The 57,671-nt window shown below is 48.1% G+C and carries 59 protein-coding genes and 1 riboswitch (2 of these 60 cut by a window edge); of the genes, 2 read left to right on the forward strand and 57 right to left on the reverse strand.

Going from position 1 to position 57,671, the window contains the following annotated elements; all coding sequences use genetic code 11:
- The 26 genes from atpD to EEX84_RS05185 all read right to left on the reverse strand — a co-directional run.
- Nucleotides 1-1,119, reverse strand: partial view of a F0F1 ATP synthase subunit beta gene (gene atpD / locus EEX84_RS05060; protein ID WP_123164517.1) — the 5' portion only. The gene continues 297 nt to the left of window position 1, outside the view; only the first 1,119 of its 1,416 coding nucleotides appear in the window; its start codon is at nt 1,117-1,119; its stop codon lies beyond the left edge, outside the window.
- Between the two features lie 157 nt (nt 1,120-1,276).
- Nucleotides 1,277-2,134 (reverse strand): ATP synthase F1 subunit gamma, encoded by an 858-nt coding sequence (atpG, locus tag EEX84_RS05065; protein WP_123164518.1) that lies wholly within the window; start codon nt 2,132-2,134, stop codon nt 1,277-1,279.
- A 53-nt stretch (nt 2,135-2,187) separates the two neighbouring features.
- Nucleotides 2,188-3,696: a F0F1 ATP synthase subunit alpha gene (gene atpA / locus EEX84_RS05070; RefSeq protein WP_123164519.1), complete on the reverse strand. Its 1,509-nt coding sequence runs from the start codon at nt 3,694-3,696 to the stop codon at nt 2,188-2,190.
- A 28-nt stretch (nt 3,697-3,724) separates the two neighbouring features.
- Nucleotides 3,725-4,255, reverse strand: a complete 531-nt coding sequence (locus tag EEX84_RS05075; RefSeq protein ID WP_123164520.1) for a F0F1 ATP synthase subunit delta — start codon at nt 4,253-4,255, stop codon at nt 3,725-3,727.
- Nucleotides 4,252-4,773, reverse strand: a complete 522-nt coding sequence (gene atpF, locus EEX84_RS05080; protein ID WP_123164521.1) for a F0F1 ATP synthase subunit B — start codon at nt 4,771-4,773, stop codon at nt 4,252-4,254. Before atpF ends, EEX84_RS05075 begins: the two co-directional genes overlap by 4 nt.
- A gap of 290 nt (nt 4,774-5,063) precedes the next feature.
- Nucleotides 5,064-5,288 carry a F0F1 ATP synthase subunit C gene (gene atpE, locus EEX84_RS05085; protein ID WP_123164522.1) on the reverse strand — a complete coding sequence of 75 codons (225 nt, stop codon included), beginning with the start codon at nt 5,286-5,288 and terminating at the stop codon, nt 5,064-5,066.
- Between the two features lie 61 nt (nt 5,289-5,349).
- On the reverse strand, nt 5,350-6,060 hold the full coding sequence (atpB, locus tag EEX84_RS05090) for a F0F1 ATP synthase subunit A (RefSeq protein ID WP_123164523.1): 711 nt from the start codon (nt 6,058-6,060) through the stop codon (nt 5,350-5,352).
- Between the two features lie 27 nt (nt 6,061-6,087).
- A complete protein-coding gene (locus EEX84_RS05095) occupies nt 6,088-6,459 on the reverse strand; it encodes an ATP synthase subunit I (RefSeq protein ID WP_123164524.1) in 372 nt (123 codons plus the stop codon).
- Between the two features lie 2 nt (nt 6,460-6,461).
- Nucleotides 6,462-6,683 carry an AtpZ/AtpI family protein gene (locus tag EEX84_RS05100; protein WP_123164525.1) on the reverse strand — a complete coding sequence of 74 codons (222 nt, stop codon included), beginning with the start codon at nt 6,681-6,683 and terminating at the stop codon, nt 6,462-6,464.
- Between the two features lie 472 nt (nt 6,684-7,155).
- Nucleotides 7,156-8,253: a non-hydrolyzing UDP-N-acetylglucosamine 2-epimerase gene (gene wecB, locus EEX84_RS05105; RefSeq protein WP_420812550.1), complete on the reverse strand. Its 1,098-nt coding sequence runs from the start codon at nt 8,251-8,253 to the stop codon at nt 7,156-7,158.
- Between the two features lie 40 nt (nt 8,254-8,293).
- Nucleotides 8,294-8,923 carry a uracil phosphoribosyltransferase gene (gene upp / locus EEX84_RS05110; protein ID WP_123164527.1) on the reverse strand — a complete coding sequence of 210 codons (630 nt, stop codon included), beginning with the start codon at nt 8,921-8,923 and terminating at the stop codon, nt 8,294-8,296.
- A 224-nt stretch (nt 8,924-9,147) separates the two neighbouring features.
- Nucleotides 9,148-11,322: a bifunctional diguanylate cyclase/phosphodiesterase gene (locus tag EEX84_RS05115; RefSeq protein ID WP_123164528.1), complete on the reverse strand. Its 2,175-nt coding sequence runs from the start codon at nt 11,320-11,322 to the stop codon at nt 9,148-9,150.
- 77 nt (nt 11,323-11,399) lie between these two features.
- The gene (glyA, locus tag EEX84_RS05120) at nt 11,400-12,635 is read right to left on the reverse strand and encodes a serine hydroxymethyltransferase (protein ID WP_123164529.1); all 1,236 of its coding nucleotides are present in this window, start codon (nt 12,633-12,635) and stop codon (nt 11,400-11,402) included.
- On the reverse strand, nt 12,622-13,206 hold the full coding sequence (locus EEX84_RS05125; RefSeq protein ID WP_123164530.1) for a TIGR01440 family protein: 585 nt from the start codon (nt 13,204-13,206) through the stop codon (nt 12,622-12,624). Before EEX84_RS05125 ends, glyA begins: the two co-directional genes overlap by 14 nt.
- Before the next feature lie 15 nt (nt 13,207-13,221).
- Nucleotides 13,222-13,659, reverse strand: a complete 438-nt coding sequence (rpiB, locus tag EEX84_RS05130) for a ribose 5-phosphate isomerase B (RefSeq protein ID WP_123164531.1) — start codon at nt 13,657-13,659, stop codon at nt 13,222-13,224.
- 201 nt (nt 13,660-13,860) lie between these two features.
- Nucleotides 13,861-14,295, reverse strand: coding sequence for a low molecular weight protein arginine phosphatase (locus tag EEX84_RS05135; protein ID WP_123164532.1), 435 nt, complete (start codon nt 14,293-14,295; stop codon nt 13,861-13,863).
- 21 nt (nt 14,296-14,316) lie between these two features.
- Entirely contained in the window at nt 14,317-15,306 is a 990-nt protein-coding gene (locus EEX84_RS05140; RefSeq protein WP_123164533.1) for an L-threonylcarbamoyladenylate synthase, read from the reverse strand.
- Between the two features lie 73 nt (nt 15,307-15,379).
- Nucleotides 15,380-16,252: a peptide chain release factor N(5)-glutamine methyltransferase gene (gene prmC / locus EEX84_RS05145; RefSeq protein WP_123164534.1), complete on the reverse strand. Its 873-nt coding sequence runs from the start codon at nt 16,250-16,252 to the stop codon at nt 15,380-15,382.
- Entirely contained in the window at nt 16,245-17,318 is a 1,074-nt protein-coding gene (gene prfA, locus EEX84_RS05150) for a peptide chain release factor 1 (RefSeq protein ID WP_123164535.1), read from the reverse strand. Before prfA ends, prmC begins: the two co-directional genes overlap by 8 nt.
- A 490-nt stretch (nt 17,319-17,808) precedes the next feature.
- Entirely contained in the window at nt 17,809-18,408 is a 600-nt protein-coding gene (locus tag EEX84_RS05155; protein WP_123164536.1) for a thymidine kinase, read from the reverse strand.
- 183 nt (nt 18,409-18,591) lie between these two features.
- Complete coding sequence (gene rpmE / locus EEX84_RS05160; protein WP_123164537.1) at nt 18,592-18,807, reverse strand: 50S ribosomal protein L31; 216 nt, start codon at nt 18,805-18,807, stop codon at nt 18,592-18,594.
- 152 nt (nt 18,808-18,959) lie between these two features.
- A complete protein-coding gene (rho, locus tag EEX84_RS05165) occupies nt 18,960-20,243 on the reverse strand; it encodes a transcription termination factor Rho (protein WP_123164538.1) in 1,284 nt (427 codons plus the stop codon).
- A 129-nt stretch (nt 20,244-20,372) separates the two neighbouring features.
- The gene (gene glpX / locus EEX84_RS05170; protein ID WP_123164539.1) at nt 20,373-21,338 is read right to left on the reverse strand and encodes a class II fructose-bisphosphatase; all 966 of its coding nucleotides are present in this window, start codon (nt 21,336-21,338) and stop codon (nt 20,373-20,375) included.
- A gap of 73 nt (nt 21,339-21,411) precedes the next feature.
- A complete protein-coding gene (locus tag EEX84_RS05175) occupies nt 21,412-22,710 on the reverse strand; it encodes a UDP-N-acetylglucosamine 1-carboxyvinyltransferase (protein WP_123164540.1) in 1,299 nt (432 codons plus the stop codon).
- A gap of 19 nt (nt 22,711-22,729) precedes the next feature.
- Nucleotides 22,730-23,380: a fructose-6-phosphate aldolase gene (gene fsa / locus EEX84_RS05180; RefSeq protein WP_123164541.1), complete on the reverse strand. Its 651-nt coding sequence runs from the start codon at nt 23,378-23,380 to the stop codon at nt 22,730-22,732.
- Nucleotides 23,381-23,580: 200 nt separating this feature from the next.
- Nucleotides 23,581-23,940, reverse strand: a complete 360-nt coding sequence (locus EEX84_RS05185) for a response regulator (RefSeq protein ID WP_123164542.1) — start codon at nt 23,938-23,940, stop codon at nt 23,581-23,583.
- A 73-nt stretch (nt 23,941-24,013) separates the two neighbouring features.
- Here EEX84_RS05185 and EEX84_RS05190 point away from each other — a divergent pair, with 73 nt between their 5' ends.
- Nucleotides 24,014-24,499: a DUF2529 family protein gene (locus tag EEX84_RS05190; RefSeq protein WP_123164543.1), complete on the forward strand. Its 486-nt coding sequence runs from the start codon at nt 24,014-24,016 to the stop codon at nt 24,497-24,499.
- Between the two features lie 54 nt (nt 24,500-24,553).
- On the opposite strand, the gene EEX84_RS05195 is transcribed toward EEX84_RS05190, so the two are convergent.
- The 28 genes from EEX84_RS05195 to EEX84_RS05335 form a co-directional block, all read right to left on the reverse strand.
- Entirely contained in the window at nt 24,554-26,149 is a 1,596-nt protein-coding gene (locus EEX84_RS05195) for a CTP synthase (RefSeq protein ID WP_123164544.1), read from the reverse strand.
- A gap of 155 nt (nt 26,150-26,304) precedes the next feature.
- Nucleotides 26,305-26,892, reverse strand: coding sequence for a DNA-directed RNA polymerase subunit delta (gene rpoE, locus EEX84_RS05200; RefSeq protein ID WP_123164833.1), 588 nt, complete (start codon nt 26,890-26,892; stop codon nt 26,305-26,307).
- A gap of 392 nt (nt 26,893-27,284) precedes the next feature.
- Nucleotides 27,285-30,536 (reverse strand): fused isobutyryl-CoA mutase/GTPase IcmF, encoded by a 3,252-nt coding sequence (gene icmF / locus EEX84_RS05210; protein WP_123164546.1) that lies wholly within the window; start codon nt 30,534-30,536, stop codon nt 27,285-27,287.
- A gap of 6 nt (nt 30,537-30,542) precedes the next feature.
- The gene (locus EEX84_RS05215; protein WP_123164547.1) at nt 30,543-31,184 is read right to left on the reverse strand and encodes a TetR/AcrR family transcriptional regulator; all 642 of its coding nucleotides are present in this window, start codon (nt 31,182-31,184) and stop codon (nt 30,543-30,545) included.
- 15 nt (nt 31,185-31,199) lie between these two features.
- Nucleotides 31,200-32,339 (reverse strand): acyl-CoA dehydrogenase, encoded by a 1,140-nt coding sequence (locus EEX84_RS05220; RefSeq protein WP_123164548.1) that lies wholly within the window; start codon nt 32,337-32,339, stop codon nt 31,200-31,202.
- A 15-nt stretch (nt 32,340-32,354) separates the two neighbouring features.
- Entirely contained in the window at nt 32,355-33,491 is a 1,137-nt protein-coding gene (locus EEX84_RS05225) for an acyl-CoA dehydrogenase (protein WP_123164549.1), read from the reverse strand.
- A 17-nt stretch (nt 33,492-33,508) separates the two neighbouring features.
- Nucleotides 33,509-34,360 carry a 3-hydroxybutyryl-CoA dehydrogenase gene (locus tag EEX84_RS05230; RefSeq protein WP_123164550.1) on the reverse strand — a complete coding sequence of 284 codons (852 nt, stop codon included), beginning with the start codon at nt 34,358-34,360 and terminating at the stop codon, nt 33,509-33,511.
- Nucleotides 34,360-35,556 carry an acetyl-CoA C-acetyltransferase gene (locus tag EEX84_RS05235; RefSeq protein WP_123164551.1) on the reverse strand — a complete coding sequence of 399 codons (1,197 nt, stop codon included), beginning with the start codon at nt 35,554-35,556 and terminating at the stop codon, nt 34,360-34,362. The genes EEX84_RS05230 and EEX84_RS05235 overlap by 1 nt, the downstream gene beginning before the upstream one ends.
- Nucleotides 35,557-35,881: 325 nt before the next feature.
- Nucleotides 35,882-38,020, reverse strand: coding sequence for a (Fe-S)-binding protein (locus EEX84_RS05240; RefSeq protein ID WP_123164552.1), 2,139 nt, complete (start codon nt 38,018-38,020; stop codon nt 35,882-35,884).
- Nucleotides 38,021-38,313: 293 nt separating this feature from the next.
- Nucleotides 38,314-38,997, reverse strand: coding sequence for an alpha-ribazole-5-phosphate synthase (locus EEX84_RS05245; RefSeq protein WP_123164553.1), 684 nt, complete (start codon nt 38,995-38,997; stop codon nt 38,314-38,316).
- Nucleotides 38,997-39,470 carry an ECF transporter S component gene (locus EEX84_RS05250; RefSeq protein ID WP_123164554.1) on the reverse strand — a complete coding sequence of 158 codons (474 nt, stop codon included), beginning with the start codon at nt 39,468-39,470 and terminating at the stop codon, nt 38,997-38,999. The genes EEX84_RS05245 and EEX84_RS05250 overlap by 1 nt, the downstream gene beginning before the upstream one ends.
- Complete coding sequence (locus EEX84_RS05255) at nt 39,467-40,057, reverse strand: cob(I)yrinic acid a,c-diamide adenosyltransferase (RefSeq protein ID WP_123164555.1); 591 nt, start codon at nt 40,055-40,057, stop codon at nt 39,467-39,469. The genes EEX84_RS05250 and EEX84_RS05255 overlap by 4 nt, the downstream gene beginning before the upstream one ends.
- A complete protein-coding gene (locus EEX84_RS05260; RefSeq protein WP_123164556.1) occupies nt 40,029-40,457 on the reverse strand; it encodes a bifunctional adenosylcobinamide kinase/adenosylcobinamide-phosphate guanylyltransferase in 429 nt (142 codons plus the stop codon). The genes EEX84_RS05255 and EEX84_RS05260 overlap by 29 nt, the downstream gene beginning before the upstream one ends.
- Nucleotides 40,409-40,993, reverse strand: a complete 585-nt coding sequence (locus EEX84_RS05265; RefSeq protein WP_123164557.1) for a histidine phosphatase family protein — start codon at nt 40,991-40,993, stop codon at nt 40,409-40,411. The genes EEX84_RS05260 and EEX84_RS05265 overlap by 49 nt, the downstream gene beginning before the upstream one ends.
- Nucleotides 40,966-41,733 carry an adenosylcobinamide-GDP ribazoletransferase gene (gene cobS / locus EEX84_RS05270; RefSeq protein WP_123164558.1) on the reverse strand — a complete coding sequence of 256 codons (768 nt, stop codon included), beginning with the start codon at nt 41,731-41,733 and terminating at the stop codon, nt 40,966-40,968. The genes EEX84_RS05265 and cobS overlap by 28 nt, the downstream gene beginning before the upstream one ends.
- The gene (locus EEX84_RS05275; protein WP_123164559.1) at nt 41,733-43,187 is read right to left on the reverse strand and encodes a cobyric acid synthase; all 1,455 of its coding nucleotides are present in this window, start codon (nt 43,185-43,187) and stop codon (nt 41,733-41,735) included. Before EEX84_RS05275 ends, cobS begins: the two co-directional genes overlap by 1 nt.
- A gap of 4 nt (nt 43,188-43,191) precedes the next feature.
- Complete coding sequence (locus tag EEX84_RS05280) at nt 43,192-43,740, reverse strand: bifunctional adenosylcobinamide kinase/adenosylcobinamide-phosphate guanylyltransferase (RefSeq protein ID WP_123164560.1); 549 nt, start codon at nt 43,738-43,740, stop codon at nt 43,192-43,194.
- Nucleotides 43,722-44,801 (reverse strand): threonine-phosphate decarboxylase CobD, encoded by a 1,080-nt coding sequence (cobD, locus tag EEX84_RS05285; protein WP_123164561.1) that lies wholly within the window; start codon nt 44,799-44,801, stop codon nt 43,722-43,724. Before cobD ends, EEX84_RS05280 begins: the two co-directional genes overlap by 19 nt.
- Nucleotides 44,788-45,741 carry an adenosylcobinamide-phosphate synthase CbiB gene (gene cbiB, locus EEX84_RS05290; protein ID WP_123164562.1) on the reverse strand — a complete coding sequence of 318 codons (954 nt, stop codon included), beginning with the start codon at nt 45,739-45,741 and terminating at the stop codon, nt 44,788-44,790. The genes cobD and cbiB overlap by 14 nt, the downstream gene beginning before the upstream one ends.
- Nucleotides 45,738-47,198, reverse strand: coding sequence for an adenosylcobinamide amidohydrolase (locus EEX84_RS05295; RefSeq protein WP_123164563.1), 1,461 nt, complete (start codon nt 47,196-47,198; stop codon nt 45,738-45,740). The genes cbiB and EEX84_RS05295 overlap by 4 nt, the downstream gene beginning before the upstream one ends.
- Nucleotide 47,199: 1 nt before the next feature.
- Nucleotides 47,200-48,168, reverse strand: coding sequence for a FecCD family ABC transporter permease (locus EEX84_RS05300; protein WP_420812554.1), 969 nt, complete (start codon nt 48,166-48,168; stop codon nt 47,200-47,202).
- A gap of 16 nt (nt 48,169-48,184) precedes the next feature.
- Nucleotides 48,185-49,165, reverse strand: coding sequence for an ABC transporter substrate-binding protein (locus EEX84_RS05305; protein WP_123164565.1), 981 nt, complete (start codon nt 49,163-49,165; stop codon nt 48,185-48,187).
- 107 nt (nt 49,166-49,272) lie between these two features.
- Nucleotides 49,273-49,459, reverse strand: a riboswitch (cobalamin riboswitch).
- Nucleotides 49,460-49,501: 42 nt separating this feature from the next.
- Nucleotides 49,502-51,163 (reverse strand): arginine--tRNA ligase, encoded by a 1,662-nt coding sequence (argS, locus tag EEX84_RS05310; protein ID WP_123164566.1) that lies wholly within the window; start codon nt 51,161-51,163, stop codon nt 49,502-49,504.
- Nucleotides 51,160-51,570 carry a YwiB family protein gene (locus EEX84_RS05315; RefSeq protein WP_123164567.1) on the reverse strand — a complete coding sequence of 137 codons (411 nt, stop codon included), beginning with the start codon at nt 51,568-51,570 and terminating at the stop codon, nt 51,160-51,162. The genes argS and EEX84_RS05315 overlap by 4 nt, the downstream gene beginning before the upstream one ends.
- 189 nt (nt 51,571-51,759) lie before the next feature.
- Complete coding sequence (locus tag EEX84_RS05320; RefSeq protein ID WP_123164568.1) at nt 51,760-52,257, reverse strand: antibiotic biosynthesis monooxygenase family protein; 498 nt, start codon at nt 52,255-52,257, stop codon at nt 51,760-51,762.
- Between the two features lie 78 nt (nt 52,258-52,335).
- Nucleotides 52,336-53,208, reverse strand: coding sequence for an agmatinase (gene speB, locus EEX84_RS05325; protein ID WP_123164569.1), 873 nt, complete (start codon nt 53,206-53,208; stop codon nt 52,336-52,338).
- Nucleotides 53,209-53,211: 3 nt separating this feature from the next.
- The gene (gene speE, locus EEX84_RS05330; protein ID WP_123164570.1) at nt 53,212-54,045 is read right to left on the reverse strand and encodes a spermidine synthase; all 834 of its coding nucleotides are present in this window, start codon (nt 54,043-54,045) and stop codon (nt 53,212-53,214) included.
- A 519-nt stretch (nt 54,046-54,564) separates the two neighbouring features.
- Nucleotides 54,565-55,080, reverse strand: coding sequence for a YwhD family protein (locus EEX84_RS05335; protein ID WP_123164571.1), 516 nt, complete (start codon nt 55,078-55,080; stop codon nt 54,565-54,567).
- Between the two features lie 62 nt (nt 55,081-55,142).
- Here EEX84_RS05335 and EEX84_RS05340 point away from each other — a divergent pair, with 62 nt between their 5' ends.
- Nucleotides 55,143-55,328 (forward strand): 2-hydroxymuconate tautomerase, encoded by a 186-nt coding sequence (locus tag EEX84_RS05340; RefSeq protein ID WP_123164572.1) that lies wholly within the window; start codon nt 55,143-55,145, stop codon nt 55,326-55,328.
- Nucleotides 55,329-55,355: 27 nt separating this feature from the next.
- Here EEX84_RS05340 and EEX84_RS05345 read toward each other — a convergent pair whose 3' ends face one another.
- The 3 genes in view from EEX84_RS05345 to lipL are tightly spaced (at most 53 nt apart) and all read right to left on the reverse strand, a layout consistent with a single transcriptional unit that may run on beyond the window.
- Entirely contained in the window at nt 55,356-55,850 is a 495-nt protein-coding gene (locus EEX84_RS05345; protein ID WP_123164573.1) for a YwgA family protein, read from the reverse strand.
- Nucleotides 55,851-57,155 carry an HD domain-containing protein gene (locus tag EEX84_RS05350; protein WP_123164574.1) on the reverse strand — a complete coding sequence of 435 codons (1,305 nt, stop codon included), beginning with the start codon at nt 57,153-57,155 and terminating at the stop codon, nt 55,851-55,853.
- Between the two features lie 53 nt (nt 57,156-57,208).
- Nucleotides 57,209-57,671, reverse strand: partial view of an octanoyl-[GcvH]:protein N-octanoyltransferase gene (lipL, locus tag EEX84_RS05355; protein ID WP_123164575.1) — the 3' portion only. 359 nt of this gene lie beyond the right edge of the window; only the last 463 of its 822 coding nucleotides appear in the window; its start codon lies beyond the right edge, outside the window — the gene reads right to left on this strand; it ends in the stop codon at nt 57,209-57,211.

A 57,671-nucleotide genomic window follows, 5' to 3' on the forward strand; every position in this document is an offset into this window, starting at 1 on the left:
CTGAAGTGTTTCCTGGACTTCACGGGATACAGCGTAGTGCTCTTCCCCAACAATTTCCGGTGACAAAGCACGGGAAGTTGAAGCAAGAGGATCCACCGCTGGATAGATACCCATCTCAGAAAGTTTACGCTCCAGGTTTGTTGTCGCATCCAAGTGAGCGAAAGTTGTCGCAGGAGCCGGATCCGTATAGTCATCCGCTGGTACATAGATCGCTTGGATCGATGTAACAGAACCAGCGCTTGTAGTTGTGATACGTTCCTGCAATTGACCCATTTCAGTAGCAAGTGTCGGTTGGTAACCAACAGCTGAAGGCATACGTCCTAGAAGGGCTGATACCTCAGAACCTGCTTGTGTAAAGCGGAAAATGTTGTCAATGAACAATAGAACGTCTGCGCCCTGCTCGTCACGGAAATATTCTGCCATTGTCAAACCGGACAATGCTACACGCATACGTGCACCAGGAGGCTCGTTCATTTGACCGAATACCATGGCCGTTTTCTTGATAACACCGGAATCGCTCATTTCGAAGAACAAGTCATTTCCTTCACGTGTACGCTCTCCAACGCCGGCGAATACAGACAAACCGCCGTGCTCTTGAGCGATGTTGTTGATCAGTTCCTGAATCAAAACGGTTTTACCAACACCGGCACCACCGAAGAGACCGATTTTACCACCTTTGATGTAAGGGGCAAGCAAGTCAACTACTTTAATACCTGTTTCAAGGATTTCCACTTCTGTGGAAAGGTTCTCGAATGTAGGGGCATCGCGGTGAATCGGGTCACGGCGCTCTGCTGCCGGAATTTCTTCACCCAAGTCGATTACTTCGCCGAGTACGTTAAATACACGGCCTAATGTTACATCTCCAACTGGAACAGAAATTGCTCTGCCCAGGTCGTTTACTACTGAACCGCGCTGCAATCCATCAGTGGATTCCATGGCGATTGTGCGTACTGAATCGTCACCGAGGTGTAAAGCTACTTCAAGTGTCAATGTCACTTGTGCCTGGCCCGGGCGATCAATGCTTACAGTTAGGGCGTTGTAGATATCGGGAAGTTGGCCATTGGCAAACTTAACGTCTACAACCGGACCCATAACTTGAAGAACATGTCCTGTGTTCATGCTGTTCCCTCCTGTCTTACTTTTTCTGTTTCTTATTGTCCAGCCTCCGACAGCCAGATTCTCAGGTCATAAGCCAACCCGGCTGTGTGGCAAAAACACGCCACTTCGCCGGTTCGTCTTATGCCCGTCGAATCTACACGGCTGCCTTCGCTTTTCGTTATTCCTGAGCCGCTGCTCCGCCGACGATTTCAGTGATTTCCTGAGTGATCGCAGCCTGGCGGGCACGGTTGTATGAAAGTGTTAATCCATCGATCAATTCAGTCGCATTATCAGTTGCGCTCTTCATTGCTGTCATGGACGCAGCGTGTTCACTTGCCTTGCCATCAAGAAGTGCTCCAAAGATCAGGCTTTCCGCATATTGAGGAAGCAGGACTTCCAAAATCGCTTCAGCTGATGGATCAAACTCGTATGAAGCAGTCGATCCGGTCGCTTCGACGTTTGTTAATGGCAGCAATTTTTTCTCTGTGACTTCTTGCTGAATGGCAGAGACAAAGTGATTGTAGTACATATAGACTTCGTCATACGTACCGTCTGAGAACATACCAACAGCTTTGCGCGCAATTTCTTTGATATCCGCAAATGATGGGTGATCCGGAAGTGCTGTTGCACTTTCCAGGATATTCATGCCTTGCTTAGTAAAGAAATCTTTTCCTTTACGGCCAACACTCAGAATAACAAATTCATCATTGGAGGTATGGCGCTCACGGATTTTCGTCATGACGGTACGAAGAATATTACTGTTGTATCCGCCGACAAGACCGCGATCCGACGTGATGACTAGATAGGCAGTTTTCTTTACCGGACGCGTAATCATCATCGGATGGCTTGCATCGTTCGATCCCGATGCAATGGAAGCGACGACGTCCTGAACTTTTTCCACGTAAGGGACAAACGCTTTCGCATTCATTTCTGCGCGGTTCAATTTCGAGGCCGAAACCATTTGCATAGCTCTTGTGATCTGGCTTGTTTTCTTGGTTGACGTAATACGGTTTTTTATATCGCGTAAAGATGCCACTGGTATTTCACCACCTTAATATTTTTTCTTCCTATTCTGTAACGTAAAAGCTCTTATTCTGATTTCGCGAATGTGCGTTTGAAGTCGATGATCGCAGCATTAAATGCTTCGTCAGAAGGCAAGCCTTGCGTTTTGCGAATATGATCCAAAACTTCTGTGTGGTTAGTATCCAGCCAGCTTGTCAATTCAGCTTCGAAACGAGTGATGTCTCCTACTGGAATATCGTCAAGGTGTCCTCGAGTCAATGCGTAGAAAATGGCAACTTGTTTTTCAACTTTAATCGGATTGTTCAAGTCCTGTTTCAAAACTTCAACTGTGCGTTTCCCGCGTTCCAATTTTGCAGCTGTCGCCGGGTCAAGGTCTGAACCGAACTGGGAGAATGACTCCAGTTCACGGAATGCAGCCAAGTCCAGACGCAATGTACCTGCTACTTTTTTCATCGCTTTGATCTGTGCTGAACCACCAACCCGTGATACAGAAAGACCGGCGTTGATCGCAGGGCGAACACCCGAGAAGAATAGGTCAGACTGAAGGAAGATTTGTCCATCAGTGATCGAGATTACGTTTGTTGGGATATAAGCAGAGATATCGCCAGCCTGCGTTTCAACGAACGGCAATGCTGTGATGGATCCTGCTCCAAGCGTATCGTTCAACTTCGCTGCGCGCTCAAGAAGGCGTGAGTGAAGATAGAAAACGTCACCTGGGTAAGCTTCACGGCCTGGAGGACGACGAAGCAATAGGGATAATTCACGGTAAGCCGAAGCTTGTTTTGTTAAATCATCATAGACGATCAATACGTGTTTGCCGTCGAACATGAATTCTTCAGCCATAGAAATCCCTGCATATGGTGCCAAATACTGTAGCGGAGCCGGCTGTGAAGCTGAAGCCGTTACGACGATTGTGTATTCAAGTGCACCGTTTTTACGGAAAGTTTCTACTACGTTACGTACGGTCGATTCTTTTTGTCCGATTGCTACATAGATACAAATCATGTCCTGGTCAGCCTGGTTCAAAATTGTATCGATCGCTACAGACGTTTTACCAGTCTGGCGGTCACCGATGATCAATTCACGCTGTCCACGGCCGATTGGCACAAGAGCGTCAATCGCTTTGATCCCTGTCTGAAGTGGCTCATGAACCGATTTACGGGCCATAACCCCTTGTGCAGGACTTTCAATTGGACGTGTTTTTGTCGTGTTGATCGGACCGAGGCCATCAACAGGCTGTCCGATCGGATTTACGACGCGTCCGATCATTTCTTCTCCTACTGGAACTTCCATAATACGGCCAGTTCGACGTACTTCATCGCCTTCTTTAATGTCTGTGTAAGGGCCAAGGATAATGATACCAACGTTGTTGGCTTCCAAGTTTTGTGCCATACCAAGGACACCAGTGGAGAACTCTACAAGTTCTCCAGCCATGATGTTGTCGAGGCCATGAGCGCGTGCGATACCATCACCGATCGTGATTACTGTACCGACATCGTCAACTTTCATCTCTGATTGATAATTTTCAATCTGTTGCTTAATCAGACTGCTGATTTCTTCAGCTTTGATGCTCATGTATGTCACCCTCTCTTAATTTCTTAGATTAACCGATCAATTGACGCTGCAGACGTTCAAGTTTTGAACTGATGCTGCTGTCGTAAATGCGGTTTCCGATTTGAAGACGCAAGCCGCCCAGTAACGATGGGTCGATGACGTTTTCAATTCGCAATGACTGTTTCCCGATTTTCTTTGCAAACACAGAAGAAATGGAGGCGCGCTCTTCATCCGTCAAAGGACGTGTTGAATAGATTTTCGCATCTTCAATTCCCTGCGCTTCGTTGTATAAGCGGATGTAATCCGCGACCAGATCACTGATTTCGTCGAGGCGTCTGCGTTCCGCCAATAATTGGAGCGTATTGACCACATATGGATTCGCCTGTTTGAATACTTCGTTGATGAGGTTGCTTCTTTTTTCAGCTGACAGCTTTGGAGAAACGATCAAATTATAAAGCTCAGGGGTCATATCAAAGACTTTTTTAATCTCACGCAAGTCTTCTTCCACTTCCACTGACACTTCGTGCTGCTGGGCAACCTCGAACAATGCTAGCGCATAGCGTTCAGAAGCTTGGCTCATTGCACTTCGCCTGCCTTCGCAATCGTTTCGTTAATCAACTGGCTGTTGTCTTCTTCAGAAATTTCTTTTTCAAGTACTTTCTGTGCTGCAAGCAATGACATAGCCACCACTTCTTCGCGTACGGCCGTAATGGCTTTATCTCTTTCGTTGGCAATTTCAGCTACTGCCGCTTCTTTCATGCGGCCAGCTTCCGCGCGGGCAGTTGTAATGATATCCTCGCGAGAAACTTCGCCTTGTTTTTTAGCGTTTTCAACGATTTCCTGTGCTTGTGTACGCGCTTCTTTCAATAAGCTACGCTGCTCATCAAGCAACTTCTGTTGTTCTTTGCGGCTGTTTTCAGCCGTTTCGATTTCGCTGGCGATCAAATCTTCACGTTGTTGCATTACGCCCATCAATGGGCCCCACGCAAACTTCTTCAGCAACGCCATCAAAATTAGGAAAATGACGAGTGTTGCGATGATGTCTCCGATATTCAAAAACTCCCCGGTTGCACCGAGTACGAGGTGATCAAAAAACACGATTGTTTCACTCCCTTCAAGAGCCTAAATTCCATTACTTCTATAGTAAGATCTTTTTTTGTTAAGATGTTTTTTCAACTGTCAAGTGGACATACAAGCATAAATGGCGAAAAATACGCCGAAGCATCCCCGCCATTTTGCTATTTCAATATTAACTATTCTTATTGTCCAGACTTCAGCTGCCAGACCCTCGAGTCGCTTCGCCTTTACACCGGATGGCTGAAGAACGCCATCATTCGCAAAGTCTCCAGCGCTTGTCGGGTCTGAACGGCAGCTTCCGCTTTTCGTTATTACTGGTTCATAGTGATGAACGCGATAACTACGGCGATGATTGGCACAGCTTCGACCAATGCTACCCCGATGAACATTGTTGTTTGAAGAACGCCACGAGCTTCTGGCTGACGAGCGATACCTTCAACTGTTTTAGAAACGATAAGACCGTTACCGACACCTGCACCTAGTGCTGCTAAACCTACTGCGATTGCTGCTGCTAATAAACCTAATGAACCTGTCATTGTAATTTGTCCTCCTCAGGATAATTGTTTTTTTGTTTGCCCGATTACGGGCGTTTTATACTCAATGGTCGTCGCTGACTTTATGCGATAGATAAACCATTGTTAACATAACGAAGATAAACGCCTGGATTGTTCCGATAAAGATCGAGAACCCTTGCCATGCCATCATTGGAACGATTGCTGCGGCAAATCCAAAGAAACTTGCTCCTGCAAGGCCTGCCAGTAAAGACAGCAAAATCTCCCCTGCATAAATGTTACCGTAAAGACGCAGACCGAGTGTCAGCGTATTTGCGAATTCTTCAATGACTTTCAGTGGGAACATAAACTTCATTGGTTGGAAGTAACCTGCTCCATACCCTTTCAAGCCTTTCATCTTCACGCCATAATAATGGCTCAAAATGATGACTGTTGCGGCAAGCGTCATCGTCACCGTTGGATCAGCAGTTGGTGATTTCCACCAAAGATCGCCGTTGACCACTATGGCGAACGGGAGCCCCAACATATTTGATACAAAAATGAACATGATCAGCGTAATCCCAAGAACATGGAATTGACCGCCTGTTCTCCAGTCCATATTGCTTTTGATGATGCCTTTTACAAAATCCATGATCCATTCCATGAAGTTTTGCATACCTGTCGGTTTTAGCTGCAATCTCCGTGTAGAGATAAAAGCAATAAGGAATACGATAAGAGCGGCTACAAGAAGCATCATAACGTTCGACAAGTTAAACCAGATCCCGAACACTTCAAGCATAGGAGCGCCATGATCCACGATAGTTTCACCTCTCTTTCCACATTCTTAATGGTGTTTCACGTGATAAACAATCCGCTCTGTCAATAGCAGAACGTATGGGACCATCAACCCGATTACTGTACTGATCAAGTGTATATGCTGGGCAAATAAAATTGCTACTGCCACAGCGGCAGCACCTGATGCAAACCGTAATGCCGTTCCAAGCGAACGAACCTTCGAGCCTTCTGTCACCGCCCGGTCAAACTTTTCCATCCGGCGAACCAAGATCCACATATTGTACAGGCCGAACAAAGTTCCGATTATCAGACCCGCGAACACCGCCTGGTAAGGGGTCAATCCCCATCCCAGCACAAACGCCGCCAAAATGAAAAAAATCATCTTTTTAAGTCTTGTATAAATCTCCCTGAGTCCATCCATGTTCACTTGTCTCCCGATTCGAATTTTTGGACGGTCTGAAGCATCGCTCGCACGCCGATGATTAACCCCAGCATTAAGCAGATGATCAAAAAAAGCGGAGCGGTTCCGAATTGTTCATCGAGCCACATACCTGTGAACAGACCGATGAGCACGGACCCGACAAGTTGTGAAAGAATGGCACTGTACAGCACCATCGCTTGTAAGGGACTTTTTGTTGGGCGCATGATAAACCCCTCGAATTTCGTTTGATTTGACTTTTACCCCGTTAAAAGAGCCGTCGCATCAGGCTTTCAGAACAACATCTTTTATGTATGAAAACCTTCTCATGCATACCCTTTGTTAGCATACAATAGGGGTAAAATCATGTCAATTAGTAGAAGTGAAAAACTTCACAAGCGATTTCGGGCTGTCATATTCTCGACAAATTCTGTTAGAAAAGCGGAAAGAGCCGTTTTGCTTCGAAAGGCATAAGGCGGGTTGCCGAAGCGGCGTGTTTTCAGCCGCACAGTCTCGAAAAGCGGAAGTGCCTGTTCAGCTCTGACAGGCATAAGGCAGACCAGCGAAGTGGCGCTCTTTGCCACACAGCTGGGTTGACTTATGTCCCGAAGAGCTAGGCACTGGAGACTGGACACCAGAGTGACTTATGACCCGAGAAGCAGGCTCTTGCAGCTGGACACTGAAAAGCGGAAAGAGCCGTTACTTGCCTGAAAAGTAGTTGTGAAGAGCTTCCACAATCCGGCGCGATGCTTCCCCGTCGCCATATGGATTAGAGGCGTGTGACATTTCGGCATACGCTTCGCCGTCCGTCAGCAACTCTTTTGCCAGGCTGTATATATTCTCTTCTTCCGTCCCCGCCAGTTTCAGTGTCCCGGCATCGATGCCTTCCGGACGCTCTGTGGTATCGCGGAGCACCAGCACCGGTTTCCCGAGAGATGGCGCCTCTTCCTGCACACCGCCGGAATCCGTCAATATAAAGAAGGAACGCGCAGCGAAGTTGTGGAAATCCAGGACTTCCAACGGTTCGATCAAATGGATTCGTGGATCGCGTCCCAACACTTCATCCGCCACTTCCCGAACTGCCGGATTCATATGCACCGGGTAGACGACTTGCACATCGTCATGCTCCTCAATCAGCCGCTTGATCGCCTTGAACATATTGCGCATCGGCTGGCCCAGGTTTTCACGGCGGTGAGCTGTCAACAGAATCATCCGGTCGGAACCGATTTTCTCAAGAATCGGATGGGAATAAGTTTCACGGACCGTCGTCTTCAACGCATCGATGGCTGTATTCCCCGTCACATAGATCATTTCTTCTTTCTTGTTTTCCGCCCGCAGGTTTTGGGCGGATTTGTCAGTCGGCGAAAAATGGATGTCTGCCATGACTCCCGTCAATTGCCGGTTCATTTCCTCCGGGTAAGGCGAGTATTTGTTGTGTGTGCGCAGTCCCGCTTCCACATGGCCGACGGCAATCTGATTGTAGAAAGCGGCCAGACTGGCGACAAATGTCGTGGTGGTATCTCCATGGACAAGGACAATATCAGGCTTCGCTTCTTTCATCACCGCGTCCAAGCCCTGTAACCCGCGTACCGTTACATCGCTCAATGTCTGACGATCTTTCATGATGTTCAAATCAAAATCCGGTGTGATTTGAAAAGTGTCCAGCACTTGATCGAGCATTTGTCTGTGTTGAGCTGTCACTGTCACCAGCGGCTCGATGGTCTCCGGATGCTTTTGGAGTTCCAGCACAAGCGGTGCCATTTTGATGGCTTCCGGCCGCGTGCCAAATATCGTCATTACTTTCCACTTTCTCGACAAACTAATCTACCCCGTTTCTTTATTTGGTTCCGAATAACCGGTCACCGGCATCTCCGAGTCCTGGAATGATATATCCTTTTTCGTTCAGTTTTTCATCCAGTGCCGCAATATAAATATCCACATCCGGATGTGCCTGCTGAAGCGCTTCAACGCCTTCAGGAGCAGCGATGATGCACATAAAGCGGATCTTTGTGGCACCGCGTTTCTTTAAGGAATTCACGGCTTCCACTGCCGACCCTCCCGTAGCGAGCATCGGATCGACTACGATGAAATCGCGCTCTTCCACGTCGGATGGCAACTTCAGGTAATATTCGACTGGCTGCAGCGTTTCGGGATCACGGTATAAACCGATATGCCCCACTTTCGCGGCTGGAATCAATTTCAGAATTCCATCGACCATGCCAATGCCGGCCCGCAGGATGGGCACGACGCCAAGCTTCTTCCCTGCCAGTACATTGGATTTCGCCACCTGGACAGGTGTCTCCACTTCGATTTCCATCAACGGAAGATCGCGTGTAATTTCAAAAGCCATCAGTGTGGAAATTTCATCCACTAATTCACGGAATTCTTTCGTTCCCGTCGACTTGTCGCGAATGAACGTTAATTTATGCTGAATCAACGGATGATCGAATACATATACTTTTCCCACGGCACATCTCTCCTTTTCCTACATTATCTTACCCAGTATAACAGAAATCGATCATTGCGAGGGACGCCAGAAATCATTGAGAGTATTCAGAAAAAGAAGAGCCCCGCGTCAGGAATTCCGTCACTGACCGTAGTACAGCCACGTTTCATCTGTCCTTCTTATTGAACAAAAATCTGATCGCCTTAATTTGGACACAAAAAAAACCGAAGCTTGTCAGCAACGGTCTATAGTAAATTGGCTTCGTCCAGTGGCATGGGCTTATGAAACAGATAGCCCTGGCCGTATCGGCAGCCAAGTGCCAGTAAGGTCCGGCGTTGCGTCTCCGTTTCAATGCCTTCGGCTACAGCAGACATATTCAGGTTTTCCGCAAGTTGAATAATGGTCCGGACAATCGCCAAAGTTCCTTCGCCTTCCATATTTGATATGAAGGAACGGTCGATTTTGATCTCGCTTACCGGCAGCTTCTGCAAGTAACTGAGCGAGGAATACCCGGTGCCAAAGTCATCGACAGAGCTGGTGAAGCCGTAGTCATTCAATTGCTTGAACACTTTGTATGCCGTATCAATATCCACAAATCCGATCCGCTCGGTAATTTCAAGACGAATCCATTTCGGGTCAATGTCGTATTCGGCTGCTGTATCAACCAGATAGGGAATAAAAGACCGATGGAAAAAATGTTCCGCTGAAATATTGATGGCTACAGGCCGAAGTCGCTGTCCCCTATCCTGTCTTTTTTTCAGCCATTCCATTACGCGCAAGAAAACTTTCTGCTCCAACACTCTTATTTTTCCGTTCTTTTCGGCCGCAGGAATAAAAACATTCGGACCGATTGGCCCCAGCTCGGGGGAGTCCCACCTGGCCAACGCTTCGAAACTGACAATTTCTCCGGTTTTCAATTCCACTTTCGGCTGTAGATGAACATCCACTTCGCCTCTATTCAAAGCTGCCGTCAATTCACTGGCCAAACGCAAATCCCTTCTCATGATCTGATCGTGCTCATCTTCAAAATAACAGATGGATTCACCGGTACCGAGCTTGGCTTTGGACAGAGCGCTGTCCGCATGGCGGATCAGTTCGTCTCCATCCCGCCGATTTGGCGTAATGAGTGCAATCCCCATTTTCATGGTCATGAATAATTCCAGATCCTGAATGGAAACCGGCTTTTCTACGCATTGTTTGATGCGCTCCAGGTTTTCCGTGAGGTCTTTTAATGGAGACAAGCTGACAAAAGCGATAGTCGAATCAGAAAAACGGGCAACGAAATGCCGGGAAATCCATGGATCCCGCATAAACCGCCTGCCGATTTCCCGGATGAGCAGATCGCCTTCACGATGACCGTATTGATCGACTACTTTGACGTATTCATCGAGTGAGATAAAAGCGACAAACCCTTCTTTGCCTTCTTCCAACAAACCGGTGAGCTCATTCATGAAATAATTCCGGTTCGACAAGCCGGTTTCTTTGTCGATATAGGCCAGGCGCAGCACTTCTTCCTGTTCCCTGGAATACTTGACAGCCAACGCTACACTTGGGGCCACCTGTTCCAGAAACCGCAAATCATCGGGAGCCGGTGTCATTACGGAAGAGAAATATATTGCGAATGCGCCGATTGAGTTGCCTGCTGTGTCGGTGATCGGAACTGACCAACTCGATGCCAAATGAAATTCTTTGACCAGCTTCCTGTGCTTTTCCCATAAGGGATCTTTGGCCGTGTCTACGCTGACAACCGCTTCCTGGCGATGAAAAGCAGCGCCGCACGTTCCCACATCGGCTTCGACTTGGAGGCCATCAATGTCTTGATGGAATTCTTCCGGCATCGATTTACCTGCTGCAATTCGAAAGCGCTCCTGTTCGTCAACCATCAATACCGTGCATTTTGCACCATCTGCAAAAAACGATTCTGCTGTATCACAAACTTGTTGCAGCAGCACACTTAACATATGGCCTTTTTCGATGCCCGTGTAAATGTCCTGCTGTATTTTAATGAGCGCCTCTGCTCTTTTCCGCTCCGTAATGTCTTTTTGCAACAATAACGTAAACATAAACTTTTTTTCCTGGATGAAAAGCGGCTGTATCGTGATTTCGTTCCAAAATGGCCGACCATCTTTACGGTAATTGACAATTTCAAAAGTACCGGCTTTGTTGGCCAGCGTGTATTCCCTGATTTGTCCGCTGACTTCCCTGTCTGTTTTGATGCCGTGCAGAAAGCGGCCGTTGTTGCCAAGCACTTCTTCTTCTGAATACCCGGTCATTTCATAAAAAGCATCGTTTGCATAAACAATTGGGAGATCTTCCGATTCCGGGTTGATGACCAGGAATCCTGTCTGGAATTCCACCCCGAGACGGCGCAGCCAATCAATGACCACTTGTTTCTCTTCGCTCATTTTATGTAGTTGCATACGCAGTCCCTCCAGATCCAATATGTACAGAACAAAAATACAGCTGCCAGCCTTAAGCTCTTGGCAGCTGTATTCCCTTATTTATATAACGGAAAACTTGCCGTCAGTTTCGCCGTACGTTCAGCGGCTTGTTGTTTTATATCGTTGTCTTCAGGATTTTTCAGAAGTGAGGCAATGATGGAAGCCACTTCCTTCATTTCCGGCTCTTTAAAGCCGCGCGATGTAACGGCCGGTGTCCCGAGACGCAGTCCGGATGTGACAAATGGGCTCTCCGGGTCAAACGGGATGGTGTTCTTGTTTGTCGTAATTCCGACTTCATCCAGTAAATGCTCCGCTACTTTCCCGGTCAAGTTCAATTCACGAAGATCGACAAGCATCACGTGGTTGTCTGTACCGCCGGAAACGATGCCCACACCTTCAGCCATCAAGCCTTCAGCCAATGCTTTTGCGTTTTTCACTACCTGATCAATATACGTTTCAAACTCCGGCTGTTGAGCTTCTCCGAACGCTACCGCTTTCGAAGCAATCACGTGCATCAGCGGGCCGCCCTGGATTCCAGGGAAAATCGTCTTATCGATTTTTTTCGCAAACTCTTCTGTGCAAAGAATCAATCCACCGCGCGGGCCACGAAGTGTCTTATGCGTGGTTGAAGTGACAAAATGGGCATGCGGCACAGGACTTGGATGAGCTCCAGTGGCAACGAGACCTGCAATATGTGCCATATCCACCATCAAATAAGCTCCGACTTCGTCTGCAATTTCGCGGAATTTCGCAAAATCAAGTACACGGGAATACGCACTTGCCCCAGCGACGATCAACTTAGGTTTGTGCTCGAGTGCCACTTCACGGACTACATCATAATCGATCAGTTGCGTCTCTTCATTGACACCATACTCCACAAAATTATATGTCATGCCGCTGAAGTTGACACGGCTGCCATGTGTCAAATGACCACCATGGTTCAGGTTCATCCCAAGGACTGTGTCACCTTGCTTAAGAATCGCTGTATAAACCGCCATGTTCGCCTGCGATCCGGAATGCGGCTGAACGTTTGCATGGTCTGCTCCGAAAATTTCTTTCAGACGGTCACGTGCGATGTTTTCCACAACATCCACGAATTCGCATCCGCCATAATAGCGTTTGTTCGGATAACCTTCTGCGTACTTATTCGTCAACACTGAGCCTTGCGCGTCCATTACTGCCTGTGAAACAAAGTTCTCTGATGCAATCAGTTCGATGTTCGCTTCCTGACGATCCTTTTCAGCGTTCATCGCTTCAAATACTGCCGGGTCCTGCGCCTTAATCAATTCCATTCTGATATCCCTCCTGTGATTGAACAAGCTCACGATCATAGCTCGCCCGCTCCCCGCCGATGAGTTTCGGCCGTGTGGTCGCAGCGGACACGATCGCTTCACCTATTAGTTTAACAGAAGTTCGCACCGGAACGGCCACTCTTTTTAAATGCATGCCAATCATGGTTTGCCCGATATCGATTCCTGCATGGGCCTGGATTTCTTCCACTACTACAGGATCTTCCATATTCGAAAATGCATAAGCACTCATCGAGCCGCCGGCTTTGGCGACGGGGATGACTGTCACAGGTTCCCAGCCGTATTTCTCAGCTGCTTCGCGTTCGATCGTCAATGCACGGTTGATGTGTTCACAGCCCTGGAAGGCCAGGTAAAGGCCGTGCTTCGCCGCAAATTTCACAAACGGTTCAAACAGGCTTTCGGCAATGTCCAATCCGCCGCCCGTACCAATGCGTTTTCCGGCAATTTCAGAAGTTGAGCAGCCGACTACAAACACTTGGCCTTTTTTGAATTCGATTTGCTGCTCCAATTCACTCAGATTTTCCTCGAGTTGCAATTGCCACAATGTCTGCATGTCGACTCCTCCTTATTATTGTTCTAAAGCTGTGATTTTCTGAACCCGCTTTTCGTGACGGCCTCCTTCAAATTCTTCAGTCAGCCAGGTTTTCGCGATTTCACGGGCAAGCCCCGGTCCGATGACGCGTTCGCCCATAGCCAGTACGTTGGAATCGTTATGGCCTCTTGTCGCTTTTGCACTGAATACGTCATGAACCAGCGCACAACGGATGCCTTTGACTTTGTTGGCCGAAATCGACATGCCGATGCCGGTCCCGCAAATCAGGATTCCCCGGTCGAACTCTCCGTTTGCCACTCTTTCTGCCACCGGTGCTGCATAATCCGGGTAATCTACGGAATCGTCTGTCTGTGGTCCAAAATCTTTATAATCAATGCCCAACTCGTTCAGCAAGTTGACAATTTCCTTGCGCAAATTATTTCCACCGTGATCTGATGAGATTGCAATTTTCATGTAAAGCCCTCTTTTCGTCATATTCTTATGTTTATCTTACCATCTTTGCCGTCAAATTCATACAAACCACTACGCTGACTGGGCAACCGAAGCCTATGACCACTCGCTCGGAGTCTGTGAGCGCTCAACCTTTTTCAACACAAAAAACCGCTTGCACCTATGCAAGCGGCAATTCCATTTTCACGCAGCGTTTTCTGCCATTCACTCTTCAGCAATTTTATCTGCTAATCGGTCAAGCAACCTTTTCAATTCATTGAATGTTGCGGTATAGGTGGATAAAGAACCGCCGTACGGGTCGGAAACATCTTCTTTTCTGCCTTCCACAAATTCTTTCAGTGAAAAAATCCTGTCAGATGCTTCCGGATAACTTTGCATGACCAGCCGCTTATGGGATTCCGTCATGGTCAAGATCAAAGAAGCCCACTGGACGTCTTCCGGTTCCAATGACTTTGAAGTATGTTCAAATTCGATTCCCTGTTCTTCAAGCACGGCCTGAGCGTTCGAAGACAATGGAGCCTCGCCGGCAAAAAGGCCAGCAGAACGAACTTCCACATCAGGCAATTGCTTGGCTGATAGGATGGCTTCTGCCATTGGGCTTCTGCATGTATTTCCGGTACATATGAAAAAGATATTCATGTTACACCTGCTTTCGAAAATTCAACTAAACCATTTATGATCTGCTGCTCTTTCCAACCGGTTCATCATCGCGTCATTTTTTTCATCGTCCGACACTGCCGCTAAAATCAGATCCGCTTCGCTCATATCGCATTTGCGCAAACTGTCATACAGCGTTTTTGCCGATAGAGGAAAATAGAAATCCGCTTCCGGGAATTCGCTGCTGCTGAGTACAGCTACTTTCTTCTCTTTATCATGCAAGTATTTAATCGCTTTGTTGACCAGCGAATGATCGTTTTCAATCAAATAAACCGGTGCTTCCGGAGCATAGTGAATGTATTTCATGCCCGGTGATTTGGGGGTGTTGCCTTTTGGATCCGACGACAGCCGTACAGAGCCGACCAGTTGTTCAATCTGCTCTTTGGTCACTTCGCCTGGCCGCAAAATGACAGGTGGTTCGCTGGTCATGTCGAGCACTGTGGATTCAATACCGACAGCGGTCGCCCCACCATCCAAAATCAGCGGGATTTTTCCTTCCAGGTCATGATAAACATGCTCTGCCATCGTCGGACTTGGTTTTCCGCTCGTATTGGCACTCGGTGCTGCAACCGGAAGCTTTAAACGTTTCAGGAAATTCAGCGCTACTGGATGGTTGGGCACCCGTATCCCCACCGTCTGAAGATCTGCTGTCACATTTCCAGCAAAAGTATCTGATTTTGCTTTCATTACTAATGTCAAAGCCCCCGGCCAAAAAGCATCCATGCAAGCAATCGCTTTATCTGACACATTCTCCACATATTTCAGGGCAGTTTCTTTGGAGTCGACGTGGACAATCAGCGGATTATCAGACGGTCGGCCTTTTGCTTCGAACACTTTATCAACAGCCAGCGGGTTGGTGGCATCTGCTCCCAGTCCATATACTGTTTCCGTCGGAAAAGCGACCAGCTCGCCATTTTTGATCAGTTCTACAGCTTGTGTATAAGTTTCTTCCTTATTCACATTTCTATCCACAAGAATCGTTTTCGTTTCCACGCAAACATCTCCTATTTACAAAGCTTTTTATCCTATTATCCACAAACTGTGGGTATCTTACAACAACATCCGCCTAATTTGTGGGTAACTCATTCAACAACGCAAAAACCATTCGGTCATTTTTGTTGATATCTTTTTTTACATAAACCTTCGCCTGTGGAAAGGCCTCTTTCAATAACTGTGCCACAGCGCTTCCTTGTGTATGGCCAATTTCAAAACCGATTATGCACTGGTCATCCACAATATCCGGCAGTTGGCGTGCCATTTCTTCGTAAAGGGCAAGCCCTTCCTTTTCCGCAAACAGAGCTTCATGCGGTTCGAAGTCATGAACAGTATCTGATAGACCAGGCGCTTCACTGTAAGCGATGTAAGGGGGATTCGATAAAATGACATTCCATTTCCGTCCTTTGAGCGGAGCGGCTAAATCACCCTGCTGAAAAATGACCTCTGCACCGTTCTGTTTCGCATTTTCTTTCGCAGTAGCAAGCGCCGCCTCTGAAATATCCGTCGCCGCCACAAGCGCCGCAGGCAATTCGCATTTCATCGTAACTGCTATGACACCGCTGCCTGTTCCAATATCCGCAATCGCCAGCTGCCGGCCGGAAAGATGACGCTCAATCAATTGCAGGGCCTCTTCCACCAATTCTTCCGTCTCAGGCCTTGGAATCAGTACGTCTTTGTTCACTTGAAATGTCCGGCCGTAAAATTCCTCGCTTCCTGTCAAATGCTGAACCGGCGTGCCCGCTCCGTGCAACTCGATGTTTCGCCAAAACCGCTGAAAAACACCTTCGCTGATTTCCTCTCTCATCGAAGCCAGCAGACCGCTGTAAGTAACGCCGAGTTCATGCTGAAGAAGAATCCGTGCAGCCGCTTCCTCACGCCCTTTGTCCTTTAAAAAAGAAGAAGCCCCTTGAAGGGCCTCATACACTTTTCTTCTATCATTCATTGTTCAGGCTTTCCATTCTTGCAGACTGTTCTTCCACAATCAGCGCGTCGACGATTTCATCCATTTTCCCTTGCAGAATTTGATCCAGTTTCTGAATCGTCAGGCCGATGCGGTGATCAGTGACACGGTTTTGCGGAAAATTATACGTCCGGATGCGCTCTGAACGGTCTCCTGTACCAACAGCTGATTTTCTGACAGCATCATATTCGGCCTGCGCTTCCTGCTGGAACTTATCATAAACACGTGCACGCAGAACTTTCATGGCACTTTCTTTATTTTTGATCTGTGATTTTTCGTCCTGGCATGTAACTACTGTATTGGTCGGCAAATGTGTCAAACGAACGGCTGACATGGTCGTGTTTACCGACTGCCCTCCGGCACCGGAAGACGCATACGTATCGACACGGATATCATTATCATGAATTTCCACTTCGACTTCTTCCGCTTCCGCCAAGCAAGCGACTGTCGCCGTCGATGTATGGATGCGTCCGCCGGATTCCGTTTCGGGAACGCGTTGTACACGATGGGCGCCGTTTTCGTATTTCATTTTTGAATAAGCGCCTTTTCCTGTAATCATGAACACCAATTCCTTGAATCCGCCCAGTCCTGTAGGAGAAGAATCCATGATCTTCACTTTCCAGCCGTTCGATTCGGCGTAGCGGCTGTACATCCGGAAAAGGTCTCCTGCAAATAAAGCTGCTTCGTCTCCACCCGCAGCTCCGCGAATTTCCATGATGACGTTTTTGTCGTCGTTCGGATCTTTTGGAATCAATAAAATGTGAAGGCGCTCTTCCACTTCTTTCAATTGAGCTTCCAACTCGCTGACTTCTTCTTTTACCATTTCACGCATGTCTGCATCCATTTTTTCGTCAAACATCGCTTTGGCATCTTCCAACTGGGCATTCAAATCTTTGTACTGTCGGTAAGCCTCCACAGTTTCCTGCAAATCGGATTGCTCTTTGGAGTACTCCCGCAATTTATTGGTATCACTGACGATTTCAGGGTCGCTCAGCAATTCGTTCAAGCGATCATATCGGTCTTCAACTGCCTGTAATCGATCAAACATTGGCGTCACCTCTATTTCTGTTTTCTTTGTTTTTTTCTATAGAATGTTGAACTAATTAATTAAATATTGATGAAATCGCTCCAGGCGGACGCTTTCCGCGGGCATGGCTTGAGCCTCCTCGGTCGCTGCGCTCCCTGTGGGGTCTCAAGACTCATGCTATTCCCGCAGGAGTCGCCGCCTTCCGCTCTTTCTTCTAAAGTGTATGTGGATATATCAAATCTCATCCACAAACATTTTCCTCATTTAAAGATATGGAGCAAAACAGCGAAGAAAACCGTACTGCTCCTGCATCGCTTCGCTGCTTCGTCGCAAAGACATTGACCGAACTTACCTTCGGCCAATGTCTTGCCTGCGGGATAGCGAAGTGCCGAAATCCACTCGGGCGCCAAGCCCGAGTTAGTTCGGCGCAAGTCCGCGGCAAGCGCAGCTGTTTTGCGGAATATCGGCAATCCAACATATTAAGCTTAACTTATATATACTATATAATATATTAATTTCGTTCAGTTACCGTGACTCCAGCCGTCACTTCGTGGTGGTGGCGGCAGCGGGGTTCGTATGCTTCGGATGCACCGACCAGGATGGTTGGATCATCGGCTCCTGCCGGTTTTCCGTCGATCAGGCGCTGAGTCCGGCTTGCCGGTGAGCCGCAGACGGTGCAGACGGCCTGCAGTTTTGTCACTTGCTCGGCAATGGACAATAGGGACGGCATCGGCCCAAACGGACGGCCACGGAAATCCTGATCCAATCCTGCCACGATGACACGGAAGCCATGGTTGGCCAGTTTCTGTACATTTTCAATTATCTTATCATCAAAAAATTGAGCTTCATCAACGGCAATCACATCGTACTCATCACTTATATACTGCCACAATTCTTCTGAGTGACCGATGGGCAAAGCAATTACAGTCGCTCCATTATGGGAAACGACCGCTTCTTCGCTGTAGCGATCATCGAGTTTCGGCTTGAATACCGCAATTTTCTGTTTGGCAAATTGGGCACGGCGCACTCTGCGGATCAGTTCTTCCGATTTTCCGGAAAACATGCTCCCGCAAATCACTTCCACCCAGCCTGATTGTTTCATGACGTACATAATGGAGACCCCTTTCAAACCTTTATCATTAATATCATACCCAAAAAAGAAAGGTATTTCTGCTTTTTCACTTATATGTAACGAAATTTCTTCTATTGAAAATCATTAATTCGACTTATATATTCTGGACAAAAAAATACCTGCCAGCGTTTTTGCGCAAGGCAGGTATAATTTCTTTATCAATTACTGGTTGATTTCTTCTTTTAGGCCGTATTTCTTGTTGAAGCGGTCTACGCGACCATCTGCAGCTGCGAATTTTTGACGACCTGTGTAGAATGGGTGGCATTCTGAACAAAGTTCAACATTGATGTTTTCTTTTACAGAACCTGTTGTAAAAGAGTTGCCGCATGAGCAAGTTACGGTTGCTTGTTTGTATTCTGGGTGTATACCTGTTTTCATGTTTTTTTCTCCTCCCGCCCTGAACCATCTGGAACAGAGTTATAATATATGGTTACTATTGCCTTACACGGTTCTTTTCGACCGTATATGCAATAGCTTTGCTTTCATTCACTTTCATAATCATATCAAATTCCACTGACATTTGCAAGTGGTTAGATCATCTTCTTGCTGCTTCGGTGAGCTTTCAACTCACTGTTCAGCTGCTCGAAAAATTCTTCATTTGTTTTGGATTGGCTGAGTTTTTTCAGGAAGCGTTCACCGAAGTCCGTAGAATCCGAGAACGTTTTCCGGATGGCCCATAACTTGTCCAAATGGCTTTTGCCGATCAGCAATTCTTCTTTCCGCGTGCCGGAGCGACGGACATCCAGCGCCGGGAAAATACGGCGTTCGGCCATGCTGCGATCCAGATGAAGTTCCATGTTGCCGGTGCCTTTAAACTCTTCATAAATCACTTCATCCATCCGTGAGCCTGTTTCCACTAAAGCTGTTGCCAGAATCGTCAGACTGCCGCCTTCTTCGATATTCCGCGCCGCTCCAAAAAAGCGTTTCGGACGATGGAAAGCAGCTGGATCAATCCCTCCTGATAGTGTACGGCCACTTGGCGGAATTACCAAATTATATGCTCGGGCAAGGCGTGTAATGGAATCCATCAGGATGACCACATCGCGTTTATGCTCCACCAGCCGCATGGCGCGTTCCAAAACCAGTTCCGCCACTTTTACATGGTTTTCAGGAATTTCATCGAATGTCGACGAGACAACATCGGCATTGACTGAACGTTCAATATCCGTGACTTCTTCCGGACGTTCATCGATCAGCAGGACAATCAGCTCCGCTTCCGGATGATTTGTGGTAATGGAATTGGCGATTTCTTTCAACAGCATCGTTTTTCCGGCTTTTGGCGGCGCCACAATCAAGCCGCGCTGACCGAATCCGACCGGTGCCACCAAATCCATGATGCGCGTGGATAACTGTTTCGGTGATGTTTCCAAACGGATATGGCGATCAGGATAAAGCGGCGTAAGTCCCGGGAAGTGAACCCGTTCTTTCGCCACTTCCGGGTCTTCCCCATTCACTGCTTCCACTTGCAATAAACCAAAATAACGCTCGTTTTCTTTTGGAGGACGCACTTTTCCTGAAACTTTGTCACCGTTCCGAAGATCAAAGCGGCGGATTTGAGAAGCGGAAATGTAGATGTCTTGAGAGCTTGGAGAATAGTTGATTGGGCGCAGGAATCCGAACCCTTCAGACTGGATGATTTCCAGTACGCCTTCCATGAAGAAAAACCCTTCTTGTTCAGCACGGGTTTTTAAGATAGCAAAAATCAATTCTTTTTTTGTCAATTTGCTGTAATTTGTCAGTTTGTACTCTTTCGCTAAATTGTACAGTTCTTTTAGCGTCATATTTTCCAATGAGGAAATTGTTATCGTTGCCATGTATCAGACACCACTCTTATTCTTTTTTAGGATTTTTTAAGTTGAGGATCAGTCACAGAAAGTGTTGGAAAGATCTTTCAAAGAAGAAGCCCGGCAGTGAGCCGGGCTCAGATTGGAAGTTGCATTTTCTTAATCGTTCATAACCAGATTCGGTTTTTTCTTCAGACTATGGCGGCCTTCGACAAAGCGGACCGTACCGGATTTTGCACGCATGACAAGTGTATGGCTTTCTGCGAAAGAACCTTTCAGTTGCACACCGCGCAATAGTTCTCCGTCAGTGACTCCTGTTGCCGCAAAGATGGCGTCATCGCCTTTCACCAGGTCATCCATCATCAGAACTTGGTTGACATCAAGCCCCATATCTTTGCAGCGCTGTGCTTCTTCGTCATTTTGAGGAAGAAGCTTGCCTTGAAGTTCTCCGCCCAGACATTTCAGGCCAACAGCAGCAATCACGCCTTCCGGTGCACCACCGGAACCAAACAGGATATCAACGCCGGTTTTGTCGAAAGCGGTGTTAATCGCTCCTGCGACGTCTCCGTCATTGATCAATTTGATGCGGGCACCGGCTTCACGGATCTGGCGAATAATGTCCTGATGCCGCTCCCGGTCTAAAATTGTTGCCACGACATCTTCTATATCCTTGTTTTTCGCTTTGGCCACGGCTCGAAGGTTATCGATGATTGGCGCATTGATGTCAATCTTGCCAACCGATTCCGGTCCGACAGCGATTTTCTCCATATACATATCGGGCGCATTCAATAAGTTGCCCCGGTCTGCAATGGCCAATACAGCAAGTGCATTCCAACCGCCGGCTGCTACAATATTCGTCCCTTCAAGAGGGTCCACTGCTACGTCGACTGCGGGACCGTGTCCCGTGCCCAGCTCTTCGCCGATATACAGCATCGGAGCTTCGTCCATTTCGCCTTCGCCGATGACGACGACTCCCTGCATCGGGATTGTATCGAACACCGTTCGCATGGCTGTAGTGGCTGCATCGTCGGCTTCGTTTTTGAGGCCGCGGCCCATCCATTTTGAAGAAGCAATTGCTGCCGCTTCGGTTACCCGTACTAATTCCATCGATAAACTTCGTTCCATAGTCTTATTTCCTCCCGTTCAGCATTCAATCTGTCACCATTATTGTAGCATATATTGACAAGCTAACCAGAGGTCAATTTGCGTCCTGGCTGAGGTCGGACTTCATGCTGGCGACCGGGTCAATCGTTTCTTTTCGGATGTCGGCGCCAAGCCCTTTCAGTTTTTCGACAATCGAGGAGTAGCCTCTTTCGACATGATAGATTTCACGGATTTCGGTTTCCCCTTCAGCTATCAGTCCGGCGATAATAAGTGCAGCTCCTGCCCGTAAATCGGACGCAACCACAGTCGCAGACGTCAACGGAGTCGGACCGGTGATGATTGCCGCTCTTCCTTCGACCCGTCCGCTGGCATTCATGCGCCGCAGCTCATCAATGTGTTTGAAGCGAGCCGAATAGATGGTGTCGGTGATCATGGAAGAACCTTCCGCCTGCGTCATCAAGACGGAAAACGGTTGCTGCAGATCTGTTGCAAATCCTGGATAAACCAGTGTCTTTACATCGATTGCCTGCAATTGTGTCGGCTTCGGAATGTGAATCGACTCTTCGCCTTCCTCCACTTTCACACCCATTTCACGCAATTTCGCCGTCAACGCCTCCATGTGGAATGGAATTACGTTGTCGATTGTGACGCCATCTCCTACCGCTGCAGCCATAATCATGAAAGTACCAGCTTCGATACGGTCAGGAATGATGGTATGGTTGGTGCCGTTCAACTCTTCTACCCCGTCAATACGAATGATGTTTGTTCCTGCGCCTTTGATCTTTGCTCCCATATTGGTCAGAAGAGTGGCGACATCGATGATTTCCGGTTCTTTTGCAGCGTTTTCGATAATCGTCTGTCCTTTTGCCCTTACAGCAGCGAGCATAATATTAATAGTCGCTCCCACGCTGACAACATCCAGATAAATTTTCGCGCCGCGCAATTCATCCGCACGCAAGTAAATGGCTCCGTGCTCATTCGTCACTTTTGCACCGAGTGCTTCAAAGCCCTTGATATGCTGGTCAATCGGGCGCGGCCCCAGAAAACATCCGCCCGGTAAACCGATCGCGGCATGTTTGAAACGGCCGAGCATGGCGCCCATCATATAATAGGAAGCACGGAGCTTCTTGACATTTCCATTCGGCAAAGGCATATCAACCATCGCCGTTGGATCGATGCTCATCGTGCCGTCTTCAAATGTCACGTCGCCACCGATCTCTTCCAGAATACTTTTCAAAGTCCAGACGTCAGAAATTTCCGGCAAACCCTCTATCTCGACAGGTGAATTAGCCAAAATCGACGCTGGAATCAATGCCACCGCGCTATTTTTTGCTCCGTTCACTTTAATCGTGCCTGATAAGCGTTTGCCGCCTTTTATTTTATAAACATCCATCGTATTTCTCCTTCTTTGGTTACTCCACAGAGCGCTTGTCCCAATCAGACAAGAACGCTTCGATTCCTTTGTCAGTCAACGGGTGTTTGAACATTTGTTTCATTACTTTGATCGGCATTGTTGCAATATGCGCACCATTCAAAGCGGCTTCCGTCACATGTTGCGGATGACGGATCGAAGCTGCAATAATTTCTGATTTGATGTCGTGGATTGCGAAGATTTCCGAAATCGTCGCAATCAGGTCCATGCCGTTGTGTCCGATATCGTCAAGACGGCCAAGGAATGGCGATACGTAAGCTGCTCCTGCGCGCGCTGCCAATAATGCCTGGTTGGCACTGAAAATCAGTGTGACGTTTACTTTCTTGCCTTCTCCGGCAAGAACGGAACATGCTTTCAGACCATCAGGTGTCATCGGCAATTTCACTGTGATGTTCGGGGCCAATTCAGCCAATTCGCGGCCTTCTTTAATCATTTCTTCCGCTTCCAATGAGATGACTTCGCCGCTGATCGAACCATCGACATGTGCAGCAATTTCTTTCAGGCGGTCATGGAAAGACACGTTTTTCTCTTTCGCCACCAATGAAGGGTTTGTGGTAACGCCGGATAAAATGCCCCATTCGTGTGCTTCTTTAATTTCGTCGAAATTTGCTGTATCAATAAAAAATTTCATGTGTACATTTCCTCCTCTGTGACGGAAAAAAGAGAAGGTGCCATACGGACGCTTCTCTCTTCCATCCATTTTCAATCGTATTCAACTGGCAGCCACTATTGCCGCAGCCACCACCATCTGCCTGTTCGCAGACTGACTTACATGCAAAATATCTACTATATCATAACAAAAACAAGTTGCCTTCGCCACTTCAGCGCATATCAGTCTTGTAACAATTGCTTTACAATACGAAGGACCTCGAAAATATCGAACGGTTTAGTGAAATAGCGCACGGCGCCGTGGCTGATTGTTTCTTCAATCAGATTCTTCTCCCCGTATGCAGTCATCATGATGACTTTGATCCGGCTGCAGTCTGCCTTCAGCTTTTTCAGAATCTCAATGCCGTCCATTCCGGGAATCTTCATATCCAGTAATATCAGGTCCGGTTCGCATTCCCGCACTTTCTCGAACGCCTCCATGCCGTTTCTGGCAGTAGCTGTCTGATATCCCTCGTTTGTGAACACTTCTTCCAGCAGCAGGCGGATTCCTGGTTGGTCGTCCACAATCAATATTGTTTTCATTGACACCCGTTCCTTCCGTGAGTTGTTCATTTCCCCAATTCGTCTGCTATACTGTGAAATTGAGGTGAAGACTATGAAAATGTTGACTACACAATTGACCGGCTTGTTTCAGCGGATCTCCAAACAAGATGAAGCCATTGAAGACACTGCCCGTCTTTTGGCACAGGCTGCTGTCGGTCAGGGAACCATTTACTTGGCCGCTTTCGGTGAATTGCAGGCTGTGTCCGCTGCTGCCATCCATGGCACTGAGCCGCTTCCAGGCGTCCAGGAATGGCAGCCTGACAGCATCGTTACCAGTGCTGACCGCGTCTGGATTTTGGCAAAGAAAGATGAAGGCGATGAACTGGCCGGGCGCCTGGCCGATGCTTTTATCCCTTTCGCCATGCTCAGCGCTGAGTCGAAACAGGATGAATTGGCGTCCGCTTTTGTGTCGCTGAACATCGACAAAGGCCTGCTGCCGGCAGAAGACGGCGGCCGCACGGTGGTTCCCCATGCAATGGGGGCATTGTTTGTCTATCATGCCGTCAAACTGGCCATCGACGAAATGCTCGCCGACTGAACAGCCAATTTATAAAAAAGCCTTCCCCTGTCGTTCAGCGGGAAGGCTTTTGTTTTATTCACCCAGTGAAGCTCGTACAAACTCACGGAACAGTGGTTGCGGGCGAGTTGGGCGCGAGATGAATTCAGGGTGGAATTGGCAGGCGACGAACCATGGGTGATCTGCCAGTTCGATGATTTCCACCAATCGGCCATCCGGGCTGGTGCCGGAGAATTTAAAGCCGGCTGCTTCGAATTGCTCACGGTATTCGTTGTTGAATTCATAGCGGTGACGATGGCGTTCGTAGACCAATTCTTCCCCGTATGCTTCATATGCTTTTGAACCGACTTCCAGTTTCGCAGGGTACAGGCCTAAGCGAAGTGTGCCGCCCAAATCCTCCACGTCTTTTTGCTCCGGCAATAAGTCGATGACCGGGTAAGGCGTGTGGGCGTTCAATTCGGACGAGTGGGCATCGTTAAGGTTCATCATATGACGCGCGAATTCAACAGAAGCCAATTGCATGCCCAGGCAAATCCCGAAGAACGGCACTTTGTTTTCACGGGCATATTGTGTAGCCGCGATTTTTCCTTCGACTCCACGATCTCCGAATCCACCTGGAATCAGGATCCCGTCACAGTCTTTCAGTTTTTCAGCAACATTTTCAGCAGTAATGTGCTCAGCGTTGATCCAGTCCACTTCAATTTCCGAATCAAATGCGAACCCTGCATGTTTCAAAGCTTCCACTACGGAGAGATAGGCATCCTGTAATTCTACATACTTCCCGACAAGGCCGATCCGGACAGTTTTCGTCAACGATTTCACTTTGTTGACCAATTCGTTCCATTCAGTCATATCCGCTTCCGGCGCTTCAATTCCGAAATGGTCGAGGACGATCTGGTCCATGTTCTGCTCCTGCAAACGAAGCGGCATTTCATAAATGACATCGACGTCACGCGACTCGATCACTTCTTCTGGTTTGATGTCGCAGAACAACGCGATTTTGTCTTTCATGTCCTGTGGCACCGGATGTTCCGTGCGCACAACAATCAGGTTTGGCTGAATTCCCAGACTGCGCAGTTCCTTGACACTGTGCTGTGTCGGTTTGGTTTTCATTTCCGCGGCAGCGCCCAAATACGGAATCAGTGTACAGTGGATGTACATCACTTCGTCCCGGCCCAGGTCTGAACGCATTTGACGAATCGCTTCAAGGAAAGGCAATGATTCAATGTCGCCGACCGTACCGCCGATCTCTGTAATTACTACGTCCGCTTTCGCTGTTTTGGCAGCCCGCAGCAAACGGTCCTTGATTTCATTTGTGATATGCGGAATCACTTGAACCGTTCCGCCCAGGTAATCGCCCCGACGTTCTTTCTTGATGACCGTGGAATACACTTTCCCTGTCGTTACGTTGGAGTATTTGTTCAAATTGATATCGATGAAACGCTCATAATGGCCCAGGTCCAAATCTGTTTCTGCGCCGTCATCCGTTACGAATACTTCCCCGTGCTGATAAGGGCTCATCGTCCCCGGATCAATGTTGATGTATGGATCGAATTTCTGAATCGTTACACTAAGACCTCTGTTTTTCAATAAACGCCCTAAAGAAGCGGCTGTAATTCCTTTGCCCAATGATGAAACCACACCACCGGTTACGAATATATACTTCGTCATGCCTGTTTCCTCCTCGAATGGTAAAAATAAAAAGCGCTCCTCCTGCAACATGCAGGGGAGCGCGTAAGCTGTTACGAATCATTTCTCCTTTTTAAGGAGCCCAATAAAATCTTATCCAGTCCAGCTCCAGAAGTCAAGGTAAAAAATTGTTCTGATTACTTCAAATCTTCTTCCTCTTCCTCTTCTTCCTCATCGTCTTCTTCGTCGATGATATTGCCGTCCAGGTCTTCAACGAGGACATCCACATCTTCATCGTCATCGGTGTCTTCTGCATCAAAGTCGATGATTTCCACATCAGCTGTCGGTTTGATGACTTCTTCTTCGTCATCATCATCATCGTCATCGTCTGTGTCATCGTCGTCGAAGTCGTCAAACTCCAATTCATCTTCCAATTCCAGCTCGATGTCATCAAAGTCTTCATCGTCTGCCACTTTCGCTTTTTTCTTCTTGCGCGCTTTTACAGTCGGAGCAGATTCTTCTTCAATTTGCTCGACCGGGTACCACTCACGAAGCCCCCAGCGGTTTTCTCCAAGAATCAAAAAGCGGCCGTCAATGTTCATGTCTGTATAGAACTGCACCAGACGGGGCTTCATTTCTTCATCGGTAAAATCCAATAGCTCCTGGACCTGTTCCACCAATTCAGGATATGTTTTTGTTTCTTTGGATTCTGCCAATAATGCATATGTCAAGTCGACAAACGACTCTTCTATCAGTTCTTCTCTCGATAATTCACGGATATTCAAACTGCGCACGTCCCTTCTTCTATCATTAACTTAATTCATTATATACAATGTCGGAGCACTCCGCTACCGTGTTTTCTTTTTTCTGCCTCCGAGCTGCTTCCAGCCGAAATAAAATAAATAAAACGATAAGATCAAAAACGGTATGGACCCCAACGCTCTATTATACAGAAAGAAAACGAGAACGATACAGAGGATGATCACTATGTAATGAATAAATTTCGGCATGGGAACATCTTCTTTCATTGTTTTTCAGTGAATTTCCTTCTATTATACAGTTAATCTTCTCCCATATCGACTTCAGGGGTTTATGAGACAGAAAAAAGGCGTCTGCTTCTGCAAACGCCCTTTTCTTGTTGGCCCGGATTTTTTAACGGCCGGTTCCGCTTTTCTATTTACATATTCCGTCTGTACTGTCCGCCGACTTCGTATAAAGCCGTCGTGATTTGACCGAGACTGGCTACTTTTACTGTCTCCATCAGTTCCTCGAAGATATTGCCGCCCGTTTTGGCAACGTGCTTCAGGCGGTCGAGCGCTTCATCGCTCGGGTTGCGTTCCTGGAAGGCACGCAATTTCTCGATTTGCGACTCTTTCTCTTCTTTTGTGGCACGGGCGATTTCCATGGCGTTGATGTCGTCATCCGATTGCGGATTCGGGTTCAGGTACGTGTTGACGCCAATAATCGGCAATTCGCCAGTGTGTTTTTTCATTTCGTAATACATCGACTCTTCCTGTATTTTCCCTCGCTGGTACTGCGTTTCCATCGCACCAAGCACGCCGCCGCGGTCATTGATGCGATCAAATTCCGCCAATACCGCTTCTTCCACCAATTGCGTCATTTCTTCAATAATGAACGCACCTTGCAGCGGGTTTTCGTTTTTCGATAAGCCATGCTCTTTCGTGATGATCATCTGAATGGCCATTGCGCGGCGCACAGATTCCTCAGTCGGAGTCGTGATGGCTTCATCGTAGGCATTTGTGTGAAGCGAGTTGCAGTTATCCTGCAGCGCCATCAATGCCTGCAAGGTTGTGCGGATATCGTTGAAGTCGATTTCCTGCGCGTGCAGGCTGCGGCCGGAAGTTTGAACATGATATTTCAGTTTCTGGCTGCGTTCATTGGCACCGTATTTATCGCGCATCACAACTGCCCAAATGCGTCGGGCCACGCGGCCGATCACGGTATATTCCGGATCCAGGCCGTTCGAGAAGAAGAACGATAAGTTCGGAGCAAAATCATCGATGTGCATGCCGCGGCTCAAATAATATTCCACGTAAGTGAAACCGTTCGACAGCGTGAACGCCAATTGTGAAATCGGATTGGCGCCAGCTTCTGCGATATGGTAACCCGAAATGGATACGGAATAGTAGTTGCGCACTTTGTGATCGATAAAGTACTGCTGGATATCGCCCATCATGCGCAGCGCAAATTCCGTCGAGAAGATGCAGGTGTTCTGTCCCTGGTCTTCTTTCAGAATATCCGCCTGAACCGTTCCGCGCACCACCTGCAGCGTTCCTTCACGGACTTCTGTAAACTCTTCGACTGTCAATGTGCGCCCGAGTTCTTCTTCACGTTTTTTGACTTGCTGATCGATCGCTGTATTCATGAACATCGCCAGGATGATCGGCGCCGGACCATTGATGGTCATCGATACGGAAGTGGTCGGTGAACATAAATCAAAGCCGTCGTACAGAATTTTCATGTCTTCAAGCGTACAGATCGAGACACCTGATTCGCCGACTTTGCCGTAGATATCCGGACGGTGATCCGGGTCTTCCCCGTACAGCGTCACCGAATCGAACGCTGTCGACAAACGTTTGGCATCATCGTCTTTCGATAGGTAATGGAACCTTCTGTTCGTGCGTTCCGGTGTGCCTTCACCCGCAAACTGCCGCTTCGGATCTTCCCCTGCGCGCTTGAACGGGAAAACTCCGCCTGTATAAGGGAAAGAACCAGGTACGTTTTCTGAATAAACCCATGTCAGGATTTCGCCGTAGTCCTGAAATTTCGGCAGTACCACGCGCGGCACTTTGATGCCTGACAGGCTTTCCGTACGCAGAATGGTCCGAATTTCTTTGTCACGCACTTTCGAGACGAATTCGTCTCCAGTATACGCTTCCTTCAACTCCTGCCAATTATCAAGAATGCGCTTTGACTCGGCCGTGAGCTCATCACGCACGCCCTCTGCCAGCGATTGCAGTGACTGGACAAGTGCATCATCCGGCGATTTTTCATTGACCGCTTCGATGGCGCCTTCCAACTGGAACAAACGGCGCGCAAAAGCAGCCTGCTCTTTTGTCTTGGCATGGTAGCCACGCACCGTTTCTGTGATTTCGCGTAAATAATGGCGGCGGTCATTTGGAATGATCAGGTTTTCTTTTTGTGTCTTGACGAATTTTTCATAGTCCGTTTCCCAATCCGTGCCGCATTTTTCATTTACCGTCGCTACAAGCGCGGCAAACAGGGAATTGGTCCCTTTGTCGTTAAACTGGCTGGCAATGGTGCCGTAAACCGGCATATCATCCAGGTCTTTATCCCACAGCAAATGGCTGCGCTGGTACTGCTTCTGAACTTGGCGAAGTGCATCTTCCGAGCCTTTGCGTTCGAATTTGTTGATGACGATCAAGTCGGCATAATCGATCATATCAATTTTCTCAAGCTGGGAAGGCGCCCCGAATTCGCTTGTCATGACGTACATCGACACATCGGAGAAGTTGGCGATTTCAGCATCTCCCTGCCCGATGCCGCTCGTTTCGACAACGATCAAATCAAATCCTGCCGCTTTGACAACATTGAGGACATCGCCGAGCGCAGCAGACAACTCTGACCGGGAACCACGTGTGGCAAGGCTGCGCATAAAGACGCGCTTGTTGAAAATTGCATTCATGCGGATACGGTCACCCAGCAATGCTCCGCCTGTTTTCTGCTTGGTCGGGTCAATGGAAAGAACAGCGATATTCTTGCCCGGCAGTTCACTGAGGAACCTGCGGATCAACTCATCGGTCAGCGAGCTTTTCCCGGCTCCGCCTGTCCCGGTGATCCCCAGGACGGGCGTGTTTTTCTGCCGTTCCCGCACTGCAGCCATCAGTTCGTCTGCATTTGAGTCACGCGTATGCGCTTCTTCAGCAGCTGTAATGATATTCGCTAATGCTACAGGATTTTCGGGAGACAAGTCTTCCACACTGTAGGACGGTTTCACGGTTGAAAAATCACATTCTTCCACGATTTCCGTGATCATGCCCTGCAGGCCTTTTTTGCGTCCGTCTTCCGGAGAAAAAATACGGGCGATGCCGTAATCATGCAACTCTTTGATCTCACGCGGGAGTATGACACCGCCACCTCCGCCGTAAATACGGATGTGGCCTGCGCCTTTTTCCTGCAGCAAGTCATGCATGTATTTGAAATACTCCACGTGTCCGCCCTGATAGGAAGAAATGGCGATCCCCTGCACATCTTCCTGGATAGCAGCGTTTACGACTTCTTCCACAGAACGGTTATGCCCTAAGTGGATAACTTCCACACCACTTGCCTGCAAAATCCGTCGCATGATGTTGATAGATGCATCGTGCCCGTCAAACAGGCTGGATGCAGTGACAAAACGAATGTGATGTTGCGGCTTGTATGTCTTTGTTTCCTGGATTGTAGCCATTATTGGTTAAGCCCCCTGTATTGAGATTTTTTCTCCTGCCATCCCCTGCAAAAGAAATTGAGTCTGCATATTGATGAACTCTTCAATTGTAAAATCATTCAATGCCCAGCGCCGGAATGCCCACATTTGCCCCTGGACGAACAGATGATGGGAAGCCAGTGTAATTTCCTTTGGTGTGAGCTCCAGCTCCCCGCTTTCCACGCACTCCTTCAGCAACCGCTCGAACAGCGACACCATTTCGATTTCTTTGTTCAACACGTACTGCAAAGCATCTTTCGGAAGTGATTTTGATTCCTGGTACATGACAACAAATTCGTCCTGCATGTCGTCAATCAACCCGTAATAATGCTGCAGCGCTGTCTTCAGCACTTCAATGGAGGCATTTTCTGTGTCGAGTGCAGCCAGTCGGGTATGCACTTCGTCGTAGATGGAATCACATACCAGATAAAGAACATCTTCTTTTGTCCGAATATACTCATACAATGTCCCGATACTGAAACCCGCAGCTTTGGCAATTTCCCGGGTTGTCGTCCGGTGAAAACCCTTTTGCTTAAAAAGAGTGACAGCACCACGGATCATTTGAGAGCGTCGCTTCGCAATCAGGCTTTCGTCTTTTACCGAGGACTCGACTTCACGCTTTTTGTTCATAGGCGTTACCTCCGGTTATTTTGTGACCATACGGGAAATGACCAGACGCTGGATTTCCTGTGTGCCTTCATAAATTTGGGTGATTTTCGCATCGCGCATGAACCGCTCTACCGGATAGTCTTTCGTATAGCCGTAGCCACCGAAAACCTGCACCGCTTCAACGGTCACTTTCATCGCTGTATCCCCTGCCATCAATTTCGCCATGGCGGATTCTTTGCTGTAAGGCAATTTGTTCGTTTCAAGCCATGCTGCCTGGTAGGTCAACAGGCGGGATGCTTCAATGGAAGTCGCCATGTCCGCCAATTTAAAAGACACACCCTGGTTTGCAACAATCGGCTTGCCGAACTGCTCACGGTCTTTCGCATACGCGACAGATGCATCAAGCGCGCCTTGAGCGATGCCGACTGCTTGTGCTGCGATACCATTGCGTCCACCGTCAAGCGTCTGCATGGCAATTTTAAAGCCCTGGCCCAGTTCACCTAAGATATTTTCTTTCGGTACACGGCAATTGTCGAAAATGATTTCGGTTGTCGGGCTGGAGCGGATGCCGAGTTTCTTTTCTTTCTTGCCCACTGAAAAGCCTTCGAAATCTTTTTCCACGATAAATGCAGTCGTCCCTTTATGTTTGGATTCTGGATCGGTAACCGCAAAAACGATATAGATATCGGCAATGCCCCCGTTGGTAATGAACACTTTTGAACCGTTTAATACATAATGGTCACCGTCTTCGCGAGCTGACGTTTTCATCGCTCCGGCATCCGAGCCGGAAGCCGGTTCGGTCAAACCATATGCGCCGATTTTCTTGCCTTCAGCCATCGGACGCAAGTACTTCTGCTTTTGTTCCTCGGTTCCGAATGTATAAACCGGCCAGCCTGCAAGTGATGTGTGTGCAGAAAGCACAACACCGGCAGAAGCGTCTACACGTGACAACTCTTCCACTGCGATGCAGTAAGCCAGGTAGTCCGAGCCGATGCCGCCGTATTCTTCCGGCCATGGAATTCCTGTAAGCCCCAATTCTCCCATATGATCAAACATTTCACGGTCAAAACGTTCTTCTTCATCGCGTTCTGCTGCAGTCGGCGCCACTTCATTTGTCGCAAAGTCGCGCACCATTTTGCGGATCATTACATGTTCTTCACTCAACTGAAAGTTCATTTATTTTTCCTCCACTCATTTTAATAGTTGCTTGCTGATGACAATTCGCTGTATTTCACTCGTACCTTCATATATTTCCGTCACTTTGGCGTCGCGGAACAACCGCTCTACCGGATAATCCTTCGTATAGCCATAGCCACCGAAAACCTGCACAGCCTCGATTGCCACATCCATCGCCGCTTTTGAAGCAAACAACTTCGCCATCGACGCTTCCTTGTTGCAATTCTTTCCTTGGGCATATAGGTCGGCCGCCTGGTAAACAAGCAATTTTGCCGCTTCCACTTGCGTCGCCATATCCGCCAGCTTAAAACCGATTCCTTGCTGCTGTGCAATCGGTTTTCCGAACTGCGCACGCTCTTTTGCGTATGCCACTGCGTATTCATAAGCTGCTTCCGCAATGCCCAGCGCTTGTGCGGCGATCCCGATGCGTCCGACATTCAAGTTCGCCATCGCAATGCTGAAACCTTTGTTTTCCTCACCAAGCAAGTTTTCTGCCGGCACTTTCATATTGTCGAAAGTCAGCTGCACAGTACGTGAACCAAACAGTCCCATTTTCTTTTCGTCTTTGCCGACAATCAATCCCGGAAAATCCTTTTCTACAATAAAAGCTGAAATCCCGCGCGAACCGGCTTCCGGTTTGGTGGAAGCAAAGACGATATATGTATCGGCTTCGCCGCCATTGGTTATAAACACTTTTGAGCCGTTTAAAACGTAATGGTCATCTTTCAGGACCGCTTTCGTTTTCAAACTTGCCGCGTCTGATCCTGCAGATGGTTCCGTCAGGCAAAACGCTCCCAAGTACTCACCAGAAGCTAATTTTGGTACGTATTTCTGTATTTGCTGTTCTGTGCCGAAATTTAAAATCGGATTGGTACCGACGGAAGTATGGACAGATAAAATAACGCCAATTACGCCACTTGCCTTCGACAACTCGTGAATGGCACTGATGTAAGAAGTGAAATCCATCCCCGATCCGCCATATTTCTCAGGAGCAGTAATGCCCATCAGTCCCAGTCCTGCCATTTTGTCGAGAATTTCACGCGGAAACTCCCCTTCTTCCATCCGTTCGATAAAAGGTGTAATTTCTTCTTTTGCAAAATCGCGCACCATATTGCGCATCATGGTCTGTTCTTCAGTAAATCGCAAATCCATTGCGGTTCCTCCTAATATTAGCTGTATTCGTAGAAGCCGCGTCCCGTCTTCTTGCCAAGCCATCCGGCTTTGACATACTTCCGCAACAACGGGCTCGGACGGTATTTGCTGTCCCCGAATCCATCGTGCAGTATTTCCATAATATACAGGCAGGTATCCAACCCGATGAAGTCGGCCAATTGCAGAGGGCCCATTGGGTGGTTCATCCCCAGTTTCATGACTTCGTCAATGTCTTCTTTCGATGCAACGCCTTCCTGCAAAGTGAAAATGGCTTCATTGATCATCGGCATCAGGATCCGGTTTGCCACAAAGCCCGGGAAATCTTCTACTTCCACCGGAGTTTTGGACAATTTCACCGTCATATCTTCCACCGCTTTATAAACTTCATCCGTTGTTGCCAGACCCCGGATAATTTCCACCAGCTTCATGACCGGTACCGGATTCATAAAGTGCATGCCGATCACTTGTGCCGGACGGTTTGTTGCCGCCGCAATTTCCGTTATTGGCAGGGAAGATGTATTGGTAGCTAAAATAGCATGTTTTGGTGCCACTTCGTCCAGCGTCTTGAAAATGCTGTGTTTGACTTCCATATTTTCAACAGCTGCTTCAATGACAAGATCAACATCATGAGCATCCTGTAAATCGAGTGAAGATGTGATGCGGTTGAGAGCTTCTGTCTTCTCTTCTTCTGTCATACGTCCTTTTTCAACGTTTCTTGACAGGTTCTTGGTAATGCCGGCGATTCCTCGCTCGTAAGCTTCTTTTTTCATATCATTTAATTTCACATTAAATCCTGCCTGTGCACAAACCTGTGCGATGCCGGATCCCATTTGCCCGGCACCGATCACCATTACATTTTGAATTGCCATCATTTTCCCTCCTGTTTTGGAACTTCAATCATGATTGCATCGCCCTGTCCGCCACCTGAACAAATCGCAGCGATTCCAGTACCGCCTCCGCGGCGTTTCAATTCGTAAGCGAGTGTCAGGATAATCCGTGCACCGCTGGCACCGATTGGATGCCCAAGTGCGACAGAACCGCCGTTGACGTTCACTTTTTCGGCATCCAGTCCAGCGATTTTCGAACTGGCCAAAGCGACAGCTGCGAAAGCTTCGTTAATCTCGAACAAGTCGATGTCTTCCAGCGACTTCCCGGTTTTCTTCAGCAGTTCATTGATGACAATACCTGGTGTTTCCGGAAAGCGATGTGGTTCAATCGCCACTTCTGTATGAGCCAGCACATGCGCCAATGGAGTTTTTCCTTCCTGTTGGGCGCGTTCTTCGCTCATCAGAACCAGCGCTACTGCCCCGTCATTGACTCCCGGTGCATTGCCGGCTGTAATGGTGCCGTCTTTTCCGAATGCCGGCTTCAGTTTGGCGAGCGCTTCGATTGTTGAGTTGGCGCGCGGTGCTTCGTCCACGTCCACTGTGATTGGATCACCTTTTCGCTGTGGAATTTCAATCGGTGTGATTTCTTCCGCAAACTGATCTTTCGCTTTGATGGCGCGTTCGTGTGAACGGGCTGACCATTCATCCTGTGCTTCGCGCGTTAAGCCGAAATCTTCAGCCGTTGAATTTCCGTAAGTTCCCATGTGCACTTTGTCTGGATGGAATGAACAGGACAATCCGTCATGAACCATGCCGTCCACTATTTGAGCATCACCCATGCGAAGTCCCCAGCGGCCTTTCGGCAAATAATACGGCGCGTTTGACATGGATTCCATGCCGCCGGCTACGATAACTTCTTCATCACCCAAGCGGATGATCTGGTCTGCCAAAGTGATGCTGCGCATGCCGGATGCACAGACTTTATTGATCGTTTCTGATTTCACGTTAAACGGAATCCCCGCTTTTTTAGCTGCCTGGCGGGAAGGAATCTGCCCTTGCCCTGCCTGCAGAACATTCCCCATGATCACTTCCTGAACCTCTTCCGGCTGGACGTTTGCCCGGTTCAATGCTTCTTTAATCGCGTGACCCCCAAGTTCGCTCGCTGATAATGAACTTAAATTCCCTCCGAACTTTCCAAATGCTGTTCTTGCTCCATCGATAATGACTGTTTTGGCCATAATCTTTCTCCTCCTTTGTAAACGGTTACAGATTTGGTGAAAAAATGATGCATAGTGCTGAGAAAATAATACGGTGGTAAAGTCGTTCGTGCGTTGCATCGCTTCGCTTCGCTACGCTGCTTCGTCGCAAATATTATAGGCCGAATTCCATTCGGCCTATAATATTGACTGAACGCTCGCTCGGATTGTTTTCAAAAGAAAAGGGAGTGTTATACTCCCTTCTCTCATTTCTCTATAAATTTAGTTTACTCAATTCTCTGTCATTTAGCAAATATTATTCGCTATTTTCAGACAGCAGGGAATTTCCCTGCTGCCTGATGTTTTGTTATTGGACCACTGGTTCCGGTTGAGGTGTTTCACTGCCCAGAACAGCCATTTCCAATAGTTCAGCCACATCGTATGTGCCGACTTGTTCTTCGACTTCTTTTGCTTTCGTTCCATCTGACAGCATCGTCAGGCAGTACGGGCAACCGGAAGAAATCATTGTCGGGCTGACTTCAAGCGCTTGTTCGGTACGGGCTACGTTGACACGATGGCCAGCATCTTCTTCCATCCACATCAAGCCGCCGCCTGCACCACAGCACATGCCGTCTTGCCGGTTACGGACCATTTCAACAAGTTCGACGCCTTCGATCGATTTAAGGATCTCACGCGGCGCATCGAATACATCATTGTAGCGTCCCAGGTAACAAGAGTCGTGGAACGTAATTTTTTCGTTCACCGGGAATTGCGGTTTCAGTTTGCCTTGTTGCACAAGCTCGAACAGCATTTCGGTATGGTGGTAAACTTCCGCTTCGAATCCGAAGTCTGGGTATTCATTCTTGAAAATATTGTAAGCATGCGGATCGATTGTAACGATTTTCTTCACATCCGCTTTTTCGAATTCTTTAATATTGGCAGTTGCCAGCTCCTGGAACAGGAATTCGTTTCCGAGGCGTCTTGGCGTGTCGCCGGAGTTCTTTTCTTTATTGCCGAGAATGGCGAATTTGACGCCGGCTTCGTTCATTAAACGGGCAAAAGACAACGCGATTTTTTGAGAACGGCTGTCAAATGCACCCATGGAACCGACCCAGAACAGGAATTCGAACTCTTCGCCGGCTTTGTTCAATTCTTTTACTGTCGGAATTGAGATATCCGGACGAGCATCTCTCCAGTTTTCTTTTTCTTTGCGGTTAAGACCCCATGGATTTCCTTGGCGTTCGATGTTTGTCATCGCGCGCTGTGCATCCGGATCCATTTTTCCTTCCGTCATTACCAGGTAACGGCGAAGGTCGATGATTTTGTCGACGTGTTCGTTCATAACCGGACATTGGTCTTCACAGTTACGGCAAGTCGTGCAAGCCCAGATTTCTTCTTCCGTGATGACATCTCCAATCAGGCTCGGGCTGTACAGTTCATCGATGTTTACCCCTTCAGCACCGGCAGCCATAGCCAATTGGTTTCCTTGAGTATTGTTGAATGCCATTGCAGGGACCCATGGTTTTTTGCGGGTCATCACCGCACCTGTATTCGTGAGGTTGTCACGCAGCTTCGTGATCAGGTCCATCGGTGACAGCATCTTCCCTGTTCCAGTAGCCGGACACATATTCGTGCAGCGGCCGCATTCTACACAGGCATAGAAGTCAATCATTTGCGCCTGGTTGAAATCAGTGATTTTTCCGACGCCAAATGAAGGCATCGCATCTGGATCTTCGTCATCGTCTTCCATATCCTCAAAATTGATCGGCTTCAAGCGGCCGACATGATCCAAGCGATGGAACCATGTATTGACCGGTCCGAAAATCAAGTGAGCATGCTTGGATTGTGGCACGTACACCAGGAATACCAGCAGGAACAATAGATGTGCCCACCACATGATGTAAAACACTGTAGCAGCTGCAGCAGTCGGAATCCAACCGAAGGCACTTGCCACAAGAGATGCAACAGGTTCTGTCCATGCTGTTTCATGCGCATGCCAGATCATGGCCATTCCGTTACCGATCAATACAGTAACCATCAGCCCCCCGATGAAAATGAGGACCAGGCCGGATTTCCAGCCGCGTTTCAAACGAACCAGTTTTTCAATATAACGTCTGTAGAATGCCCATATGACCGCCACCAAAATCGTCAACGTCACAATTTCCTGGAAAAGAGTGAACGCCGGATACAAAAATCCGAGCGGCAAATGGGACTCAGGAGCGAGGCCCTTGATGATAAAGTCAATGGCACTGGCCTGAACCAGCAAAAATCCGTAGAAGAACATCACGTGAATCGTGCCGCTCTTCTTGTCTTTCAAAAGCTTTTTTTGTCCGAATACGTTCACCATGACTTTTCGTACGCGTTCGTTGAAATTATCTTCAAATTCCACTTTTTTACCGAGCTTGATAAAATCATATCTCGATTTAAGCAAGTAAATGAAGAGATAAACTGCGTATATGGTCACGGCCAGAAATAACACCCAGTTAGCAATGAGCAATGGCTCCATCAAGATATCCCCCTTGTTATGTATTATTTAAAAATTCCTAAAATAAAGTTTACGCCAAGTCTGGTGACTTGTCGAGTTAATCTCTATATTAAAATATGAATGAGCATTCAGTCAATAGGAAATTTGAAAGGGGTTTCATCTTTAAGAATATTCTACACTTTCACCAGCCCAAAAGCCAGGTTTTTTGGGAAAATCAAAGCAGTAAAGTCGCCAAATCACATACAAACTGAAAGAAAAGCATAAAAAAAGCAGGAGGTAAGGACAAAACCACCAGCTTTTTTTTTGCAAAAAAATCATTTTTGCTGTGTTAGATGTAATGGGTAAATATGTATTCCGAAGTGCGGTGTCAGCTGTTTGATTTTGCCCTTGCCCACGCCAATCATTACGCATGTCGCCGGCCCTCCCGAAGCAGTCACATCAACTGCCGCGGATACAGTCAGTGGTTTTCCTGACAGTAATTCCATTTCACGTTTAATGCCTTTCGAGCCTACCGGCCAAATACGGTCGATAAGTCCTGACATAAGCGCCTGACGGATTTTTTTTGTATCCGCCACTTGTTCGCTGTTTTTCAGTACGTCACTGCCCACCAGTGGCGCCCCGTAAACAAACCAAGTGAGATCGGTGGCTGTCAATTCACGGATTCGTTTGCCGAACATGGTCACTGCTACTCCTGATTGCAGGGTTTCCATGTTGGTTTCAGAACTGCCGGCAATTGGCAGTGAAGTCATATCCGTTTCCTTGAACAATTCCTCGATGCCTTCAACATAGCGTTGCCATTGGGCATGTCCACTGAAATTGTGGAGCAGCACTGCTTCAGGTTCACTTCCTGCCGCCCATTGCTCCAAAAGAGCGACTCGTGCTGCAAACTTTGCAGTATTGCGATCAGATGCCGAAACTGCATCCAAAGGCTTTTCGCCGATTCCGGCTGAATTATCAGATGTGATGACCCAATCTTCTGCAAGCAGCTCATGACGCATCATTCCACCTTCTTTCCGATTTTAATCATAAAGGGCATAGCAACCCCCGCCACTGCTGCATTAAGTACAGCCGCAATCAATAAGCCCGGCACAGCCGCAATAAAAAAGGCTGCAGACAGCAGGAAGTAAAACGGAATGGCCGCCAGAATTCCATTCCCGATAACAAAGACCAGCCACTTTAAAATATGGCGACCGCCGAGGTGAAGCTTGGCAAAAGCCCATAGTATCAGCCACATCTCCAAAGCGATGACTGCATGAAGCGGCCCCAGCGGAAAGCCGCCCAATAATGCGGAAATAAAATGGCCGAACGCCGCAATCAGGCCAACTGATGATGCCGGCAAAAACAGCACTGCGAGCAGCGCCGGCAAAGAATCGAATGCAATTGACGTTATTCCCAGCGGCAGCTTGAACATGCCACCGACAGCTGTCAGGCTGATGAACAATGCAGACACTGCCAATTTCTTTGTGCTCATTCTCCCGTCTTTTTGGAGCGTCCGCCGTTTTTGAATACTTTCCCGCTGCGTACGTATTCATGGTCTGGAACACCTGCCCGGGCATTGGCAACCCGTGCCGCTGCGAACAAATAGTCCGACAGGCGGTTCAAGTAGCGCTGAACGACTTGCGGAAACTTTTCCCCTGTTTTTTGCAGCGTTACCGTTTGGCGCTCAGCACGGCGTGTGATGGTACGGGCAATGTGAAGCGTCGCCGCAGCCGGTGAACCTCCGGGCAGGATAAATCGTTCCAGTAAAGGCGGTTCGTCCATCAATTCATCGATGCGTTTTTCCAACACTTCCACCGGTTCTTCCGTCATTTTGAATCGGGGCTCTTTTCGGACGTCCGCCAAATCACCACCGCAATCGAATAGCTCGTTTTGAATTGCTTCCAGGTCCGCAAGCAAATCTGGATAGAGGTCAGGCTCCAGTTCTGTCATCGCTTTGCCGATAAATGAATTCACTTCATCGATCGTCCCATAAGCCTCGATCCGCGGGGCGTCTTTATCAGCCCGTGCTCCGATCAAACTTGTCTGGCCTTTATCTCCGGTTCTGGTATAAATGTTCATTTTCATCCGCTCCTTTTATTAGTTGTGGTATGCCGTACCAAATCCGCGTTACAAGTTCCGCTTCTTTAAACAGATCCTGATAGATCCTGCCGATGACATCCCGGAGTTTCCGTTCAATTGCGTCAACTGGCACGATGCCTCTGTTCATATCCGTCAGAATCCAAATCTGCTGTTGACCTTTTTTTGACTGAACAGTTTTTTTCACCAGTTGCTGAATCGTTTCTTCATCCATTTGCCGTTCAAGCTGCATTTTAACCCATTGCTCCAAGCCGGCTATTACAACCGATTGATCTGCAGCGTCTGGAAGCTTTCCTTCACACCATACTGTTTCCTTACTCGATAACATTTCTTTTACATATTGCCGCTTTCCGTTAAAGGCTCCACCGAAAACGATGTGCATAAGGCTCCCTCCTCATATGCGCTTCTGCTTTTCCAAACAAGGCGATGGCTGTAACCGAGATGCGCTTTCTGCTCTTGAAACTTTCCACCTGTCGCTTTCGCAAGCAAATACCGGATAGGCCCACCATGAGTCACCACTGTAAATTCTTCTCTATCCGGCATCGACTTTATCGTTTGGTCAATACGTTTTGCAAGAGCCTCAAGGCTTTCACCATCTGGAGGAGTGAAGCGATAAGGGTCATCAATCCAGTTTCGGTAAAGCGGATCTTGCACCAGCTGATTGTAGGTTTTCTCTTCCCATGCTCCGAAATTGCATTCACGCCAACCCGAATCTTCATAGTAAGCCGCGGCCGGAAAAAGCAATGATGCCGTTTGGCGGCAGCGCTGCAAATCACTTCCCCACACTTCCTTCAAATGAGGCACCGGTTCAACTTGAACTGGCAAAATGGGTTCATCCGTCCAGCCGATGTATTTCTTTTGACTGTTCCCGGCTGTTGGCAAATGACGGATCAAATTAAGAGCAAAACGACGATCCATAACAACCATTCAACTCCTTCCACGTACGCTCCAGACAAGTCTCCGGTTACGCCGCCAAAATGCCGCAGACACCATTTACGGTAGCAGAAAAAAGACAGCAGCAACCCTGCAACCAGACCGACCGCGGTTAGCCAGCCAGTTACAAACAGCAGCAATATCCCTGTTGCCATCACGTATACAAAGGCTGCGACACCGATTTTCTTCAAATCCATATGCTGCCGAAAAAATGCGGCCAGACCGGTTTCTTTCGCAGTTTTGGTCAAACTGAACAACAGCAAAAGCCCACTGCGGGAAAGCAACGGAATTATTGCGACCAGCAAAATCGGCACCGTCATTATCACTTCTGCAATCACAAAAATTTTACCGATAATTACAAGCAGCAAGACCAAAGTTCCGAAAGCTCCGATTCTCGGATCCTCCATAATTTCCAGTCGCTTCTCCCGCTCCTGATAGGAAAAAAAAGCATCTCCTGCATCCGCTAAACCATCCAGATGCAATCCTCCGGTCATGACCGCGCTCAACAACACGATCAGAAAGGCCAAAAGCAACGAGCTGCTGTCAGTATATTCCCTGACCCCAAAGGCAGTTATGGCCAGTATGGCGCCGAACAGCATCCCTATCAACGGCAACACGGCATACATGGCTGTCACGTCGTTCTTTTCCATTTTCAGTTCTTTTTTCACCGGCAGGACTGAGAAGAATTGAAGCGCCAATAAAAAACCTGTTATATAATGGCCCATCAGCAATTCTCCTTTATTATTCGTTCCACCGCATGCCAATCAATATGTGTTTTCACGTGCTCTGCCCAGCGTTGATAAGGGTCCATAGGCTCTTCATAGAAAGGCGCCTGCAAGTTCTTGTCTTTTCTGATTGGACCGAGAAAAGCACTGCGGCATTCCCTGCTTTTAAAGAATCCATGCAAATGAGTACCAAGTACTTTTTCATCCTGATAGCCTTCGGTTTCCTCAGCATATGAAATTAAAGAGGAACCATGTCCAAATGACCTGCCTGTATGGATTTCGTAGCCCTCCACTTTAAGCTGTTGTCCCGCTAAAATGGCAGTGCCACTGCGTCTTTTGACTAATTTCTCGGCTTCGAAAGCGGTGACCATTTTTGGAATCACGCCTAACCCTGTCTCCCTCTCTGCAACAGTTCCATCAAAACCTTGAGGATCAACCAATGTGTCTCCAAGCATTTGAAATCCTCCGCATAACCCGATAACCCAAGTTCTTTCTTTTATCTTCTGCAATTCCTTTTCCAATCCTTGCTTTTTCCAATAACGTAAATCCGCAATGGTATTTTTGGTTCCAGGCAAAATCACTATGTCAGGTCGGCCCATTTCATGTACGAACTCCACCCAGCGGACCGAAACATCCGGTTCATTCAGCAAAGGTTCGATATCGGTGAAATTAGAAAGATAAGGATGTTTCAGCACGACGATTTCAATCGGCCGACTGGTTCTTTCCCTGCCTAGTTCCCTTACGCCCAGCGAGTCTTCCTGTTCGATTTGATGATTCGGCATATACGGAATCACGCCCAGAACCGGGAGGCCGGTGTACGACTCCAAAAACGATATACCGTCTTTAAATAACCGTATGTCTCCACGGAACTTATTGATCAGCAATCCTTTAACACGCTCGGGTTGCGGCATTAAAGCCAGCGTTCCGACAAGCGAAGCGAATACGCCTCCGCGCTCGATATCAGCTACCAGTATAACCGGTACGTCCGCCCGTTCTGCAACCGTCATATTGACCAGTTCCCGGTCATTCAAATTGATTTCGGCCGGGCTGCCCGCGCCTTCGATCACTAAGTGAGTATATTGCCCGGCTAACTTTTCCAGTGCCTGGTCAATTGCAGCCAGTCCCCGTTGGTGGAAATCGGTTCGATAATCCATACCGTCCACCGACTGGAGCTTTTTTCCGAATAAAACCACTTGCGACTTCATATCGCTTTCCGGTTTCAACAGAATCGGATTCATATTGACCGTTGCTACTGTTCTCGCAGCTTCAGCCTGGACTCCCTGGGCACGGCCTATTTCTTCGCCAAACACCGTTACGTAAGAGTTGTTTGACATGTTCTGTGATTTAAACGGTGCCACTTTCACTCCCTGATCGGAAAGAATCCTGCAAAAAGCGGTGCAGATCATACTTTTCCCTACATCTGAGGCAGTTCCTTGAATCATCACTCCCCGCATGTCATCACTTCCTTTTGTAAGCAACTCCGTTTTCCATTTCAAATGCTTCATCCGATTCAGCCACAATCCAGCGATGGATTTCCCCGAGCCACTTCTGATAGCTTTCATCGCGAACGAAATCATCCAGCACTTCGTTCGATACGATAACCAGTATACCCGCAACTTCCCGGATACGGTGCATTGTGTCCTGCATTTTTCTCCATTTTGCTTCCATGCATCCTTTTTCTTCTGTGCATGGCTTTCCCTCTTGCCAACCTTCATACAATTCATTAGCGAGCCATGTCGTGACACAGTCCCACAGAACAGCGTCACCTGCCTTTATTTTGAGCAGCGCATGTTCCATCTGCAGAGGTTGTTCAACAGTCGTCCAGCCACCGTTTTGCCTATCCTTTTGATGACGCAGGATGCGTTCTTCCATTTCCGGATCGCGTGCTTGTCCACTGGCAAGATACACATATCGCGGCGCCGGAATATTCAACAGCCGTCGTTCCGCATAGGCACTTTTACCACTCCTGACACCTCCGCTGATAAAAATCATTTTTCCTTCAGCCATTTCGTCATCACCTCCCGAAGCGCCTCCATCTGAAATTCAGATTTCATGCCGATGCGGAACCAATTGCCGTCCATTCCTTCGAAAGAATAAGTATGCCTCAATACAAAGCCTTCTTTTAGCATTCCTTCAAAAAACTCATCGGAATCCAGCCGGTTGGGAAGACGGAACGATAAAAAGTTTGCAGCAGAATCTGTTGCTTCACAGCCGTTCTGTTTCAGGAAACGCTCCATTCTTTTTCTTTCTTTTCCGGCAGCGTGCTGGATTTGTTCGCGATATGCACTTTCTTCAAAACACCGGGATCCGATTGCCGCAGAAAGTGCATTGACATTCCACTGCGCAGCTCCCTTTTTCAATTCATCCACTACTTGCTCTGTTGAAATTACATAACCCAACCGCAGTCCGGGTATGGCATACATCTTTGTCATCGATCTGACAACGATCAAGTTTGAAAAATCGTTCACATAAGGAATAACAGAAAATTGTTCTCCCGCGAAATCGATGAATGCTTCATCCACCACCAGTTCACAACCAGCTTTTTCGCAAGCTTTCGCCAAACTGATCAATTCTTCTTTCTGTATCAAGCTTCCGGTCGGATTGTGCGGATTGCAAATATACAGTGCAGAACTTCCGTGAATTGCCCGAACCAATTCGTCCATCGGCAAGTTCCACGCTGACTTCGCTGTCATGTGCACTTTGTTGATTTCCACATTTTCTGCCTGCAGCGTTTTCCGGTATTCGGAAAATGCCGGCTCGATTAGGACGACCCGCTTTTCCCGGTACCTCCGGGCAAGCCATGTGAAAATCTCCGCAGCGCCGTTTCCCGCCGCCACTTGCTTTGCCATCACATGATGAAAATTGGCGGCAGCACTCCGGAACGGCTCTGCTTCAGGGTCCGGGTAACGGCTGATAAGCGGCAGCAGTTTCTGCCAATCACGATTGATAAACTGCGGCGGACCAAACGGATGAACATTTTCGCTGAAATCGAAGAATTGACTTGGCTGTTCTACTCCTGCAGCTTCGTACAATCGATGCGGATTGGCACCGTGATCAGGTAACTTCAAAAATCAGCCCTCCTAACGCAAATAAGATAAAAAACCACATAGTGACTTGATGCATATGTTGGATTGCACAATGAATATGCCTTGCTTCGAGCGGCACAATCGGCGCTCCCATTCTGGCACGGACAGAGCGAATCCCTTTATACGTGTTTACGCCACCAAGTTCCACTCCAAGTTGAATGGCGGTGGCGGCTTCCAGCCAGCCGCTGTTGGGACTTGGATGTTTTCGTGCATCGCGCACCCAGAGTGACAGCCGGCGGCGCAAGCCCACCGATTGTTCGTTTTTAGTCGTCAGCAAAATCAGCAATCCGGTAATCCGGCTCGGGATGAGGTTCAAGACATCATCCAGACGGGCAGAGGCATAACCGAATTGCATAAATTCTTCATTTTTATACCCTACCATCGAATCGCAGGTATTCACTGCTTTGTAAAGCCACAATCCGGGGGCTCCAAGCAAAAATGCCCAAAAAAGAGGTGCCGTAACACCATCGCTTGTATTTTCCGACACAGTTTCCACAACGCCACGGGTGATTTCGCTTTCGCCCAACCCTTCTGTATCCCTGCCGACAATCCAGGAAAGTTTTTGCCGGGCGAGCTGAAAATCTTTATTGAGAAGCGGCTCGTGTACTTCTTCCGCAGCCTGCCGCAAACTTTTTTGTGACAGCCCGGAAGCAATCAGCAAGGCTTCAACAGCAATCCCCACTCCCCAGTGCATTGTATAAGCGAAGTAAACAAGACCGGCAACAAGTCCAACTGTGGTCAATGAAATCGTCCCCACTAAGAGAAAACCATTCCGGAAAGTGGAAGGTCCTCGATTCCATTGAGCGGTCAGCTTTACAATCAACGAGCCAATCCAGCGGACAGGATGAGGCCAATTTGGCGGGTCTCCAATCATACGGTCCAGAAGCAAACCAAGCGCAATCGCCGCGATGTGTTCCATCATGCTTTCTTGGCCATCCGGTAATTGCCAATTGCCTCTACCGTGCATTCGAATACACCAATACCGATCAAACGGCCGAGTTCCGTAACCGGTCCGGCATAAGGCAAGTATTCGCCTTGTTGCGTAGCCGCCACCAAGCAGCTGTCGGTCGACGTGCCTGTAGCGATGGTATCCGTCAACGGGTCCATCACACGTTCTTGATGAAGCGCTTTTGTTTTCGCTTCTGTTGCAGTGATCATCGCCTGGATGAACGCTTCATCCGACAAACAGCCGTTGACCATAATCCACGTATTAATCGTACCGACCTTTTCTTTTCGGTCTAATGCCTTAGACACGTCCACAGCATTGCCCACGCCTGCAGTGACAGCCACTGTGAGCGAACTAAAGTCTCCTGTGTATTCTTTTATAATTACGTCTTCCGTTTTCACCGCCGTCATCATGCCGACAGTATCGGTTGGCTTGAAACCCTTCCGCTCGATAAAATCTTTCATCTCCTGGATACTGTCATCGCATTCGTAATTACTGTCCACTCGCCGGTTCATGAAGGTCCGGAACCAGCCCGCCCCCGCGTTGACAACTGCAGATGAAACTGTCTTTAACGGCACAGGGCTGTCATAAATGACAAATTCTGAAGTGACGATGAAGTTTTGGGGACGGACCAGCATTGTGGGCACTTTTCTTTTGACTCCCGGCAATAAAGTGATTTGCGGTTTCGGCAATTCAGGATGCGGATGGTTACTGATTCTTGTTTTGTACACCATTTCAATGTCCTGCTCTCTCACCACTTCGTGCGGCTCCCCCATACGAACGATGGTCCCTTTATCCAATAAAAGAAGTTCATCGCAGTACATCGAAGCCAGATTGATATCATGAAAAATGGAAATGACTGTAAGCCCTTTGTCAATTGCCTGTTTTCTGATTGTATCCAGCAATTCTTTCTGATGATTGATATCCAAATGGTTGGTCGGTTCATCAAGCAATAAGACGGGCGCATCTTGTGCGAGTGCCTGAGCCACGAAAACCCGCTGCTGTTCCCCACCGGACATCTGGTCAATTTGCGTTTTTTCATAATGGGAAATGTTCATCAGGCGCATCGCTTCCGTTACCGCAAATTCATCTTCGTCGGACCAGGCCGAAAACCAGCCGCTTTGGTGAGGATAGCGTCCAAGTGCCACGGTTTCACGGACAGTATGTGAAAAAGCATGGGCGTGAAGCTGGGGCAGGACCGCCATTTCCTTCGCTAATTCCTTTGCTCCAAACTCCGTTATGGGTTTTCCGTCAATCTTCACAAAACCGCTTCGAAACGGCAACGCTCCACTGATCAGTTTCATCAAAGTGGACTTCCCACTGCCATTCGGCCCCAGAATGCCGAGCATCTGCCCTTTATTGACACGGAAAGAGACGTTTTGAACAATGTTCTCATCACCGTAGCCGCCTGATAATTCTTGAATTTCCAGCATATTAAGCCACTCCTTTGCGTTGTTGGAAAAAGATGAAAGCAAAAACCGGTGCACCGATAAATGCTGTAATGACACCCACCGGCAATTCGGTCGGTGAGATAATCGTCCGGGACACCAGGTCACAGACGATGAGAAGCGCCGCGCCGTTGATGAAAGACAAAGGCAGCACATGGCGGTGATCCGCCCCCCATAAAAGGCGGGTCATATGCGGCACCACCAGCCCGACAAAGCCGATGGTTCCTGATACTGCGACTGCCGCACCTGTCAGGATGGATCCGCTGATCAGAATGATGAACTTCCACTTTTTCACGTCAACTCCAAGGTGTTTTGCCCGCTCTTCGCCAAAGAGCATAGCGTTCAACTCCCGACGGCAAAGCCAGAGAACAAAAGAACCGATTAGTACAAAAGGCAATGCCATTTGGACATACGGCCAGCCGCGCATCGACACACTGCCGAGCAGCCAGCCAATGATTTGCCTGAGCTCTTCTCCTGTCAAAGCGATCATTAATGAAATGACAGATCCCAAAAACGAGCTGAAAATGATTCCAGTCAGGATGACGGTCTCCATTTTCATCGACCGGTCCACCAGTTTTGCAAAGCCGATTACAGCGAACATCGTCAAAATGGCAAACAGCATGCTTATGACCGGCAGCGTGTAAAGGCCCAAAAACGGGATAGAAATGCCGAAAAAGAGTGTCATCACGGCGCCCACTGAGGCACCGGAAGACACTCCCAGCGTGTAAGGATCGGCTAACGGATTTTTCAATAAGCCTTGAAAAGCCGCCCCCGCTGTGGCCAGTGCCGCACCGACAAGGCCAGCCAGCACCACACGGGGCATGCGGATATTCCATAATATATTGGCGGCTGTGCTGTCTGATGCAGGATTCCACAGCACTACAGGCGAAATTGAAACCGTTCCGACCGTTACACCCAGCAGCACTGCCGCTCCCAGTATCAGCAGAGAGACAATGTAAGCTACCGTGTTTTTACTCACTGAAAACCTCAGGATAGACAGCTTTTGCCACTTCCCTCAGCCCTTCAGTCAAACGGGGACCCGTTCGGTCAATGAGATCCGAATTTACATTGTGTACAGCCTCTTGCTGAACTGCGGTCACTTCACCAAAGCCGCTGCGTGCCATGACTTGATCGACAGCCTCCGGTACATAAAAGCCGTATGTCGTTAAAATAACATCCGGATTCCATTCAACGATGGCTTCCGGGTCTACACTGGCCCATCCTTCGATTTCTGCCGCTGCGTTTTCAGCGTTGATGATAGTCAGCATTTCATCCATGAACGTACCGCTTCCTGCTGTAAATATTTCAGGATCCCCGGACACTTCAATAAACACTGTTTTTGGCTCTTCAACTTCAGCAGCGCGTTCTTCGATATCCGCCACTTCCTGCTGCATTTCCGAAACGATGGCTTCCGCTTCTTCGACCGTACCTGTCGCTTGTCCGATTACTGTCATCGTATCGTATACTTCATCAAAATTACCCGCTTCACGAACCACGTATACCGTTAGCCCAGCATCGCGCAATTGCTGATAACCGGCCTCGCCGACACCCAAACCTGATTCATGCGCCAGCACGAGGTCCGGTTGAAGGGAAATGATTTGCTCTACATTAAATTCCTGACCGCCGATTTTTTCAACATCTTCTGTTTCTGGTGGGTAATTATCAAAATCGGATAATCCAACCATTTTTTCTCCTAATCCAAGTTCATAAGCAATTTCTGTATTCGACGGAACCATGGAAACAATCGCTTCCGGCTCTTCTTCAATCACCACTTCTTCGCCGACGGCATCCGTCAATGTAACCGGAAACTCAGCTTCTTCCGTTTCTGCCGGCTGTTCAGCAGGTGATTCTGTCTGTTGCTGTTCCTCGACCGGTGCCGCTTCTTCTCCGCAGCCCGCGAGCAAGATTGCCGCCAGCCCTGTACTTAATCCAAATTGCCAAAACTTTTTCATGAATGAAATCCTCCGTTTCTGTAATTGAAAAGACCTCCCACAATACTGCGGGAGGTCTGAAAGGACGCCATAAAAAGACATGCGCATCCAGCCTGTCCTCGCAAGCTTGTGGGTGTTCCATAAAGGCAGGTCTCCTGGCTTGTGATCATCGCTTTCTGCGCCTTCCCAAAGCTTTGCTTCAGTGGCATATGGCAGATTGCTCTCACATACAGTGGCGGGACCGCGCCGGAATCGAACCGGCTTCCCTTTTAACTCATGCTCTTAGACATAAGCACCTTTATGGTGGTTATTCATTTGTCTTCTTCTTCATTATACCGAAAAATATTGAAAAGTCTCTTACATTTTTTCCGGTGCTGCTACGCCAACCGCTTTCAAAGCATTGGCCAGTGTTGTCTTCACAGCTGTAATCAGCGCGAGACGGGCACGCGTCAGATCTTCGTTGGAAGCATCCAATACTTTGTTGGCATTGTAAAAGCTGTGGAAATTGGACGCCAACTCCTGAATGTACGTGGTAACCCGATGAGGCGCCCGTTGTCTCGCTGCTTCAGCAACAGCTTGAGGGAAGTCCCCAATTTTTTTCAGGACGTCAATTTCCTTTTCGGATGTCAGCAAGTCCAGATGGTCCAGAGATGCCGTGAATCCCTGTTCTTCCGCTTGGCGCAAGATTGAGCAAATGCGTGCATGCGCATACTGGGAATAATAAACCGGATTTTCGTTTGACTGGGAAACGGCCAAGTCCAAATCGAAATCCATGTGAGTATCGCCTGAACGCATGGCGAAGAAATAGCGCACAGCATCCAAACCGACCAGCTCTACAAGCTCACGCATCGTCACAGCTTTGCCTGTCCGTTTGCTCATCTTCATCTTTTCGCCGTCTTTGTACAATTGCACCATTTGAATAATGCTGACTTCCAGCGTTTCACGGTCATAGCCCAGTGCTTCGATCGCCGCTTTCATCCGTGGAATATAGCCGTGATGATCCGCTCCCCAGACATTGATCAGCTTCTGGAAACCGCGCTGCAGCTTGTCTTCATGATAAGCGATGTCAGGTGTCAAATACGTGTACGTGCCGTCATTCTTGATCAGGACACGGTCTTTGTCATCCCCGAACGTCGTGGAACGGAACCAGGTTGCCCCGTCCTGCTCGTAGATATGCCCGTTGTCGCGAAGCTTCTGGAGCGCTTTGTCGATTTTGCCGTTTTCGTAAAGCGAGGATTCCGAATACCATACATCGAACTCCACGCGGAAATCAGCCAAATCCTGCTGCAGCTTCTCAATCTCCACTTTCAATCCATGCTTGCGGAAAGCTTCGAAACGTTCTTCATCGGACATGTTCACGAATTTCTCGCCATACTCTTTCACCAGGTCATCGGCGATGTCTTTGATGTCCTGGCCACGGTAACCGTCTTCCGGCATATCGACGGGTTTCCCCAGCGCTTCAAAGTAACGGGCTTCGATTGATAAAGCCAGGTTATTAATCTGATTGCCGGCATCGTTAATGTAATATTCACGGGATACGTCATACCCAGCCAGGCCGAGAACATTGGATAACGAATCGCCGACCGACGAACCACGGGCGTGCCCCAGGTGAAGGTCTCCTGTAGGGTTGGCGGAAACAAATTCCACTTGAATGCGCTCTCCCGCCCCTGAATTTGTGCGGCCGTATTCCGCCTGCTGTTCCATGACGGTTTTCACGACTTCCTGCAAATAATCCTTTTTGACAATGATGTTGATAAATCCAGGACCGGCAATTTCCACATTTTCGATATTCGCGGCGTCTTTATCCAGATTTTCCACGATGGCTTCCGCAATGGCGCGGGGCGGTTTTTTCGCCAGGCGCGTCAACTGCATCGCGATATTGGTCGCATAATCACCGTTCGCCTTGTCTTTTGGTGCTTCCAGGTGAACATCCACTTGTTCCGTTGTCAATTCAGCTTTTTCCACTGCATTGCTGATCGCCAATTTGATGGCTTGCTGTACTTTCTCTACTGCATTCATCCTTTACCCTCCGTAAACTGTATTTCCATTTCATATTCCCCTACATAATCCGTCCCCAACGATAAATCATAGCGGACTTGAAAACGACTTTCGCTGACTGACAGCTCGTGTGCTTTGGTGGTCAGCATAAAGGAACCCTGCTCATTCGTCAGGTTGCCTGTCTGCTCTTTATGTAATAAAAACGGGAGCCGCATCTGCAGACCGCCGCTTCTTAATACTACCGCTTCCTCTTCCTGGAGTTTGACCGTCGTCCGGATTTCCAGATCGTCCTGCTGTTCTGCGTATTGCAGATAGCGCCGGTCATTTTTTTCCGTCAACGTACCGTGAGAATGCAGCTCCATGACTTGTTCTGCTTCATCCGGCAGACGGATTATGGTAGTCAGTTTGATGATGACTGATTTTTTCATGGTCATCCGCCTTCCCGTCCTTTAATAACCTTTTCATTATAGCCCGATTCGGCGCTTTTTTTCAATGAAGTTTCGATTTTGTTCCATCTCAATTTCTTCGGCATTTTCACATTGTTTTTTGTATTGACCACCGAACTCACTGAATCGGCTCGTAAGTTAAAAAACCACTCCTGAAGAGTGGCTTGTAAATTACTTGATATAGGTTTGAACGAAAGAAGGACGTGGAAATATATCCCGCTTCCTATCGATGCCTTCAGCTGTCCCGCGCTTGGCATGCGCCTGGCCATACGCCCGGGACTGCTGCCAGTCCGTAAATGATTTTTCGTCTTCCCATAATGTCAGGACGACATACGTATCCGTTGTTACAGGACGCAGCACACGAATTGCCGCAAACCCCGGTTCTTTCTCAATCAATCCCGCGCGTTTCTTAAAACGCTCTTCGAATAATTCCCTGCCTTCTTCTGCGACGGGGATGTTATTGAATACTGCGAAATAGCCGCCATTGATTGCGCCGCTGGCATCCAGCACTTCGTAGGCTTCTGTATAGGGCAGTGACCCGGCACCCTCCGATTCGTAGAGCAGCACCGCTTCTTCCCCGTTCATCAGAAAAACCAGCGGCGTATTCGGAAAATTTGCGAGGATAGCCACAGCCTGGTCGGTATGGCCGCTCCATTTGTACAATTTCATAGTCAGCACCTCTTCTCTTTCAGCTTTTGATTCACAAAAACCGGACTGGTGACCCAGTCCGGCTGACTTGCTTATTGTTCATTTCACCCAACCCAAAATCATTTCGCGGATCAGCTTGCTCGCCGTGTTCGCGGTTTGATCGGAATGGTCATAGACAGGGGCAAGCTCTACAAGGTCGAAGCCGACGACATTGACGCCTGACGCGGCGATGGCATGTATCGATGCCAGCAGTTCACGGGATGTGATGCCTCCTGCGTCGACGGTTCCAGTGCCCGGAGCATACGCCGGATCCAGGACGTCCATATCAATCGTCACGTAAACGTTGCGACCTTCAAGGGTCGGCAGTATTTCCTTTAACGGCTCGAGCACTTCAAACTTGGAGATGTGCATCCCTTGTTCTTTGGCCCACTCGAATTCTTCTTTCATGCCGGAACGGATGCCAAATGAATAGACATTCTGTGGTCCGATGTGATCGGCGATTTTACGGATGGGCGTGGAATGGGAATATTCTTCGCCTTCGTAATTTTCCCGAAGGTCCGTGTGCGCGTCCATATGGATGATGGCCAAATCATCGTATTGACTGGCAACGGCTTTCATAACCGGCAGCGACACCAGGTGTTCGCCGCCCATGCCAACGGGGATTTTGCCGTCTTTCAGCAACGTATGGACATATGTCTCGATTTCCAGCAGACTTTTTTCCGGATTGCCGAATGGCAGTGGGATGTCGCCGGCATCAAAAAACTTCACATCCTCAAGTTCCCGGTCCAGGTACGGACTGTATTCTTCCAGCCCGATCGACACTTCACGGATTTTGTTGGGGCCGAAACGGGATCCCGGCCGGTAACTGACCGTCCAGTCCATCGGCATGCCGTAAAGCACCGCTTTCGACTCGTCGTAATTCGGATGGCTTTTGATGAACACTTTTCCTGAATACGTTTCGTCAAATCTCATCGTTTATTCCCCCGTCAGGTCTTTCACGAATTTCGGCAATACAAAAGCGGCGTTATGCAGCTCAGGTGTATAGTATTTCGTATCGATTTCATGGAAACGCTCAGCTGAAATTTCCAGCGGGTTATGTTTCTTCGAACCGATGGTGAATGCCCATAGGCCGCTTGGGTAGGTCGGAATGTTCGCCAGGTACAGCTTTGTGATCGGGAAGATTTCCTTGACATCGCTTTGTACCTGCTTGATCAAATCCGCTTTAAACCAAGGATTATCGGATTGCGCGACAAAAATGCCGTCTTCTTTCAAAGCTTTTGAAATGCCTGCATAAAAGCCTTTCGAGAACAAGTTCACTGCCGGCCCGACCGGTTCAGTCGAATCCACCATGATGACATCAAATTCGTTGTCAGATTCCGCGATATGCATGAAGCCGTCGCCGACAATCACTTCCACGCGCGAATCTTCCAGACCTGACGCGATGCCCGGCAGGAATTTTTTGGAGTACTCAATGACTTTTCCATCAATATCGACAAGCGTCGCTTTTTTAACGGATGGATGCTTGAGGATTTCACGGATCACACCGCCGTCTCCCCCGCCAACAACCAGGACGTTTTCCGGGTTCGGGTGCGTGAACAAGGGAACATGCGCCACCATCTCATGGTAGACGAATTCATCTTTTTCCGATGTCATGACCATGCCGTCCAAAAACAGCATGTTGCCCCATTCTGCGGTTTCCGCCATTTCCAGGTATTGAAAATCTGTTTGTTCCGTATGAAGTGTCTTGTTGATCTTCATCGTAATGCCGAAGTTGTCCGTCTGTTTTTCTGTATACCAAAATCCTGCCATCTATCATCAAACTCCTTTGTCTCGTAATTCAAATCCACTTAAAAAAGTATAATTCTTTTTACTGAAAGTGCAATATGTTTCGGGAGAAGCTCTGTCTCTGAATACACAGTCCTTCTTTACCCGAAATTGCTGCAGTTATTCGCCAAAACAAAAAGGTTTTCTGCACAGGGAGACATATCCCTTCACAGAAAACCTTTTTGGCCTGATGATGCGAAGAAAGTGACATGAGGCATTGGGCTTGGGTTTGCTCACACTTTAACGGTCAGTAGAACCTCACTTTTCCGAGTGAGGTACTGACCGTTAAAGTGTGAATGGATCAACTAACAATCAGTGGAGGTGGAAACCTCCACTGACTGAAGTTTCTCTTTATCGCAATGGCTCACGGCACTTGCTCGCATACAGGTGTCCTAGCTTTTTATTTGAAAGCTGTAAGTCTAGTGTACTTCCTTTTCGAAACAACTTCAACTGCCGATGAAGGGTCAGAAGAAATGTCACAGTTTGTTCATACTTCGTTGTGGCTTATCCGAGCAGCTCTGTGCGCAATTTTTCTTCACTGCGTTCCCAGAGTTCCGGATTGTGCGATTTCAGGTATTCACCCAACACACGCTTGGACGGTTCATCCATGTGATCAACGATGATTCTGCGTTTCATTGATTTGTCCATCAAATTGACGTGGTCTGCCAGGATTTTGTAGCCGCGCCGTTTTTCACGGTTCACAACCATTTCACAAGCCGTGACGCCTGCGTAATAAGGGCCTTCCGGATTGTAATCGATGGTGATCCAGACCAGCCAGTAATCCTTTCCACCCGCAGAATCTTCCCGGTTGGTGGTGAACTTAATGCCTTTTTCCACCTGGCTTCTGGCGTGCATGGCTCCGATATCCACAAAAGCATCCTGCTCTTCGACGTCAATAAATAAAGGCGAGACGTTTTCCAATGACAAGGCCCCGACACCATACCCTTTATGGCCGTCAATCGGGTCGTCTTTTATGATGGTGAAGCCTACTTTTTGTTTTGGTTTTTTCTCATTTTCCATGTGTAGATTCCCTCCGTTCTGCTATGATAAGAATATTCTCAAGAAAAGGAGCTGTATCCATTATGCCATACGTTACTGTCAAAATGCTTGAAGGCCGCACTGAAGACCAAAAACGCGCACTGGTTGAAAAAGTCACTGATGCCGTATCTGAAACTACTGGTGCACCTACTGAAAAAGTCGTCGTTTTTATCGAAGACATGAAAAAAAGCGACTACGGCACCAACGGCAAACTTTATTCCGACCAGTAAAACTCCCTTAAGGGGAGTTTTTTTGTTTCAGCTTTGCAATTCGTCGATAAAGTCAAAAGCCTGTTGAATTTCTTCTTCCGTAAAATTGAGTTTGCCTTTGACAATATGCAGTTTCTCAATTTGTTCGGCACGCTCCAAATCATCGAAAAACAGAAGCGTGGCGGTCAATTCCAAAAACCGCCCGCTTTTTTCATTCAACTTGGCTGCCTGCGCCTGGTCTGCCACTTTTGTTTCCCCGAGCATATTGCGGAAATCCATTCCTTCTTTTGTGACGGTGTACTTGTATTGCATATAAGAGCCTTTGTCTTCCAGCTGTTCCGAAAGAAACCCCATATCACAAAGTTCTTCGATCCGCGCCGTCAATTCTTCTGAATAAGGACCGTAAATGTGGAATTCGTACTTTTCCTGAAACGGCAGCCCCATCTTCTTCAATATGAAAATCATTTTCTGCAGCTTTTTTCGGCCGGTTACACCTTCTGCCATGGAAATGAAATCCACAATCTTTGCATGTTCCTGGAGCAACTAAACCCCTCCTTCTCTGAGCATCCCCAGTATTTGGTTCTTGATAGCTTTCTTTTTGCCATCAATCAATAACTCCGCCGGGAAGTATAATTTGTAATCAGTCCGCCGTTTTCCTGAAATGGCGTCGACAATCTGCGATAGACGGGACAACTCCTTGATGTCACCGGTCGGCATTAACAAATGGATCGGCAGACGTTCTTCTTCTTCTCCAGGGCGGTAAAAATCATAAGGCAAGTCCGACGTTGAGTCATCGATCAAGTAATACTCGGGATCGATTCCCGCCTCGCGGAACAGCTGCCCCAGTTCACCAAGCTTGCGGTAATCCTTTCCAGGGTCAAAATCGACATACTGGAACAAGCGCCGGTTGACGAAACGATCACTCAAGTCGGACAGAATCGGATCTCTTTCCGTCATCCATAACTGAAAATAAGTCATCAATACGCCTTCATCCAGCGCCAAATAATCTTTTAAAGTAAACGAGCGATTGAAAAATGCCTTGAAATGAGTCGGCGGTTGTTCAAATTTATAACCACTTTCGCTCAATTCCTTTGCCCGCTGCAAAATCTTCCGCAAAATCACTTCTGCGCTTCTTGCCACCGGATGGAAGTAAACTTGCCAGTACATCTGGTAACGGCTCATGATATAGTCTTCGACGGCATGCATGCCGCTCGACTTAATGACAACCTGGTCTTCCATCGGCCGCATCACCCGTAAAATCCGTTCCATGTCAAAATGGCCATAAGAAACACCTGTATAATAAGCATCCCGCTGCAAATAATCCATGCGGTCAGCATCAATCTGACTGGAAATCAACGACACCACTTGTTTGTTCGTATAGGTTTTGGCAATGACATCGGCCACTTTTTGAGGAAAGTCCGGTGCCACTTTCAATAAGATACGGTTAACTTCCGTGTCACCGAGCAAAATCTCCCTCGTAAACACTTCATGATCTACATTGAATACTTTTTCAAAGGAATGAGAAAAAGGTCCATGACCCAAATCGTGCAATAAGGCTGCACACAGCACAACAAGCCGTTCATCTTCATCCCATTCCGGACGGCCATGGAAAATGTCATCGGAAATCCGGCGGACAATTTCATAGACGCCGAGTGAGTGATTAAAGCGGCTGTGTTCAGCTCCGTGGAACACTAAATAAGAGGTGCCGAGCTGTTTGATTCTGCGGAGCCGCTGGAATTCGCGCGAATTGACCAAGTCCCAAATCACTTGGTCGCGCACATGTATGTATCGGTGAACCGGATCTTTGAACACTTTTTCTTCCGCTAACTTTGACGTTGCGTAGCTCACAGGCGCACCTCCATTTTTTGGTGTAACAAACATTCTACACTAGCCGAACGGACTCATTCAAGAGTCCGTGGAAGCATTTTCTCGTTGCGTTCGAGTACCCGTTTCAAATAGAATCCGTATAATTCCGTTTCTTCCGGCTGCAGCGGCTGTGGAACCGGAGAGCCGAGCAATTCATACAAATCCAGCACCGTTTCCTGAACGGTAATGTCTCTTCCGAGCAGCTCACTGAGTGACGCCATCACTTCCGGTTTGATGACCGGATAGCTGAATTTGGTCTGCTGCCCGGCGAGTCCCTTCTCATAGAAACCGCGGATCAGCTCTGCCCGCTCCGCCCCGCTGCCTTCGATGCATAAATACACCTGGACAGCGATGCCTTTGCGGATCCGGCGCTGCGAGATGCCGGCGAATTTCCGTCCGCCGATGCTGAGGTCATAGGAACCCGGACAATAGGAGCCGACGATTTCATAGGCATCGATGTCCGCTTCCGGAAACAGCAATCGTACCAATTCAAGCATC

Source organism: Planococcus salinus, assembly GCF_003719725.1.
GTDB lineage: Bacteria > Bacillota > Bacilli > Bacillales_A > Planococcaceae > Planococcus > Planococcus salinus.

Coding starts and splice junctions, on each gene's coding strand:
- atpA (WP_123164519.1), bottom strand. CDS start 3,696: ATGAGCATCAAAGCTGAAGAAATCAGCAGTCTGATTAAGCAACAGATT.
- EEX84_RS05075 (WP_123164520.1), bottom strand. CDS start 4,255: ATGAGCCAAGCTTCTGAACGCTATGCGCTAGCATTGTTCGAGGTTGCC.
- atpE (WP_123164522.1), bottom strand. CDS start 5,288: ATGACAGGTTCATTAGGTTTATTAGCAGCAGCAATCGCAGTAGGTTTA.
- EEX84_RS05095 (WP_123164524.1), bottom strand. CDS start 6,459: ATGGATGGACTCAGGGAGATTTATACAAGACTTAAAAAGATGATTTTT.
- EEX84_RS05100 (WP_123164525.1), bottom strand. CDS start 6,683: ATGCGCCCAACAAAAAGTCCCTTACAAGCGATGGTGCTGTACAGTGCC.
- wecB (WP_420812550.1), bottom strand. CDS start 8,253: ATGACGATATTTGGCACGCGGCCGGAAGCCATCAAAATGGCACCGCTT.
- EEX84_RS05115 (WP_123164528.1), bottom strand. CDS start 11,322: ATGCAACTACATAAAATGAGCGAAGAGAAACAAGTGGTCATTGATTGG.
- glyA (WP_123164529.1), bottom strand. CDS start 12,635: ATGGAATTGATTAAGGCGCAGGACCCGGCAGTATTTGAAGCGATGAAC.
- EEX84_RS05125 (WP_123164530.1), bottom strand. CDS start 13,206: ATGCAGACATTGTGGCAATTGCAACTCGAGGAAAATCTGAGTGAATTG.
- rpiB (WP_123164531.1), bottom strand. CDS start 13,659: ATGAAAATTGCAATCTCATCAGATCACGGTGGAAATAATTTGCGCAAG.
- EEX84_RS05135 (WP_123164532.1), bottom strand. CDS start 14,295: ATGAATATCTTTTTCATATGTACCGGAAATACATGCAGAAGCCCAATG.
- prmC (WP_123164534.1), bottom strand. CDS start 16,252: ATGAATGATAGAAGAAAAGTGTATGAGGCCCTTCAAGGGGCTTCTTCT.
- prfA (WP_123164535.1), bottom strand. CDS start 17,318: ATGTTTGATCGATTACAGGCAGTTGAAGACCGATATGATCGCTTGAAC.
- EEX84_RS05155 (WP_123164536.1), bottom strand. CDS start 18,408: ATGTACGTCATGAAACAATCAGGCTGGGTGGAAGTGATTTGCGGGAGC.
- rpmE (WP_123164537.1), bottom strand. CDS start 18,807: ATGAAAACAGGTATACACCCAGAATACAAACAAGCAACCGTAACTTGC.
- rho (WP_123164538.1), bottom strand. CDS start 20,243: ATGGCAACGATAACAATTTCCTCATTGGAAAATATGACGCTAAAAGAA.
- glpX (WP_123164539.1), bottom strand. CDS start 21,338: ATGGAACGAAGTTTATCGATGGAATTAGTACGGGTAACCGAAGCGGCA.
- EEX84_RS05175 (WP_123164540.1), bottom strand. CDS start 22,710: ATGGATGTTTATAAAATAAAAGGCGGCAAACGCTTATCAGGCACGATT.
- fsa (WP_123164541.1), bottom strand. CDS start 23,380: ATGAAATTTTTTATTGATACAGCAAATTTCGACGAAATTAAAGAAGCA.
- EEX84_RS05185 (WP_123164542.1), bottom strand. CDS start 23,940: ATGAAAACAATATTGATTGTGGACGACCAACCAGGAATCCGCCTGCTG.
- EEX84_RS05190 (WP_123164543.1), top strand. CDS start 24,014: ATGAAAATGTTGACTACACAATTGACCGGCTTGTTTCAGCGGATCTCC.
- EEX84_RS05195 (WP_123164544.1), bottom strand. CDS start 26,149: ATGACGAAGTATATATTCGTAACCGGTGGTGTGGTTTCATCATTGGGC.
- icmF (WP_123164546.1), bottom strand. CDS start 30,536: ATGGCTACAATCCAGGAAACAAAGACATACAAGCCGCAACATCACATT.
- EEX84_RS05215 (WP_123164547.1), bottom strand. CDS start 31,184: ATGAACAAAAAGCGTGAAGTCGAGTCCTCGGTAAAAGACGAAAGCCTG.
- EEX84_RS05220 (WP_123164548.1), bottom strand. CDS start 32,339: ATGAACTTTCAGTTGAGTGAAGAACATGTAATGATCCGCAAAATGGTG.
- EEX84_RS05225 (WP_123164549.1), bottom strand. CDS start 33,491: ATGGATTTGCGATTTACTGAAGAACAGACCATGATGCGCAATATGGTG.
- EEX84_RS05230 (WP_123164550.1), bottom strand. CDS start 34,360: ATGGCAATTCAAAATGTAATGGTGATCGGTGCCGGGCAAATGGGATCC.
- EEX84_RS05235 (WP_123164551.1), bottom strand. CDS start 35,556: ATGGCCAAAACAGTCATTATCGATGGAGCAAGAACAGCATTTGGAAAG.
- EEX84_RS05240 (WP_123164552.1), bottom strand. CDS start 38,020: ATGGAGCCATTGCTCATTGCTAACTGGGTGTTATTTCTGGCCGTGACC.
- EEX84_RS05245 (WP_123164553.1), bottom strand. CDS start 38,997: ATGCGTCATGAGCTGCTTGCAGAAGATTGGGTCATCACATCTGATAAT.
- EEX84_RS05250 (WP_123164554.1), bottom strand. CDS start 39,470: ATGAGCACAAAGAAATTGGCAGTGTCTGCATTGTTCATCAGCCTGACA.
- EEX84_RS05255 (WP_123164555.1), bottom strand. CDS start 40,057: ATGAACATTTATACCAGAACCGGAGATAAAGGCCAGACAAGTTTGATC.
- EEX84_RS05260 (WP_123164556.1), bottom strand. CDS start 40,457: ATGCACATCGTTTTCGGTGGAGCCTTTAACGGAAAGCGGCAATATGTA.
- EEX84_RS05265 (WP_123164557.1), bottom strand. CDS start 40,993: ATGGATCGTCGTTTTGCTCTTAATTTGATCCGTCATTTGCCAACAGCC.
- cobS (WP_123164558.1), bottom strand. CDS start 41,733: ATGGGCCATTATATAACAGGTTTTTTATTGGCGCTTCAATTCTTCTCA.
- EEX84_RS05275 (WP_123164559.1), bottom strand. CDS start 43,187: ATGCGGGGAGTGATGATTCAAGGAACTGCCTCAGATGTAGGGAAAAGT.
- EEX84_RS05280 (WP_123164560.1), bottom strand. CDS start 43,740: ATGGCTGAAGGAAAAATGATTTTTATCAGCGGAGGTGTCAGGAGTGGT.
- cbiB (WP_123164562.1), bottom strand. CDS start 45,741: ATGATGGAACACATCGCGGCGATTGCGCTTGGTTTGCTTCTGGACCGT.
- EEX84_RS05295 (WP_123164563.1), bottom strand. CDS start 47,198: ATGCTGGAAATTCAAGAATTATCAGGCGGCTACGGTGATGAGAACATT.
- EEX84_RS05305 (WP_123164565.1), bottom strand. CDS start 49,165: ATGAAAAAGTTTTGGCAATTTGGATTAAGTACAGGGCTGGCGGCAATC.
- argS (WP_123164566.1), bottom strand. CDS start 51,163: ATGAATGCAGTAGAGAAAGTACAGCAAGCCATCAAATTGGCGATCAGC.
- EEX84_RS05315 (WP_123164567.1), bottom strand. CDS start 51,570: ATGAAAAAATCAGTCATCATCAAACTGACTACCATAATCCGTCTGCCG.
- EEX84_RS05320 (WP_123164568.1), bottom strand. CDS start 52,257: ATGAAATTGTACAAATGGAGCGGCCATACCGACCAGGCTGTGGCTATC.
- speB (WP_123164569.1), bottom strand. CDS start 53,208: ATGAGATTTGACGAAACGTATTCAGGAAAAGTGTTCATCAAAAGCCAT.
- speE (WP_123164570.1), bottom strand. CDS start 54,045: ATGGCAGGATTTTGGTATACAGAAAAACAGACGGACAACTTCGGCATT.
- EEX84_RS05335 (WP_123164571.1), bottom strand. CDS start 55,080: ATGGAAAATGAGAAAAAACCAAAACAAAAAGTAGGCTTCACCATCATA.
- EEX84_RS05340 (WP_123164572.1), top strand. CDS start 55,143: ATGCCATACGTTACTGTCAAAATGCTTGAAGGCCGCACTGAAGACCAA.